The following is a 54,283-nucleotide window of genomic DNA, read 5'->3' as shown; positions in this document are numbered from 1 at the left end:
TCCCGACCCTCGGACACCCCCTCACCCTGCCGGAGGAACCAGCATGACCGCCAGCTTTACGCGCCGTCGGGTCACCACGAAGTCCCGGACGGCCGCTGTCGGCGCCGTCGCGGTTGTAGGCGCCCTGCTGCTGACGGGCTGTGGCGACCAGACCGACAAGGCGAAGCAGGGAAACTCCAGCAACGCCGCCGAGAAGGGGCCGCTCTTCAGCAAGCTGCCGAAGAAGATCCAGGACGCGGGTGTGGTCAAGGTCGGCTCCGACATCAACTACCCGCCGGTCGAGTTCAAGAAGAACGGCAAGGTCATGGGCCTCGACCCGGACCTGGCGGACGCGCTCGGCGAGGTCCTCGGCGTCAAGTTCGAGTTCAACAACGCCACGTTCGACACCCTGCTGTCCGGTCTGCGGTCGCAGCGCTACGACATCGCCATGTCGGCCATGACCGACAACAAGGGCCGCCAGGACGGCGTCGACCCCGACACCGGCAAGAAGGCCGGCGAGGGCGTCGACTTCGTCGACTACTTCACCGCCGGTGTCTCGATCTACACCAAGAAGGGCGACGACCAGGGGATCAAGACCTGGGACGACCTCTGCGGCAAGAAGATCGTCGTGCAGCGCGGCACCGTCTCGCACGACCTCGCCAAGTCGGAGGCGAAGAAGTGCGAGCAGGGCGGCAAGAAGAAGATCGCGGTCGAGGCGTTCGGCAATGACACCGAGGCCCAGACCCGGCTGCGCGGCGGGGGTGCCGCGGCCGGTTCCAGCGACTTCCCGGTCGCCGCGTACGCGGTGAAGACCTCCGGCGGCGGCAAGGACTTCCAGCTGGTCGGCGAGCAGGTGGACGCGGCCCCGTACGGCATCGCGACCTCCAAGGACAACACCGAGCTGCGCGACGCCCTCCAGCAGGCGCTCGCCCTCATCATCGCGAACGGCGACTACGACAAGATCGTCGCGAAGTGGGGCGTCAAGGAGGGCGCGGTCGCCAAGGCCATCATCAACGGCGGCAAGTGACCCCGGCCGACCCTGAAGCTCGCGCGCTCGCGCTGAAAGGCACTCATCCGTGACAACGAAGCTCGATAAGACGGGGCCCGTCGGCACCCCGTCTCCCGCACCGGAGAACATCAAAGCCATCCCGGTGCGGCACTACGGCCGCTGGATCTCCGCGGTCGTCACCATCGCCTTGCTGGTGACGCTCGTCTACGCCTTCGCCAAGGGCGATGTGAACTGGGCCGCCATCCCGGACTACTTCTTCGACCAGGAAGTGCTCAAGGGCGTCCGCAACACCATCTGGATCACCATCCTCTCGATGGTGGTCGGCGTGGCCCTCGGCGTCGTCCTGGCCGTCATGCGGCTGTCGAAGAACCCGGTGACGTCCTCCATCGCCTGGGGCTACATCTGGTTCTTCCGCGGCACCCCGGTCTATGTGCAGCTGCTGGTGTGGTTCAACCTGGGGCTGGTCTTCCACTACATCAACATCATGCCGATCTACAAGGACGAGTGGTCGGACTTCATGACCCCGTTCCTGGCCGCCCTGCTGGGCCTCGGGCTGAACGAGGCCGCGTACATGGCGGAGATCTGCCGGGCGGGCATCCAGTCCGTCGACGAGGGCCAGACGGAGGCCGCCCAGGCGCTGGGCATGAGCCACACCAAGACCCTGCGCCGGGTCGTCCTGCCGCAGGCCATGCGGGTGATCGTGCCGCCGACCGGCAACGAGTTCATCAACATGCTCAAGACCACCTCGCTGGTGATCGCGGTCCAGTACTGGGACCTGCTGCAGGCCACCTCGGAGGTCGGCCAGAACTCCGGCGCCACCGCGGAGATGCTCTTCCTCGCCGCCGCCTGGTACCTGATCCTCACCTCGGTGCTGAGCGTGGGCCAGTACTACCTGGAGCGGTACTACGCGCGCGGCACCACCCGGAACCTGCCCGCCACGCCGCTGCAGCGCATCCGGGTCAGCCTGCTGTCCGGCCGTAACCGCCAGGGGATGGGAGCGTAATGAACGCCATGGTGAAGGCCGAGGGCGTCCACAAGTCCTTCGGCGCCGTGCAGGTCCTCAAGGGCATCGACCTGGAGGTCGCCCCGCGTGAGGTGTTCTGCCTGATCGGCCCGTCCGGCTCGGGGAAGTCCACCTTCCTGCGCTGCATCAACCACCTGGAGAAGATCAACTCCGGGCGGCTGTACGTGGACGGCGACCTGGTCGGCTACCGGCAGAAGGGCGACAAGCTCTTCGAGCTGAAGGACCGCGAGGTCGCCGCGAAGCGCCGCGACATCGGCATGGTCTTCCAGCGCTTCAACCTCTTCCCGCACATGACCGCGCTGGAGAACGTCATCGAGGCGCCGATGCAGGTCAAGCGGGAGACCAAGGCGGTCGCACGGGAGCGCGCGCTGAAGCTGCTGGACCGGGTGGGCCTCGCCGACAAGGCGGGCAACTACCCCTCCCAGCTCTCCGGCGGCCAGCAGCAGCGGGTCGCGATCGCGCGGGCGCTGGCCATGGAGCCGAAGCTGATGCTCTTCGACGAGCCGACCTCGGCGCTCGACCCGGAGCTGGTCGGGGACGTCCTCGATGTGATGCGCGGGCTCGCGGAGGACGGCATGACGATGATCGTCGTCACGCATGAGATGGGCTTCGCCCGGGAGGTCGGGGACTCGGTCGTCTTCATGGACGACGGCGTGGTCGTGGAGTCCGGCCTTCCGCGCGAGGTGCTGACGAACCCGCAGCACGAGCGGACGAAGTCGTTTCTGTCGAAGGTGCTCTAGGAATCACGGTACGAGGGCGGTACGGGGCATGAGGCTCCGTACCGCCCTCGCGCCGTTACGTGCGCCCGGGCGCCTACTTGAGCCCGAGCACCATCGCGTCCGAGACCGAGCACCACACCGGGCGCGCCTCGGCGAACCCCGCCTCGCGCAGCGCGTCCGCGTGCCAGGCGGCGGGCTGCGTCTCGCCGTCCGCGTGGTCGCCGTCCGCCGGATTACCGAAGATCGTGAACCGCTCGGCGACGGGCTCCGCCAGCACCGGGTCCGCCGCGGCGGCGTCCCACCAGTCCACCCAGTCCTGGGCGCCCTCGGCCCTGGCCCGCGCCTGCCGCTCCTTGCGGTACGTACGGTCGGCGTCGTTGAGCCGGGGCGTGTCCGGGTCCGGCATGTGGTCGGCGTTCAGGAACACCCCGCCGTCCCGCACCACGCCCGCCACCTGGCCGTACAGCGTCCGCAGTTCATCGGAGCGCAGCCAGTGAAGGGCCGTGGCTGTAAGTACCGCATCGTAAGTGGGGTGCGGCAGCCGCTCCGTCCACCCCGGATCGCGCAGGTCCGCGCTGACGAAGGTGATACGGCCGTCCACCGCGAAGTGCCCGCGCGCGATGGCCAGCAGCGCGGGGTCCAGATCGACGCCGGTGCTGGTGGCGCCGGGGAAGCGGCGCAGCGCCCGATCCGAGATACTGCCCGTGCCGCACGCGAGGTCGAGGATTCTCGGCTCCGGTCCGACCAGCGCCTCGACCGCGTCGAGCATCGCCCGGAACCGCTCCTCACGATCGGGGAGGTACCACTCCTGCTGCCGGTCCCAGCTCCGTTGCCACGCCTGCCAGTCCGCCGCGGCGAGGGTGTCGGTCATCGCTCTCCTCCACGTCGTCGTCCGTAATACCCTGGCGCCTAGAGCGCCCATTACCCAACCTGACCGAACCGACCCTAGACCCGCCCCGGTAAGGACCACAAGTGGAACTGGCTTATTACTCAGATCTCGCCGTGCGTCTGGTCAACAGCGAGGAGCCGGCACGCGGCACCGACGCGCTCACCTCGGTCGACGCCGTGCGCACCCTCTTCGGCGAGAGCCGGCAGGCGGCCCGGCGCGCGACGGACGCCGACGTCACCCGGCTGCGGTCGGTCCGGGCCCGGCTGCGCGCGGTCTTCGAGGCGGCGGCGGACGGGGACGAGGTACTGGCCGTGGACCTGCTCAACGCGCTGCTCATCGAGTTCCCGGTGAGCCCGCAGATCTCCGGGCACGAGCTGCGGGACGAGGACGGCCGCCCCGACTGGCACATGCACATCGCCGACTACGCCGCCAACGCCGGTGCCGGGTTCGCCGCGACCGCCTCCATGGGGCTCGCGTTCCACCTCACCGAACTGGGCGCGGACCGGCTGGGCATCTGTGAGGCCCCGCCCTGTCGTAACGCCTATCTCGACACGTCGACAAATCGATCCCGGCGCTACTGCTCGGACCGCTGCGCCACCCGCGCCAACGTCGCCGCCTACCGCGCCCGTAAGCGCCTCGACGCGGGCCGCCCGGCCGGCTCCGCGCCCGCCCCGAGCGCGAAGCCCCTGGCCCGCGAGCGCGACCGTACGGGCCGCACCGCCGACGCCGCCCACGACAGCAGCCCCGCCATCGACCGCTGACCCCGGACCCCGGGCCGCCCCGGCAGCGGCCGCACCCGCAGCCACGCGCGGGCCACCACCAGCTCGTCCGGTACGACCCCGAACTCCCGGCTGTCGTTCTCCACGGCCGGGTTGTCCCCCATCACCCACCAGCCGCCCTCGCGCCGCTCCACCGCGCGCTTGACGATGAGCAGGTCCTGCCGGAAGGGATGCCGGAGCACCACCACGTCCCCCGGCCGCACCGGCACCCCGTACCGCACCACCAGCTGGTCGCCGGGATACAACGACGGCCGCATCGACGGGTTGTACACCTCGGCCAGCCCCATCCGCAGCAGTCCGTGCTGCTCGCGATCGCTCTCCTGCCCGCGATCACGCGGCTGCTCCCGCATCACGGCACCTCCGGTCCGTACGCCACCGTTCACCCTCACCATCGCAGGTCACCGCGGTGGACACCCCTGAGTGTCACCGGACTTTTGACCTAAGCCTCCCGGCCCGCCCGAGAAAAGCCTTCCCACACGGAGTAATCTCGCACCTGAGAAGACGATCACGAATGGAAGGACAGCTCTATGCTCTCCCGCCTGTTCGCCGCCAAGGTTCAGGTCAGCGCCCACTGCGACCTTCCCTGCGGCGTGTACGACCCGGCCCAGGCCCGCATCGAGGCCGAGTCCGTCAAGGCCGTCCAGGAGAAGTTCCAGGCCAACGAGGACCCGCACTTCCGCGCCCGCGCCACCGTCATCAAGGAGGAGCGCGCGGAGCTGGCGAAGCACCATGTCTCGGTGCTGTGGAGCGACTACTTCAAGCCCCCGCACTTCGAGAAGTACCCGGAGCTGCACCAGCTGGTCAACGAGGCCCTGAAGGCGCTCAGCGCCGCCAAGGGCTCGACCGACCCGGCCACGGGCCAGAAGGCTCTGGACTACATCGCCCAGATCGACAAGATCTTCTGGGAGACCAAGAAGGCCTGACCCGGCCCCGGGGCCGAGAGGTCCCCTGCCCGCACCCGGCACGCCACCGCGGCCGGGTGCGGTCTTCTTTTCCTACGACGCTTCTCTGCTGCGGCTCTTCGCACAACGCCCATACTGGAACACGTGGACGAAGCGGGCGCGGCGCGCGTCACCGTCAGCGGCGATGCGACGGTGACCGGCTGGAACGACGGTGCCCGACGGCTGCTCGGATATCCGCCGTCGGAGGTGGTGGGGCGGTCCGCCGCGGTGCTGCTGGCCGAGCCCGTCTGGAGCGTGATGGCACGGGCCCGGGAGGTACGGGCGCGCTGGGACGGCACGCTGGCGCTGCGCCACCGCGACGGGCGCCGGGTGGAGGTGGCACTGCTGGCCCACCGCACCGGGGACGGCTGGCTGCTGGTCGCCCCGATGCCCGCCGACGACACCCCGGCACCCTCCGACGCGACGCTCCTGACCTGGGCATACGCCCAGTCCCCCTGCCCCATGGCGGTCTACGACACCGATCTGCGGCTGCGCAACGCGAACGCCGAGATGACGCGCGTCATCGGCCTTCCCGAGGGCGACCTCCAGGGGCTGCGGCTCACGGACATCGGCGGGAAGCTCCGCAGCGAGGGGCTCGAAGCGCTGATGCGGCATGTGCTGCGGACCGGCGAACGGCGCCATGTGGAGACGTATCCGCGCACCGGCGGCGAGGAGCGGGAGCACGCCTGGTCGGCCCACTTCGCGCCGCTGAAGGCCAGGGACGGCGAGGTCCACGGCGTATGCCTGGCGGCGCACGACATCACCGAGCAGTACCGGGCCCGGCAGCGGCTGGTGCTCCTGAGCGAGGCCAGCGTACGGATCGGCAGCACGCTCGACATCGACCGCACCGCGCAGGAGCTGGCCGACGTATGCGTACCGCGGCTGGCCGACTTCGTGACCGTCGATCTGCTGGACCGGCTCGACCAGGACGAGGAGCTGCCGCCCGGACCGCTCACCGGCCCGATCGTGCTGCGCCGCGCCGCCCACAGGTCGGTCTACGAGACGGCTCCGGAGGCGGTGGTCGGGCCGGGGCAGGTGGACACCTACCCGGAGGTCTCGCCGATGGCCGAGTGCCTGGTGGCGGGGCGGCCCATCATCTACGCCACCGACGACCCCGTCATCCGGGCGTGGGTGGCCCTCAAACCGGCCCGCGGCGCCAAGATCCAGGAGTTCGGCATCCACTCGATCATGGCGGTGCCGATCCGGGCGAGGGGAACGACCCTCGGGGTGGCCGTGTTCAGCCGCCATCGCACCCCCGGGCCGTTCACCCAGGACGATGTGCTGCTGGCCGAGGAGATCACCACCCGGGCCGCGGTCTGTGTGGACAACGCACGCCGCTTCACCCGGGAACGCGGCACCGCGCTGGCCCTCCAGCGCAGTCTGCTGCCGCAGGCGGTGCCCCGGCCGTCGGCGGTGGAGGTGGCCTCCCGCTATCTGCCCGCCGGGCCGTACACTTCGGCGGCCGGGGACTGGTTCGATGTGATCCCACTGTCCGGGGCGCGGGTCGCCCTGGTGGTGGGCGACGTGGTCGGCCACGGCATCCAGGCCTCGGCCACCATGGGGCGGCTGCGCACCGCGGTACGCACCCTCGCCGACGTCGATCTGCCGCCGGACGAACTCCTCACCCACCTCGACGACCTGGTGATCCATCTGTCCGCGGAGACCGGGGGCGGAGAGGCCACCGGGGACATCGGCGCCACCTGCCTGTACGCGGTCTACGACCCGGTGTCGCACCGCTGCTCCATGGCCGCGGCCGGCCATCCCGCACCGGCCGTGGTCACCCCCGGCGGTCCGGTGGAATTCGTACCGCTGCTGGTGGGCCCGCCGCTCGGGGTCGGCGGGCTGCCGTTCGAGGCGATGGAGCTCGAACTGCCCGAGCACACCGTGCTCGCCCTCTACACCAATGGTCTGGTGGGCGGCTGGGACCGGGACGTCGACGAGGGGCGCGTGCTGCTGGCCGACGCGCTGGCCCACCCCGCCGCCTCGTTGGAGGGCACGTGTGACTCCGTACTGCGCGCGCTGCTGCCCGAGCACGGTGTGCTCGACGACGTCGCCCTGCTCCTCGCCCGGACCCGCGCCCTGGACGCGGCGCACGTGGCCACCTGGGACGTGCCCGCCGACCCGTCCTGTGTCGCCCGGTCCCGCAAGGACGTCACCCAGCGGCTGACCGACTGGGGGCTGGACGAGGCGGTGTTCACCACCGAACTGGTCGTCAGCGAGCTGGTCACCAACGCCATCCGGCACGCGGTCCCGCCCATCCAGCTGCGCCTGATCCACGACCACTCGCTGATCTGCGAGGTGTCCGACGCCAGCAACACCGCCCCGCACATGCGCCGGGCCCGCACCTTCGACGAGGGCGGCCGCGGGCTGCTGATGGTGGCCCAGCTCAGCCGTCGCTGGGGCAGTCGGCAGACGGCCGAGGGCAAGACGATCTGGGCGGAGCAGCCACTGCCCGGCGCACCGCCCGACCTGGGCTGATCCATCGCTCGCCGGGGCCTGTCAGTGCCCTGTGGGAGTCTTCACGGGCAGCTCTCATTCGACGAAGAGGGGGGACACGCGCATGGGTACCGGAGGATTCTCGACGGCGCGGCTGGGCCGGATGCACGACGTCATGGCCCGCCATGTCGACCGGGGCGAGGCGCCCGGTCTCATCACGGCGCTCAGCAGGCGCGGTGAGACCCAGGTCGATGTGATCGGTACGAAGACGGTCGGCGCCGAGGACCCGATGCGCCGGGACACGATCTTCCGGATCGCCTCGATGACGAAGCCGGTCATCGCGGTCGCCACGATGATCCTGGTCGAGGAGTGCGTGCTGCGGCTGGACGACCCGGTGGACCGGCTGCTGCCGGAGCTGGCCGACCGCAGAGTGCTCAGCCGGATCGACGGACCACTGGAGGACACCGTTCCGGCGGTCCGCCCGATCACCGTGCGCGATCTGCTCACGTTCCGGCTGGGCTTCGGCCTGCTGACGGCCCCGGAGGACACCGCTCCGGTGGCCCGCGCCGCCCAGGAGCTGGGGATCTGGGTGGGGATGCCGGACCCGAGCGGGGTGCCGGAGCCCGATGAGTGGATGCGGCGCCTGGGCTCCCTGCCGCTGATGCACCAGCCGGGCGAGAGGTGGCTGTACCACACCGGCTCCCAGGTGCTGAGCGTGCTCATCGCGCGGGCCACCGGCCGCCCGCTGGAGGACTTCCTGCGGGAGCGGATCTTCGAACCGCTGGGCATGGCGGACACCGGCTTCCACGTGCCACGGGAGAAGCTCGGCCGGCTGGCCACCTCGTACCTCCCCGACGCCGCGACCGGGAAGCTCGAACGGTACGACGGGGCCGAGGACAGCCGGTGGGCCGCCCCGCCCGCATTCCCGGACGGCGGCGGGGGCCTGGTCTCCACGGTCGACGACTTCCTGGCGTTCGGCCGGATGATGCTGGACCGGGGGCGGGGCGGCGGTGGCGGGCGCGTGCTGTCCCGGCCGTCCGTGGAGCTGATGACGACCGACCAGCTGACGCCCGCCCAGAAGGCGGTGTCCGGCCTCCTTCCCGGGGCGTGGGACAACCTGGGGTGGGGGTTCGGGGTCTCCGTGGTCACCGGGCGGGACGGCGTCGCGGCGGTGCCGGGGAAGTTCGGCTGGGACGGCGGATTCGGCACGTCATGGGCAACGGACCCCGCGGAGGAGATGGTGGCGGTCCTGCTGACCCAGCGCGCGCAATTCCCGCTGTTCTCCCCGCTGTACCTCGACTTCTGGACCCTGGCCTACCAGGCGATCGACGACTGAGGCGGCCCCGGGGCGGCTGAGACGGAACCGGGACGGCCGGGGCGGTGCCGGGGCGGCCGGGGGCCACCGACGCGGCCGAGATCCGGTTACGCGCCGTCCGACGGGCCCGCGAGGCCGATGTCGTGCACCGGGACCGGCGTACGGGCGTCGCGGACCCGCACCAGCGGGCTGTCGTTGCGCAGCAGCCACTGGCGGTAGGCCTCGCTCCCCCAGGCGATCTCCAGGTACGCGGTCTCCAAGTCGGCGTAGAGCGCGTCGACGTCGGCGGAGACGGCCGTGGCGCCCGCGTCAGGGGCGCCCGTGTCACGGGCGCCCGTGTCCGGCGCGCGCGAGGCCAGGTACAGCCCGACCACCAGGGGGTCCCCGTGCAGCGGCCGCACTGCCATGCCCGGACGCGACCGGGCCGTGGGCTGGCAGGGGGCGACCACCTCACCGGAGGCGACCAGATCGGCGGCGGTCAGATAGTCCCCGTACACCACCCGCGGGTTCAGCCCGGCGGCGGCCAGGACGCGGCGCAGCCCCGCCCCTTCGCCGTCCCCCGCGGGGTCGACCATCCACTGGTCGTCGGCGAGGTCCGTGAGCCGCACCAGTGGTGCGGCGGCGGCCGGATGCGTCTCGGCGAGGGCCACGAACTGCGGCTCGCGGGCCAGCAGCACCCGGCGCCGCACACCGTCGGGAACCCGCAGCGGGGTGCCCTCGACCTCGTGGACGAAGGCGGCGTCGAGCTGGTCCGCGGCGACCATCTCCAGCAGCGCGTTCGCGGACACGTCGATGTGGATGGTGGTATCGGTGTCCGGGAACCGGGCGCGGAGCCTGCGCAGCCATCCGACCACGGCACGGCTGCCGGTGCTGCCGATGCGCAGGGCTTCGCCCGCGCTCTGCCCGACCTCCAGCCGGACCTCGCTGACCAGGGTGTTCATCTCGGCCACTATGGGCCGCGCCCGGTTCAGCAGGGACCGTCCGAGCGGGGTGGGGCGGCTGCCGGTGACCTCCCGCGAGAACAGCCGGCCGCCGACGGTGTTCTCGATGCGCCGGAGCTGCGTCGTCAAAGAGGGCTGGGTCATGCCCAGCTGCCGCGCCGCCTTCCGTAGGCTGCCGGTGTCGGCGATGGCGCACAGCGCACGAAGGTGCCTCACCTCGAGCTCCACGGCGGGAGCATAACGGCGCCCTCGCACGTCACACCAGACACTGAAACCGCGCCAATTCCCCTTTCTGCGGGGCGAGTCGGCACATCGGCCCGGACAGCCCATCAGCCCGCCCGATGGCGGGATATGCCATGGGGCTATCGCCGGTTGGCATCTCCGCGCCACGCCGGATCTCCTCAAGACTCTGCGGCACCAAGAGTTCATCCCAGGGCTCCCGCCGCCGCGCCCCACACGGCGGCCGGGGCCCGAGGACGATGAGGAGCCCCCCACGTGACACTTCCCAAGCTGGCGCTGTCCGCGACCCTCGGCCTCGGTCTGGCGGCGAGCCTCGCCGCCGTGCCCGCGTCGGCGGCCACGCCCGACCACACCCGGTCCGCCACGACCACCTCGACCTCGGGGTACGTCCCGGGCGCCGAGGACAAGGCCGACACCGACGCCTTCATCAAGGCCGTGATGAAGTCGGCGCTGGCCAAGCGGGCGAAGGCGCCCAGCGCGGCCGCCGCGGTCACCGTCACCTACAGCGCGAGCCAGGCGCCGACCTTCAAGTCGGTGATAGCGCGCAGCACCCAGATATGGAACGCGGCGGTGACCAACGTGAAGCTGCGGGAAGGCAGCAGCCCCGACTTCACCTACCGCGAGGGCAACGACTCCAGAGGGTCGTACGCGAGCACCAACGGCCACGGCAGCGGCTACGTCTTCCTGGACTACAAGCAGAACCAGCAGTACGACTCCACGCGGGTCACCGCGCACGAGACCGGCCATGTGCTCGGTCTGCCGGACCACTACACGGGCCCGTGCAGCGAGCTGATGTCCGGTGGCGGCCCGGGGACGTCCTGCACGAACTCGCAGCCCAACCAGGCCGAGATCAGCCGGGTGAACCAGCTGTGGGCGAACGGCCTGGCCGCCCTGAAGAAGGACCTCGCCAAGACCCACTGAACACGTCAACACCTCAATACCTGGGCACCTGAACACCTCGGCAGCTCAGCACCCGAGCCACCCGTGAACCCCTGAGCCACTGATCAGGGCACGCCGCCCGCACCCGGTCCCCCGACGCCGGTGCGGGCGGCCGGTGTTTCCCGTGCACACCGCCCGCGGACCGGCCGGTGCACGCGGGGCGCTCCCGCCTGCGGGCGGAGGTACGGTGTAGTCACCAAGGTTTCGCCCATTTCGGCCGGAATCCTTCCAGGCCGGGGCCCGGCCCCAGGGAGTGAACACCATGGAGACCGTCGTCACCGTGGCCGTGATCCTGGCGATGATCGCCGTGGGTGTGCTGCTGATCCACCGGGTCAACGCCCAGACCGGCAACAAGATCGAGGCCGACCGCCACAGCGATGTCCCGGCCCGCCACCACCGCTCCCGCCACCGCGGCAAGGGCCACGGGCGGCCGCACCGGGACCACCGGGTGGCGCCGCCGCGCGTCTGACGTCACTCCTCACCCGGCGGGTCACCGACCGCCTCCTCCAGCGTGGCCACCGGGCTCAGCACATCGAGCAGTCCGCCCACCCGCAGGGTGCGCAGGATCAGCGGGTCGTCGCACACCAGCCGCAACCGGCCGCCGCGCTCGGCCACCCGCCGATGGGCGCGGCACAGCAGCCCCAGACCGGAGCAGTCGAAGAACGCCGTCGGCCGCAAGTCGACCACCACCTCGGGCGCCGCGGCGCCCGTGGCGGCGTCCAGCGCCGGGCCGACGGCCGCCAGCCCGGCGATGTCGATCTCGCCGTACAGCGCCACGACGGTGCGTCCGCCGACCCGGGACGTACGGGCGTACGGAGCCGGGTCCGGATGGTCCGGCAGGCGGCATAAGTCACCGGCGGCCGCGTCGGCACCCGGCGCGGCGTCCGGCGTCGCGTGCGACGCCCCCTGCGGCATGGGTGCGCCACGGGGAGCGCCTTGCTGCGACATCACGAATTCCCCTCGGAACGGCACACTGCCCCCTTTTCACCGTCCTCGGACTCCCGGAAGCGGGCAGAGTGGAGCATCGGGTGCGGTTCCGCCGGGCCCTGGGTGACGTGCAGGCGAGCGTAAGGGGGTGACCGTCGGTTACAGAGAGAGGGACGCGGCATTCCCTCGGGGAAATACCCTCGTTCGAGTGAATTTCTTTTCTTCCCATTGACGCCTCATCAGACGCCCGGCGGTGCGTTCCCCGCACTCGCGACCGCCGGTGTCAGATCCTCCAGCACCTCGAAGGCGTCCTCCAGCCGGACCATTCGCAGCAGCCGCAGGAACCGCGGGTCGACGATGACCAGCCGCAGCCTGCCCTCCCGCTCCAGCACACGGTTGCGCACCCGGCACAGTAATGACACTCCGGCGCAGTCCAGGAAGGTGACCCGCCGCAGGTCCAGCACCAGATCCGGACATCCCGTACGGGCCAGGGAATCGAGCCGTGCGGAGATCCGTCCCGCGGCGAAGATGTCCAGCTCTCCCGCGACCTCGGCGACCGTGACACCGCCCAGCACACGTACACGGACACCGAAGGCGGGCCGATCATCGAACATGCAAGCCTCCTCGGCAGGGTGGAGGCGCGCGACACCGGAGCTCTGGGGGTAACACGACGTCCGGGCGGGGTGCGTGCACCGCCGGGGTCCAGGTCGGCCCTTCAGTACATGACATACCCATCTATCGGCTGACCAGTCAAAGAACGCCACGGCACGTGTCGTTGGCCTATTTCGGGTCCGGAAAGCCCACTCCGCGCGAATCGTTACTCATCAGTAAACGCAGCGGTCTTCTCATGTCCACCGTCAAACGTGAACATGCCCCCCGGGCACACACTTCGACACGACGACGAGGGACGGAACCCATGACTGCAGCACGCGTGCGATCACGACGGCTCGGCGTGACGACGGTGGCCGTGGCCATCGCCATCGGCCTGGGCGGTACGGCCACGACGGCCAGCGCCGCACCCACGCCGACCGCCACGCCGAGCGCCACCGGAACCGCCACCGGCACCGCGATCGGGACCGCCGCCACCGCCGGGACCGCCACCGCCGCCGCGAAGGTCGACTACGAGACCTGGAAGCGCGATGTGAAGGCCGTCATCGACCAGGCCCGCCCCTACGTCGAGCAGCGCACCCAGAACCCCGGCGGCCAGAAGCAGGCCATCGTCCTCGACATCGACAACACCTCGCTGGAGTCGGACTTCAAGTTCAGCTACCCGGCGCCCGCCGTGGAGCCGGTCCTCCAGCTCGCCACCTACGCGCACTCCCGCGGCGTGGACCTCTTCTTCGTCACCGCGCGCCCGGACATCCTCACCCTGCCCACCCGGTTCAACCTGGAGAACGCGGGCTACCCGGTGGCCGGGCTGTACGTGCGCAGCCTCCCCGACCTCTTCGACGAGGTCGGCGCGTACAAGACGGCCAAGCGCGCGGAGATCGAGAAGAAGGGCTACACGATCATCGCCAACATCGGCAACAGCCCCTCCGACCTGGTGGGCGGCCACGCCGAGAAGACGTTCAAGCTCCCGGACTACGACGGCCAGCTGTCCTGACCGCGGTGGTCCGAGCGCGGTGGCGGCCCGCACAGAAAGCCGCCACCGCCTGCTGGATAGGCAGAAAGCTCCAGATCTGCGGCCGATACGTTGGCACCAGCCCGCGCATCGGACGGACAGGGCTGCCCCGCAGACTGGGCGGATGACCGGTTCACGCGTACGGGCGCTCGGCCACTACCAGCCCGCGAAGGTGCTCACCAACGACGACCTCGCCGCCATGGTCGACACCAGCGACGAGTGGATTCAATCCCGGGTCGGAATCCGCACCCGCCATGTGGCACGCCCCGACGAGACGGTGGACGAGATGGCCGCGGCGGCCGCCGCCAAGGCCCTGGCCCACAGCGGCCTCGCCTCCACCGACATCGACATGGTGCTCGTCGCGACGTCCACCGCGATCGACCGCAGCCCCAACATGGCCGCCCGCGTCGCCGCCCGGCTGGGCTTGGCCTGCCCCGTCGCGATGGACATCAACGTGGTGTGCGCCGGATTCACCCACGCCCTCGCCACCGCCGACCACGCGATACGGGCCGGATCGGCCACCGCCGCGCTGGTCATCGGCGCGGACAAGTTCACCGAGGCCGCCGACTGGACCGACCGCTCCAGCTGCGTCCTGCTGGGCGACGGCGCGGGCGCGGCCGTGGTGACGGCGGCCGAGGAGCCGGGCATCGGGCCGGTGGTGTGGGGTTCGGTGCCCGAAATGGGCAACGCCGTCCGTATCGAGGGCACACCGCCGCGCTTCGCGCAGGAGGGCCAGTCCGTGTACCGCTGGGCCACCACCCAGCTGCCGCCCATAGCCCGCGACGTATGCGCCCGGGCCGGGATCGAACCGGCGGACCTGGCCGGGGTCGTGCTCCACCAGGCCAACCTGCGGATCATCGAACCGGTCGCCCGCAAGCTCGGCGCGGTCAACGCGGTGATCGCGCGCGATGTCGTGGACTCCGGGAACACCTCGGCGGCCAGCATTCCGCTCGCCCTGTCCAAGCTGGTCGAACGCGGCGAGATCCCGTCCGGAAGCCCGGTGCTGCTGTTCGGCTTCGGCGGCAACCTGTCGTACGGCGGCCAGGTCATCAGCTGCCCCTAGGGGCAGCTCGTGACGGTGTCCGATTCGTTCAAGACCGGCGGATCGCGGGCTGCCTACGCTGCCCGCATGACACCACGATTCGACGCGATCGGCCTGACCGTCGCGGACATGGCCGCCTCCCTCGCGTTCTACCGCATGCTCGGCCTGGACATCCCCGCCGAGGCGGACGCCCAGCCGCACGCCGAGGCCGCCCTCCCCGGCGGTACGCGCCTGCTCTGGGACGCGGCCGAGGCCCCGCCGCCCGGCGGGCCGGGACGGATGGAACTGGCCTTCCTGTGCGACAGCCCGGCCGAGGTGGACGCCACGTACGCCAAGCTCACGGGAGCGGGCGTACGGGGCTCCAAGGAGCCCTGGGACGCCTTCTGGGGCCAGCGCTACGCGGTCCTCCTGGACCCGGACGGCAACGACGTCGCCCTGTTCGCCCCGCTCCCCGGCTGACGGCCCCCGACCGGCTCCCGCGGACCCTGTGCGGGCCCCAGCAGCCCGCCCAGGGGGACGCCCGTCAGGCCCCGCACCTCCCGCGCCAGATGTGCCTGGTCCGCGTACCCGGTCACCGCCGCCACCTCCGCGAACGGCATCCCGCCGCGTGCCAGCTCCAGCGCCCGGTTCAGCCGCAGCACCCGGCCCAGCGTCTTGGGCCCGTACCCGAAGGCCGCCAGCGACCGCCGGTGCAGCTGCCGCGCGCCCAGGCCCACCACCCGGGCCACCTCCGCCACGCTGCGCCCGCCCGAGAGCCCCGCCACGACCTCGCCGACCACCGGATCGGCGGGCTCCGCGTCCCTCAGGCGGTCCAGCGCCACGGCCTCCAGCACCTGCGCCACCTGCCCGGCCTGCCCGACGTGCCCGCCTAGGGCCCGCTCCACCAGCCGCCGCACCTCGGCCTCCGGCCAGAGCGCGGCCAGCGGCACCCGCTGATCGCGCAGTTCACAGGCGGGTACGCCCAGCACGGCGGGCCCGGCCCCCGGGGCGAAGCGCAGCCCTACGGCGCGCGTCCCCGCGGGCCCGTCCGCCAGATGTGCGTGGGTATCGGGCCCGGCGACCAGCAGCGCGCCGTCGGCCCAGATCAGGTCCGTACAGCCGTCGGGCAGTATCCGCTGCGGCCCGGCCCCGACGGTGCGGGACCACACCACCGCGCCGCCGCCCAGCCGCGACACCCGCTCCCGGTAGTCGCTGGTGTCCGTCCCGGCGTCGCTCAAGGGACCTCGCGCAGATACATCGCGCCGCAGGAGTGGCAGAAGGGCCCGGAGTCGCCCGTGGCCCACAGGTCCGCCGCCTGCGTCTCGGCGTCCGGGGCCAGCTCACGTCCGCACATCGCGGCCGTACCGTTGCCCCGGACCATGTGCCAGATCTTGACCGGCGCGCCCGCCACCCGCCCGGAGCTGCCCTCCTCGTACTCCGCGCGCATTTCGTGCTGCATGGCGCCACACCTCCTGCTTACACCACCATGCTCCCGCCGCCACCGGCCCGGCGCCACCCTGGGCGCCTTCAGAAGACCGACCATTCGGTCACCGTCGTGAAGTGGTCCAGCGCCGCCACCCCGGCCACCGAGTTGCCGCGGGCGTCCAGACCGGGGCTCCATACGCACAGCGTGCCCCGGCCGGGGATGACGGCGATGATCCCGCCGCCCACACCGCTCTTGCCGGGCAGCCCGACGCGGTACGCGAAGTCGCCCGCCGCGTCGTACGTCCCGCAGGTGAGCATGACCGCGTTGACCCGCTTCGCCTCGCTCCGCGACAGCAGCCGGGAACCGTCCGCGCGCAGCCCGTGGCGGGCCAGGAAACCGCCCGCGAGGGCCAGGTCGCGGCAGCTCATCTCGATCGAGCACTGCCAGAAGTAGTGCTCCAGGACGGTCGGTACGGGGTTGTCGAGGTTGCCGTAGCTCGCCATGAAGTGCGCGAGGGCGGCGTTGCGGTCGCCGTGGCCGGACTCGGATTCGGCGACGTCCGGGTCGAAGGCCAGATCGGGGTTGCCGCTCTCGGCGCGCAGGAAGTCCAGCATGGTGGTGCTGGCGTCGCCGGTGAGGCTGTGCAGCCGGTCGGTGACGACCAGGGCACCGGCGTTGATGAACGGATTGCGTGGAATGCCGTTCTCGTGCTCCAGCTGCACCAGGGAGTTGAAGGGGTTGCCCGAGGGCTCCCGGCCGACCCGCCACCACAGCTTCTCGCCGTCCTGCGCGAGGACCAGCGCGAGGCCGAACGCCTTGGAGATGGACTGCACGGAGAAGGGCCGCCGCCAGTCGCCGACACCGGTGACGTTGCCGTCGACGTCCGCGAGGGCGATGCCGAAGCGGTCCGGGTCGACCGCCGCGAGCGCGGGGATGTACTGGGCCACCTGCCCCCGGCCGACATGTGGCGCCACATGGGCCGCGACCTCGTCGAGTACGTCCTGGTAGTGCATGGTGTGGTGGCTCTCCTGCGCGTCGTCGAGCGGATCAGACGCACCATAACGGCCGCTCTCGACCGCCCCTCAACCAGGACTCGATGACCCACCGTGTTTTTGGGTAAACATACGGTGATACAGGTGGGCCGCGACCGGCGCCCGCCGCACGATCAGAACGGAGGCGGTCATGGCCTCACCCATGTCCGCGGGGGACTTCCTGGCGGTACTGAAGAACGAGGGCCTGCGCGTGGTGCAGGTCGGCGACTGGCGGAACCACAACCGGAACCACAAGGGACCGTGGGGCGGCGTGCACGGTGTGATGGTCCACCACACCGTCACCTCCGGCACCGACCTCACCGTCGAGATCTGCCGCGACGGCGACGAGGAGCTGCCCGGCCCGCTGTGCCACGGTGTGATCGCCAAGGACGGCGGAGTGCACCTCGTCGGATACGGCCGCGCCAACCACGCGGGGCTCGGCGACGACGACGTCCTGCGCGCCGTGATCGCCGAGAAGACGCTCCCGCCCGACAACGAGGCCAACACGGACGGCAATCGCGCGTTCTACGGCTTCGAATGCGAGAACCTCGGCGACGGCAAGGACCCGTGGCCCGAGGCCCAACTGGACGCGATCGCCCGGGCAGCGGCGGCGGTCTGCCGCCGCCACGGCTGGACCGAGCGGTCGGTGATCGGCCATCTCGAATGGCAGCCCGGCAAGATCGACCCCCGGGGCTTCTCGATGGACTCGATGCGCGCCCGCGTCCATGAGCGGCTGAAGTAGAGCCGCCCCGGGAAGAGGCGGACTCCGGGCGGGCCCTGACCGCGGACAGCGCTCAGGGCCCGCCTTCCGCGGTCTCCTCGCGGTACGCGGCCGCCTCCTCCAGGTCCAGGCGGCGCAGCAGCGTACGGAGCATCTCGTCGTCGATCCGGCGCGCGTCCCGGAGCTTCACGAACACCTCGCGCTCGCTGCTGATCACCTCGCGCGCGAGCCTGCGGTAGGTGTCGTCGGCCGACTCCCCCGTCACCTCGTTGACCGTGCCGAGCCGTTCCCACACCGCGTTGCGGCGCCGTTCCAGCACATTGCGCAGCCGGTCGGCCAGCGGCGGCGGCAGCGTGTTGCGCTCGTCGGCGAGGAGTTCGTCCAGCCGGTTCTCGGCGGCCCGCGACGCGGCGGCCTGCGCCTGGGCCTCGGCGAGCGTCTGGGCCTGGGGATCGGGGCCCGGCATGCCCAGCGCCCGGATCAGGGCGGGCAGGGTGAGCCCCTGGAGGACCAGCGTCCCGATGACGGTGGTGAAGGTGAGGAAGAGGATCAGGTTGCGGGCCGGGAAGCCGCCTCCGCCGTGCACGGTTACCGGGATCGAGAAGGCGATGGCCAGGGACACCACTCCGCGCATCCCGGCCCAGCCGACGACGACCGGCCCCTGCCATCCGGGATCGGCCTCGCGCTCCCGGATGCGGCGGGAGAGCCTGCGCGGCAGGAAGGTGGCGGGGAAGACCCATACGAACCGCGCGGCCACCACGGTCACGAAGACCACGGCCGCGTACCACGCCGCCTCGCCCGCCCCGTACTCCCCCAGACCGCCCACGACGAGCCGCAGTTGCAGTCCGATCAGCGCGAACACGGCCGACTCCAGGATGAAGCCGATCATCCTCCAGACGGCCGCCTCCTGGAGCCGGGTCGCGAAGTCGACCTGCCAGGAGTGGTGCCCGAGGTAGAGCGCGACCACCACGACCGCCAGCACGCCCGACGCCTCGACCGCCTCGGCGACCGCGTAGGCGGTGAACGGGATCAGCAGCGAGAGGGCGTTCAGCAGCAGCGGATCGCGCAGCCGGGTCCGCAGCCAGTGCAGCGGCACCATCAGGACCAGGCCGACGCCGACCCCGCCGAGCGCCGCGAGCACGAACTCCCCCGCCGCATGAGTCCAGGTGGCGCCCTCGCCGACCGCCGCGGCGAGCGCCACCCGGTAAGCGGTGATCGCGGTCGCGTCGTTGACCAGGGACTCGCCCTGGAGGATGGTCGTCAGCCGGGAGGGCAGGCCGACCCGCCGGGCGATGGCGGAGGCGGCCACCGCGTCGGGCGGGGCGATGACCGCACCCAGCACCAGGGCGGCGGTCAGCGGCAGCCCGGGCACCAGCAGATAGGCGATCCAGCCGACCGCGAACGTGGCGAACAGGACATAGCCGAACGACAGCAGCGCCACCGGCCGCAGATTGGCGCGCAGGTCCAGATAGGAGCTGTCGAGCGCGGCGGTGTGCAGCAGCGGCGGCAGCACCAGGGGCAGCACGATGTCCGGCTCCAGGGTGTAGTCCGGCACCCCGGGGACGTACGAGGCGAGCAGTCCGGCCGCGACCAGCAGCAGCGGCGCGGGCACCGGGGTGCGCCGGGCCGCGCCCGCGATGGCCGCGCTGACCGCGACCAGCATCAACAGCGGAGTTACGTCCATCGCCCCGGCCCGTCCCGATTCCTCACGTCAGCCATCCCGCCCGCCGCGACGTCAGCCATCACGTCCGCGGTTTAGTCTGGCCATCATGAGGGACTGCACCCATGTTCCGGCCCTGCCGCGCCCCGAACCGGAGCCACAGGCCATGACCTGTCCGGAGTGCCTGGCGCTCGACTGCCATCCGGTGCAGCTCCGGAAATGCCTGGAGTGCGGGTACGTGGCGTGCTGCGATTCATCGACGTATCGACACTCCACCGGGCATTTCGAAACGACCGGCCACCCGGTGATGCGCAGCTTCGAACCGGGCGAGGACTGGCGCTGGTGCTATGTGGACATGGTGATCGTCTAGCCCTCGGCGGACACCCGCCGCGGGAATCGGCTGCCGCGTTGTCGGTGCGGCGAGCTAGCCTTCACCACATGATCCGTTCAGCGAAGCCGTCCGACGTCCCGGCCATCCTCGCGATGATCCGCGAGCTGGCCGAGTACGAGCGGGCGCCGCGGGAGGCCAAGGCCACCGAGGAGCAGTTGCACACCGCGCTCTTCGGTGCGCATCCGGCGGTGTTCGCGCTGATCGCGGAGGAGACCGGCACCGGAGCGGCCGAGCCGGTCGGCTTCGCCCTGTGGTTCCGTAACTTCTCCACCTGGACGGGCACCCACGGGGTGTATCTGGAGGATCTGTACGTCACACCGCGGGCCCGCGGCGGCGGCCACGGCAAGGCGCTGCTGGCCGAGCTGGCACGGATCTGCGTGGAGCGGGGCTATGCCCGCTTCGAATGGTCGGTGCTGGACTGGAACGAACCCGCGATCGGCTTCTACGCGTCCATCGGCGCGCAGCCGATGGACGAATGGACCGTGCGAAGGCTGTCGGGAGAGCCGCTGCGGGCACTGGCCGCCCAGGCTCCGGGCATAGCTTCGACCAGCGGTTCGTTGAGTGAGGCGACATCTCTTTCGAATTGAGACCGCAGACCCCTAGCCACGCTGCGTACTCATATGCTTACTATGAGTGATATCGGGAATGTTCATCTCAGGGGTTCACCCGTGACGGGGGCCGTGCTTCGTCCGGGCGACACCGAGTGGCAGATCGCGATAGCGTCGCAGCCGAACCGCACATCGCGCCGGTCCGTTACCCCTCCACCATAAGGGCATATGGCCGACGCTCCAATCAGCTCAGCTCAAACAGCTTGTGTCACCTTGGAGGTGAGGGTGTCCCAGATCGCAGGCGAGCCCGGGACCCAGGACTTCGTGGAAGTCCGGCTGCCCGCTGCGGGGGCCTATCTGTCGGTACTGCGGACGGCGACCGCCGGCCTGGCAGCCCGCTTGGACTTCACCCTCGACGAAATCGAGGATCTGCGTATCGCGGTCGATGAGGCCTGCGCGATCCTGCTGCAGCAAGCCGTCCCCGGCAGTGTGCTGAGCTGCGTCTTCCGACTGATCGACGACGCACTGCAGGTCACCGTGGCGGCTCCGACCACCGACGGCCGCGCCCCCGAGCGCGACACTTTCGCCTGGACAGTGCTCTCCGCACTGGCGGGCAAGGTGGATTCGACCGTCGCCGAGGACCGTACGGTCACCATCAGCCTGTACAAGGAGCGCGGCGCCGGCCCCGGACAGCCGTGACGGACAAAGGGGGCTCCGTGAGCACTGCATCATCGCGGGGAGTACGCACCCCGGCCATCCCGCACCCGCCGGCCCGACCGCACCCCGCGGACTCGGAGGCGGCAGGAGACCGACCAGAGCGGGCGGACCACATGGATCAGCACGAGCAGGAGAAGGTGCACCAGCAGCACGATCCGCACGACCGGAGCGGCGCGCGGGCGATGTTCATCGAGCTGCGGGGCCTCCCCGACGGCTCCACGGAGCGCGCCGAGCTGCGCAACCACCTCGTGCGCATGCACCTGCCCCTGGTCGAGCACCTGGCCCGGCGCTTCCGCAACCGCGGCGAGCCGCTGGACGACCTGACCCAGGTGGCCACCATCGGCCTGATCAAGTCCGTGGACCGGTTCGACCCGGACCGCGGTGTGGAGTTCTCGACCTACGCGACCCCCACGGTCGTCGGCGAGATCAAGCGGCACTTCCGCGACAAGGGCTGGGCGGTGCGGGTGCCGCGCAGACTCCAGGAGCTGCGGCTGTCACTGACCACGGCCACCGCCGAGCTGTCCCAGCGGCACGGGCGCGCCCCGACCGTCCATGAGCTGGCCGAGCATCTGGCCATCTCCGAGGAGGAGGTGCTGGAGGGCCTGGAGTCCGCCAACGCGTACAGCACGCTGTCGCTGGACGTACCGGACACGGACGACGAGTCCCCGGCGGTGGCGGACACCCTCGGCGCGGAGGACGAGGCGCTGGAGGGCGTCGAGTACCGCGAATCCCTCAAGCCGTTGCTGGAGGATCTGCCGCCGCGCGAGAAGAAGATCCTGCTGCTGCGGTTCTTCGGGAACATGACGCAGTCGCAGATCGCCCAGGAGGTCGGCATCTCCCAGATGCACGTCTCACGGCTGCTGGCGCGCACACTCGCCCAGCTGCGGGACCGGCTGTTGGTCGAGGAGTGACGAGCGGTGCCCGGGGCACGCCCCGGGCACTCCCTGAACGGGCCCTTCCGGAAGGGCCCCAGGGCCTGTCGTTTGGATCTAAGCGTCGCGCGGGCCGATGCCCAGCGCTTCTGTCGCGGTCGGGTTGATCAGCAGGGCCAGGACGGTGAGGGCCGCGGCGGCGGTCAGCACACCGATGGCGATCAGCCCGCCGCCGTTCTGCACCAGCGTCCAGGCCACCGGCAGCGCCATCAGCTGGGTGATCATCGCGGGGCCGCGGCTCCAGCGGCGCCGCAGCCACAGCCCGCGGGCCGCCAGCAGCGGCAGCAGGGCCAGGGCGAGCACGGTGATCCCGAGCGTCTCCGCCTGCTCCGGGCTCTCCGGGTTCCCGGCGAGGCCCATGATCAGGACGTAGACACCGAAGCCCACGAGCACCAGGCCCTCGACGGCGGCCAGCGCCGCGGCCGCGGTCAGCCGGGCCGGACGGGGCCCCTCGGGCGCCGCGTCGGCAGTCTCGTCGGCGGGGGCGGCAGCCTTGGTGGCCCCGGCCGCCGGAGTGGCGGTCCTGGCCGTCTTACCGGGGGCGGGCTTCTTCCTGCTCACCTCAGCAGCGTAGCCGTCGTCCGGCGCCGGTGGGTGGGGCCGGGGGTCGGGGGGCGTTCCGGCGGGTCGGTAGGCTGGCGCTCATGCGCGCACTCCTCGTGGTCAATCCGGCAGCAACCACCACCAGTGCCCGCACCCGTGACGTCCTGTTCCACGCGCTCGCCAGCGATCTGAAGCTCGACGTGGTGACCACGGAGTACCGGGGGCACGCACGCGACCTGGCCCGTCGGGCGGTCGACGGCGGCACTCATGAGCTGGTCGTGGCCCTCGGCGGCGACGGCACCGTCAACGAGGTCGTCAACGGCCTGCTGCACGACGGCCCCGCTCCGGGTGAACTGCCCCGCCTCGCGGTGGTCCCCGGCGGCTCCACCAATGTGTTCGCCCGCGCCCTCGGTCTGCCCAACGACGCCGTCGAGGCGACCGGCGCCCTGCTGGACGCGCTGCGCGACGGCACCGAGCGCACCGTGGGCCTCGGGCTCGCGGGCGGTACCCCGGGCACCCCGGACGAGTCGGTGCCCGCCCGCTGGTTCACCTTCTGCGCGGGCTTCGGCTTCGACGCGAGCGTGATCGGCCGGGTCGAGCAGCAGCGCGAACGCGGCAAGCGTTCGACCCATGCCCTGTATATACGGCAGATGATGCGCCAGTTCTTCGGGGAGCCGAACCGGCGACAGGGCAGCATCACCCTCCGGCGGCCCGGCCAGGACCCGGTCAGGGAGCTGGGGCTGTCCATAGTCTGCAACACCTCCCCGTGGACCTTTCTGGGCAACCGCCCGATCTACGCCGCGCCGCGCGCGTCCTTCGACACCGCCCTTGACGTGCTGGGACTCGCCAAGCTCTCGGCCCCGGCGATGGCCCGCTACGCGACCCAGCTGGCGATGTCGACGCCCGACCGGGGACCCCACGGCAAGCATGTGGTAGGGCTGCACGATCTGACGGACTTCACCTTGCAATCCCAGGCGCCACTGCCGTTCCAGATGGACGGAGACCACCTAGGACTGCGTACGAGCGTGACGTTCACAGGCGTACGCCGTGCACTGCGTGTGATTGTGTGAGTCAGACCCCATAAAGTCCTTGTAGTCGAACGTTTAGGCTGGCATCCACCCCCCGGAAGTACGGCTGTGATACAGCCGACACCAAGGAATCCAAAAAAACTTTCCGGAAGGGGTTGTATCCGCCGCCGAGGTTTGCGAATCTCTTCTTGGCGATCGGGACGGCCTGACGGAAGGCCCCCTTGAGAGCCCGAACCCCCTCCACAAACCCACGGGAACGCACCAGCGCCCAAACTGGCGGCGTCCCTGTCCTTGTCAGGGGATTCGTGAAAGCGTTCACATTCACAAGCAATGAGCCCGCAATACGAGGAGATGGAGCAGCCATGGACTGGCGTCACAACGCCGTTTGCCGCGAGGAAGACCCCGAGCTGTTCTTCCCCATCGGCAACACCGGTCCTGCGCTGCTGCAGATCGAGGAAGCCAAGGCCGTCTGCCGCCGCTGCCCCGTCATGGAGCAGTGTCTGCAGTGGGCGCTTGAGTCCGGCCAGGACTCCGGCGTCTGGGGTGGACTCAGCGAGGACGAGCGCCGCGCCATGAAGCGCCGTGCCGCTCGCAACCGGGCGCGCAACGCCAGCGCCTGACCCTGATACGCCCCGTGGCCCCCGAGCCGCAGCGCGCAGTAGCCCCGATGCGCACAGCAACGTGAGCTTTTGAGCCCCGGACCATCCCGGTCCGGGGCTCAGTGCGTTGCCGTCGCCCGCCTCGCCCCCTGGCGAAGGGCCCGCCCCGCCCCCGGTGAAGGGGTGGTGAAGATACTCAGGCCTTCTCGGCACTCACCGGTATGTCGAGGACCACACGTGTGCCGCGCTCCGGAGCGGGCACCATGTCGAAGGTGCCGCCCAGTTCCCCCTCCACCAGAGTGCGGACGATCTGAAGGCCGAGGTTTCCGGCGCGCTGGGGGTCGAACCCCTCCGGCAGCCCGCACCCGTCGTCCTGGACGACCACCATCAGGCGGCCCTCCTCGCCGGTGCCGCCGCCGCGCACTGCCGAGACCTCGACCGTGCCCTGCTCCCCCGGCCCGAAGCCGTGCTCCAGCGCGTTCTGCAGCAACTCGGTGAGGACCATGGACAGCGGGGTGGCCACCTCGGCGTCGAGGATTCCGAACCGTCCGGTGCGGCGGCCGGTGACCTTGCCGGGCGATATCTCGGCCACCATCGCCAGCACCCGGTCGGCTATGTCGTCGAACTCGACCCGCTCATCCAGCGTCTGGGACAGGGTCTCGTGGACGATCGCGATCGAACCGACCCGGCGCACCGCCTCGTTGAGCGCCTCCCGCCCCTGGGCCGAGTCCATGCGGCGGGACTGCAGCCGCAGCAGCGCGGCCACCGTCTGCAGATTGTTCTTCACCCGGTGGTGGATCTCCCGGATGGTGGCGTCCTTGGTGATCAGCTCCCGTTCGCGGCGGCGCAGTTCGGTGACGTCCCGCAGCAGGACGAGCGAGCCGATGTGCACGCCCTTGGGCTTGAGCGGGATGGCCCGCAGCTGGATGACGCCGTTCTCGCCGCTCTCCACCTCGAACTCGCGCGGCGCCCAGCCACTGGCGAGCTTGACCAGCGCCTCGTCCACCGGGCCGCGTGCCGGGGCCAGTTCGGCGGTGGTCTCGCCCAGGTGGTGGCCGACGAGGTCGGCGGCGAGCCCGAGCCGGTGGTAGGCGGAGAGGGCGTTGGGGCTGGCGTACTGGACCACGCCGTCGGCGTCGAGCCGGATCAGCCCGTCGCCGACGCGCGGCGAGGCGTCCATGTCGACCTGCTGGCCGGGAAAGGGAAACGCTCCGGCGGCGATCATCTGGGCCAGGTCGGACGCGCTCTGGAGATAGGTCAGCTCCAGCCGGCTGGGGGTCCGTACGGTCAGCAGATTGGTGTTGCGGGCGATCACTCCGAGGACCCGGCTCTCCCGGCGGACCGGGATGGACTCCACCCGGACCGGGACCTCCTCGCGCCACTCGGGATCGCCCTCGCGGACGATACGGCCCTCGTCGTGCGCGGCGTCGAGCATGGGACGGCGGCCACGGGGAACGAGATGGCCGACCATGTCGTCCTGATAGGAGGTGGGCCCGGTGTTGGGCCGCATCTGCGCGACCGAGACATAGCGGGTGCCATCACTGGTGGGGACCCACAGCACAAGATCGGCGAAGGAGAGGTCGGAGAGCAGCTGCCACTCCGATACCAGCAGGTGAAGCCACTCGAGGTCGGATTCGTCGAGGGCGGTGTGCTGGTGTACGAGATCGTTCATGGAGGGCACACTGCGAGCCTACCCGGATGAGGGATAAGCCGATTCGCACATAAGCGTGGACAGATGATACTGGTCTAGTCCAGAATGGCCAGCGATGCGATCTTCCGCTCTCCCCGCACAGGAGGGCGGATCGAGGTATACGGCGCGTTCTGCCCTGACCGCTCCGTACGCCTCTTGAGGTCGGCCGCTCGGCCGACGAAGCTCCGGGCTGCGGTGCCGGGTGGGTTGAGGGTCCCGCCCCGGCGCCGCGGCCCGCGGGTGTTTTCGCGGCCCCTTGTGTCAGCGGGTCTCGGTGACCTTCGCCAGTGCGCGCGGCGCGTCCGGGTCCTGCCCCCGGGCAATGGTGACCTCGTACGCCAGCATCTGCAGCGGCAGGATCTCCAGGATCGGCTGCACCTCCTCGGCGACCCCCTCGGTGGGCAGGGCGAATCCGGCGGACGCCCGGTCCACCTCGGCCTGGCCGCCGATCACCATGAGATCCGCGCCGCGGCCGCGCAGCCGCTCCAGGACGGGCCGCAGCGCCTGGCCGCCCTTGCCCTCGGTGACGATCGCGATCACCGGCGAGATGTTGTCGACCATGGCGAGCGGACCGTGCAGCAGATCGGCGCCGGAGTAGGAGAGGGCCGGGATGTAGCTGGTCTCCATCAGCTTCAGGGCCGCTTCCTTGGCGGTGGGGTAGCCGTAGCCCCGGGACGTGAGGACCATCCGCTCGGCGAACCGGTAGCGGCTCGCGAGCTGCTTCACCTCGGCCCGGCGGTCCAGGATCTGCTGGGCGAGGTCGGGCAGCACCTTGGCGGCCGCGCCGTCGCCGCCGCGCAGTCCCTCGACGAAGAGGTAGAGGGCGAGGAGTTCGGCGGTGTAGGTCTTCGTGGCGGGCAGCGCCTTCTCGGGCCCGGCCAGCACGTCGATGTGGAATTCGGAGACGGCGGCCAGCGGCGAGTCCGCGTTGTTGGTGACCGCCAGGGTGATCGCCCCGGCGGCCCGGGCGGCCTCGGTGGAGGCGACCAGGTCCGGGGAGCCGCCGGACTGGCTGACGGTGATCACCAGGACGTCGGTGAGGTCCTGCCGCGCGCCGTACGCGGTGGTGGTGGACATCGAGGTCAGGCCGCACGCCTTGCCGAGCAGCACTTCGAGCAGGTACTTGGCGTACAGCGCCGCGTTGTCGGAGGTGCCCCGGGCGGTGAGCAGGACGAAGCGCGGTGCGCGCGCGGCGATCCGTTCGGCGGTCTCGCGGATCTTCGGAGCGCCCTGGTCGAGAATGCGGCGCAGCACCGCGGGCTGCTCGTTCATCTCGCCGGACATGATCCGGCCCGGCTGATCGCTGCGCGGGGCCGTCGTCGTGGCGGACATACTGGGTGCCTCCCGTGGGCTGTGCCGGTTGTGCGTGAGGTGTCAGTGCCCGGCCTCGTTGCCGGTGATGGCGCCGGTGCTGGTATCGGTGACGGCGTCGGTGATGGCGTCGTCGATGACGCCGGTGACAGCGCCGGTGACAGCGCCGGTGATGACTTCCGCGGCCGCCCGCCCGCAGACCCGGGCGGCGCCGTGCGTCGCGATGTGCGGGGCCCCGCGGGGCGGTGCCTGGGGCACCCCCATTTCCACGACGACCGTGTCCGGCCGGGCGGTGAGCAGGGCGTCCAGGACACCGGCCATCCAGCCGTGGCGGTGGACGTCGCGTACCACAGCGACGATCCTACGATCCGCCGCGGCGTCCAGCATCTGTGCGACCACGGCGGGCCCGCCCCCGGCCGCGGTGTCCTCGGGGCCGTAGGCGGCGGTCGTGGTGCCGGGGAGCAGCCGGGTCAGTTCGGCGGCGACACCCCAGGGGGTCCGATCGCCGACGGCGATGCTGGCCACCGGGGTGAGGGCGGCGACGAAGACGGGTCCGGCCGGGGGCCGGTACGCGGTGCCGCCCGCGGCCGGGGCGATCCGCAGGGCGCGGCGGGCGGCGGTGAGCCCGACCTCCGGGGCGGGCGCGACGCGCCGCGCGGCGGCCGGCCCTCCGGCGGTCCTCGCCCACTCCCCCAGGGCCCGGACCCGCGCCGCGGCCTCGGCCAGCCGCGCCTCGGGGAGCCGCCCGTCCGTCACGGCCGCGACCAGCGCGTCCCGCAGCCGCAGCACGGTGTCCTCGTCGGCGAGGCCGCCGCCGACGCAGATCGCGTCGGCCCCGGCGGCGATCGCCAGGACGCTGCCCCGCTCGATGCCGTACGCGTCGGCGACGGCCCGCATCTCGATGCCGTCGGTGACGATCAGGCCGTCGAAGCCGAGCCCGCCGTCGGCGACGGGGGCGCGCAGCAGTCCGTGCAGGGCGGCGGGGCTGAGGGTGGCGGGCAGGTCCGGGTCGAGCGCGGGCAGCAGGATGTGCGCGCTCATCACGGCCTTGGTACCGGCGGCGACGGCCGCCCGGAAGGGCACCAGTTCGCGGGCGGCCAGGGTGTCGGGCCCGGCGTCGATGCGCGGCAGGGCGTGGTGGGAGTCGACGGCGGTGTCCCCATGGCCGGGGAAGTGCTTGGCGCTGGCGGCGACCCCGGCGCCCTGGAGCCCCTCGATCCAGGCGGCGGTGTGCCGGGCGACGAGCTGGGGCGAGGCGCCGAAGGAGCGGACCCCGATGACCGGATTGTCCGGGTTGGAGTTGACGTCGGCGGACGGCGCCCAGTTGAGGTTGACGCCGCAGGCGGCGAGACGGCGGCCGAGTTCGCGGGCGACGGCGTGGGTCAGCCCGGTGTCGTCGACCGCGCCGAGGGCCAGGTTGCCGGGGAACGAGGAGCCGCCGCGTACCTCCAGACGGGTGACGTCGCCACCCTCCTCGTCGATCGCCACCAACACGTCGTCGCGTTCGGCGCGCAGCTGGGCGGTGAGCGCGGCGACCTGTTCGGGCGAGGCGATGTTGCGGCCGAACAGCGCGACGGAGCCGAGGCCCTCGCCGAGCCGCCGCAGCAGCCAGTCGGGGGCAGAGGTGCCGGTGAAGCCGGGCTGGAGGACGGTGAGGGCGTTCCGGGTGAGGGTGGCCGAGCCGTGCGCGAGGGTCGTCATGGACGTGGATCTTCCCTTCACCGCGCCGGAAGGGAGCCCACCGACACCGGCATTGCCGCGACTCCTGTCGCCGCCACGAGGTCGGACTTCACGGCGCCCTACTCCCCACATCGCCGATTGAGAGGTTTAATGGTTTAGACCACTTTACTCGCAGCGTGTCTCTCGACCTATAGGGGTGTCAAGGGTGGACAACGCGGCTTCGGGCTCCGTTACCGGACCGACATCTCTCGACATCCGGGCGGGGAAGCCACCCCGGACCCAGGGCGTGCCACGATGTGAGCCGCCGACATCATCAGAAGCCGGTGACGGCAGCACACCAGACGTCGGAAAGGGCGCGATGGAGACCGAGGGGGCAATGGCGGCGATGGCCACGACGGCCACCGCCGAGAGCGGCAACAGCTCCGGCGGGACGCGCACCGCGCGCGTCCCGAAGTACTACCGCCTCAAGCGCCACTTGCTGGAGATGACCGAAACCCTGCCGCCCGGCACCCCGGTTCCCCCGGAGCGCACCCTGGCCGCCGAGTTCGACACCTCCCGCACCACCGTGCGGCAGGCGCTCCAGGAACTGGTCGTCGAGGGAAGACTGGAGCGAATCCAGGGCAAGGGCACCTTCGTCGCCAAGCCCAAGGTCTCCCAGGCCCTCCAGCTCACCTCGTACACCGAGGACATGCGCGCCCAGGGCCTCGAACCCACCTCCCAGCTGCTGGACATCGGCTACGTCACCGCCGACGACCGGCTCTCCGGACTGCTGGACATCGCGAGCGGCGGCCGGGTGCTGCGCATCGAGCGGCTGCGCCTGGCCAGCGGCGAGCCGATGGCGATCGAGACCACCCATCTGTCGGCCAAGCGCTTCCCCGCGCTGCGCCGCAGCCTGGTCAAGTACACCTCGCTCTACACCGCCCTGGCCGAGGTGTACGACGTGCACCTGGCCGAGGCCGAGGAGACCATCGAGACCTCCCTGGCCACCCCGCGCGAGGCCGGGCTGCTGGGCACCGACGTCGGCCTGCCGATGCTGATGCTCTCGCGCCACTCGCTGGACGCGGCGGGCGAACCGGTGGAGTGGGTGCGCTCGGTCTACCGCGGCGACCGCTACAAATTCGTGGCCCGGCTCCAGCGCCCGAACGGCTGACTCCGCCGCCCGGCTTGGGCTTCTTTCTCATACCGATATGCGGACGGGTAGTGACGGCCGCCGGTCCCCGGGCTTAGATTCCTGCGCGTTGCACAAATGATCAGCGCTGATCCGCTGCGCCGCAGGTGATGAGCCGAGGGGACGGGAGCCCGCCGCCATGTCAGACACGTCCGCGGACAGGAGACAGGTCGTCACGCCCACGCGTGTCGTGGTCGCGCTCTGTCTCATCGCGCCCTTCGTGGCGATGCTGTGGGTCGGCTCGTACGCGAAGATCGAGCCCACCTTCATCGGCATCCCGTTCTTCTACTGGTACCAGATGCTCTGGGTGCCCATCTCGGCCGCGCTGACGACGACCGCGTACATCCTGGTCCGCCGTGAGCAGCGGGTGCGCAAGGGAGGCGGTTCCGCATGAAGGACGGCGTGAACGGCGTCGCACTCGCCGTCTTCATCTTCTTCTTCCTGGCCGTCACGGTGATGGGCTTCCTCGCCGCCCGCTGGCGGCGGGCCGAGAACGCCGACAACCTCGACGAATGGGGCCTCGGCGGCCGCAGCTTCGGCACCTGGGTCACCTGGTTCCTGCTGGGCGGCGACCTCTACACCGCGTACACCTTCGTCGCCGTCCCCGCCGCCATCTACGCGACGGGCGCGGCGGGCTTCTTCGCGGTGCCGTACACCATCCTGGTGTATCCGCTGATCTTCACCTTCCTGCCCCGGCTGTGGTCGGTGTCGCACAAGCACGGATACGTCACCACCTCGGACTTCGTCCGCGGCCGCTTCGGCTCCAAGGGGCTGTCGCTGGCCGTCGCGATCACGGGCATCCTCGCCACCATGCCGTACATCGCCCTCCAGCTCGTCGGCATCCAGGCGGTGCTGGACGTGATGGGCGTGGGCGGCGGCGAGGACACCAACTGGTTCGTCAAGGACCTGCCGCTGCTGATCGCCTTCGGTGTGCTCGCCGCGTACACCTACTCCTCCGGGCTGCGCGCCCCCGCCCTCATCGCCTTCGTCAAGGACGGCCTGATCTACATCGTCATCGCGGTGGCGATCATCTACATCCCGATGAAGCTGGGCGGCTTCGACGACATCTTCGCCAAGGCGGGTCACGCCCTGTCGCAGGAGAATCCGGCCACCGGGCAGCCCAAGGGCGCACTGGCCAGCGGCGACAAACAGCAGTGGGGCTACGCCACGCTCGCCCTGGGCTCGGCGCTGGCGCTGTTCATGTATCCGCACTCGATCACCGCCACGCTCTCCAGCCGCAGCCGTGAGGTGATCCGCCGCAACGCCACCATCCTGCCGCTGTACTCGCTGATGCTGGGCCTGCTGGCGCTGCTGGGCTTCATGGCGATCGCAGCGGGCGTGAAGGTGGACAACGGCCAGCTGGCCATCCCCCAGCTCTTCGAGAACATGTTCCCGGACTGGTTCGCGGGTGTGGCCTTCGCCGCCATCGGCATCGGCGCCCTCGTCCCGGCGGCCATCATGTCCATCGCCGCGGCGAACCTGTTCACCCGCAACATCTACAAGGACTTCCTGCGGCCGGACGCCACCCCGGCGCAGGAGACCAAGGTCTCCAAGCTGACCTCGCTGCTGGTGAAGGTCGGCGCGCTGGCCTTCGTCCTGACCATGGACAAGACCGTCGCCATCAACTTCCAGCTGCTGGGCGGCATCTGGATTCTGCAGACCTTCCCGGCGCTGGTGGGCGGCCTGTTCACCCGCTGGTTCCACCGGTGGGCGCTGCTCGGCGGCTGGGCGGTCGGCATGCTCTACGGCACGGTCGCGGCGTACGGCGTGGCCAGCCCGACCCAGAAGCACTTCGGCGGCAGCTCGGACGAGATCCCGGGCATCGGCGAGATCGGCTACATCGGTTTCACCGCCTTCGTCCTGAACGTCGCGGTCACCGTGGTGCTGACGTTCGTCCTGCGAGCGCTGAAGGCCCCGGACGGCGTGGACGAGACGTCCCCGTCCGACTACACCGCGGACGCGGGCGACACGGGTGTCAAGGCCGATCTGCCCCCGGCCACGGCGGGCGCCCCCGGCGGCCACTGACGCCTGCGGCGGTCTGCGCGGATTCACGCTGTACGGGCCGCCGGCTCCCCTCGCGGGAGCCGGCGGCCCGTTGGCGTGCGATCAGCGACCAGTGAGCCTAGCCTGATCGCAGGGGACATCCATGACGCACTCAAGGCGGTGCCTCTCGTGAAAAGTCCTGGAGCACGCGAAAACCGGGCGGGAACCCCGTGCGTTTGACGCTGGAACGGCCCGCCGATCTGGAAAGGGCGACGGCACTCGCCTCCTGGCTGGACAGACCGGCCGTGGATCAGGTCGACGTGCGCGTCCCGTGGCTCGACGCCGAGGAACGGAACGCATCGGCCGCGGTGATCCGCCGCCTCTTCAATGACTGCGGCTGCGCCGCGGCGGCGACAGCGTTCGCACTGACGTCATCCGTCTTCCTGGTGTGTCGGCTCGTCCTGGTCGGCTGGTCGTGGGGGTCCGCCGGGTTGGCGGCGCTCGCCGGGATCGCGGCCGGGGCCGGGGGAAAATTGCTGGCCCTCGCATGGAGTCGACACCGGCTCCGGGCAGTGCTCCTGCGTATGGCTGAACCCTCCGTCCCCCGTGGCTCGCGAGACGAGGGAGAAGTTCCATGGCCGTCGTCTGCAAAGAGATCAAAGAGTGGGTGGAGGAAAAGGTCTCCCAACCCATCGAGGAATGGGAATCACGTACCCAGAAGAAGTGCAAGGACTATCCGTGGTACGACCCCCGGGGATGGGTCTGCTGGTTCGTCACCTACCTGGTGAAGATCGTCCGCTGGGTCGTGGTCACGGTCGTCAAACTGGTAGTGCGGGTCGTATGCAAAGTGGTCGAGGTGGTCGTTGACTTCATCCGCGACTTCTTCGGGGGCCTGTGGGACATTATCGCCGGAATCTTCACCCTCGACTGGCGCCGGATCCTGGACGGCCTCTTTCGTATCGTCATAGGGGCCGTCCTGACCTACCTCCAGGCGTGGCGCCTCTTCCTGTTGGGCGAGATTGTCGGCTTCATCATCGACGAGGTGAACGACCGGCGGATCCGGAGCCACGTGGGTGACCTGCTGGGCCGGAAGTACTCGGGCACGACCCTGGACGAGATCAAGCGGGCCATCCACCTCGACTACGGTCCCTTCGGTCTACGGCTCACCGGCACGGTGTACCGCGTCTTCCTGGACTCCCAGACGGCCTCGCCGACCGATCCCACCGCCCCCAATCTGGTGGTGCTCCAGGAAAGGGGCATACCGATCGAGCTGCACCAACTGTGCGGCTTTACCCCTTACGGGTTCTTCGATCGCAGACGCTACAAGACACTCAAGAAAGAAGACGTCATCCAGGGCGGCGGAGGAGAGCCAGACAATCCGATCTCCGAGGAGGATCTGAACACCTACCTCAGCTCCCGCGGAGCGAAAGGTCCCGCCTTCCGCGTCCTGCCCATGAGCGAGGGAGATCTGGAGACCAAGACGAATGCGGCCCGGGACAAGGGGCGGGAACTCGGCCTGATGTTCACTTTCAACCAGACGACCGTCGAGGTGACTGAGGTCGACGACATCGTCCTTCCCTTCGATTCCCGCACCCAAGCTATATTCCTCAGACGCGTCGTCCACCGTATCGACAAGAACCGCGATGATGACGGAGCGAAACGAGAGCTCTGTCGCCCTGTGCTCGTCGGCATCTTCCGGTACTCCTCCCCCGACCGCGACCACCATGGCCTGACCGACAACCTCAGGGGCAGCGCCTGTGGCCTCGAAGGTATGGCCACCTCCGGAGTCACCTTCACGGACAACTTTCCCGACCGGATCTGGAAGTACGTGCCGATCCACGAACTGGGCCATTACTTCGGGCTGTGCCACGTCAGCGGGCTGGACCGCATCATGTACACAGCGGACCCCACCCAGCACACAACGTGGTTCACACCGCGGATCGTCTGGACCTGGTACATCACGGGGGAGCCGGAGTTCAGTTACTCGGAGATGGAAGACGCATGGACGTGGATCGTGGACAACATGCCCCCGGAGTGCCTGGGAGCCTCTCCGCCACCCACGCCCGCCCCCGCGCCGCCGCCACCACAGCCCCCACCTCCCGCGCCGCCGCCACCGCAACCGCCCACTCCCCCGCAGCCACCTCCCGCGCCGCCCCACGACGACGGGGGCTTCAGGCCCCCCAAGTGAGGATCAGGCAGCGATCTCGAAGACGTCGCCAGGCCGCGGTGCGAGTTCGAACCAGAGGAGCTTGCCGCTTCTGCCGAAGAGCTCGTCGGCGAAGGCGTAGCCGCCCCAGTTGTCGGCGCAGATCCGGACGATGAGGAGTCCGCGCCCGTAGGTGGCCTCGGTGTTCGCGGCGGCCTCCGTAAGTGCGGCCGAGCGGTCGAAGAAGCCCGGGGGCTTGTCGAAGGGCGACGGGATGTCCGGGTTGGTGTCCCAGACGCTGACGCGGAGGCGGCCTTCTTCCACGGCGCGGATGCGCACTTCCGCCGGGCCGGTGGTGTGGCGGTAGGCGTTGCTGACCATCTCACTGGTCACCAGCGTGGCGGGGTCGGTGAATTCGCCCAGGTCGTGCCGGGCGAGGACGGCTCGCAGGGTGGTGCGGGCGATCCCGGCGGCGCGGGGGTCGTGGGGCAGGCGGAGGGAGTACGCCCAGGGCAACACGGAAGTCTCCTGTCTGGAGGTGGCGTTGGCTGTGTCCGGGCTCACACCGTAGCCGCATGCGCATAAGGTATTCGATGGAATCTATCGAAGTGCTTGGCGTACCACTCGTGTGAGTGACGCGCCTGTTGCGCGTGGGCAGAGAGAATCCAAAGATGCCTCAGAGAAGTGTTCCGACAGCGCGTCAACTCCGTCTCGGTACTGAGCTGCGCAGGCTCCGAGAGCGCGCCGACTTGTCGTCGACCGAGGCCGGGCGGCTGCTCGGCACCAATCAGACGACCATCAGCAACATCGAGGCGAGCCGGTTCGGAGTCAGCGCGGACCGGTTGCGAGCGCTGGCACGCAACTATCGGTGCGCGGACGAAGCGCTGATCGCGGCGCTCGTCGACATGGCCGTGGAGCGCAAACGGGGGTGGTGGGAGGAGTACCGGGAGACCTTGGCGGCCGGGCTGCTCGACCTGGCCGAGCTCGAACATCACGCGGTGGAACTGCGCACGGCTTACGTGGCGCACATGCCTGGCCTGCTGCAGACCATCGAACACGCTCGTGAGATCTTCCGGGAGGCGGTGCCGCCGCTGTCTCCTCCGGACGTCGAGCATCATGTATCGCACCGCGTCAAACGACAGGCCATCCTCTACCGGAGCGAGCCCACGCCGTATACGGCGATCGTCCACGAGGCCGCCCTGCGCATGCGCTTCGGCGGACCGGAAACCGCACGAGGGCAGTTGCGGCACCTCCTCGACATGAGCGAGCGCGCCCATATCAAAGTGCTGGTGATTCCCTTCGAAGCCGGGTCCTTCCCCGGCTCGGGACAGTCGATTCTTTACGCCACGGGGCCCGTCCCACAACTGGACACCGTGCAGCTCGATACGGAGCATGGCTCCGAACTGCTCGATGCACCCGCCCAGCTTGAGAGGTACCGCGTCGTGCTGGATCGCATGGAGGCCGTCGCTCTCACCGAGCGCACATCACGTGACCTCATCCGGAGCATCGTCCGTACCGTGAAAGGGGATTGAGTTGTCCGCCCGCGATTGGCAGAAGTCCTCGTACAGCGCCCAGGGAAACGCCTGCCTGTACGTCTCCGCCCCCGACGCCGCCACCATCCGGCTCAGGGAGAGCGACGAGCCCGGCACCATCCTCACCACCACCCCCGTCACCCTGCGCGCCCTCATACGCAGCGCCAAGGCGGGTCGCCTCGACCACCTCAGCGTGCCGCGGAACCCGAGTTGACCCACGCGTGCCACGGACCGGCGAGGGCGATATCGGCCAGCATCCGGTAGCCGCCGCTGCCGGGGTGGGCGCCGTCGCCGGACAGCACCTCCCGCTCCAGGAGGGGTCGTGGGTGGTGGCGGTGAACGGGACCGTCCCGTTCACCGCAGGGGGCGGCCATCTCGTCGGTGAGGGCCGATACGCGGTGACCGATCCCCTGGACGAAGGAATCACCGATGAAGCACACGCGAATGCTCATTCGGCCAACCGTATGGGCAGCCCGATACCAACAAGCGCCAGGGCAGGCACCGCCCCGACCGGTGAGGAGACCGGACGAGGCGGCCGAGCAGTCTGGGAGCTGCGGGAGTCGGCGGCCCGTCTCACGTGCGGGCCGCTCGTCCGTATCGGTCAGTGCAGGAGCTTCAGGCCGACCACACCGGAGACGATCAGGCCCAGGCAGACGATCCGTCCCGCGCTCGCCGGGTCACCGAGCGCGATCATGCCGTAGGCGGCGGTCCCCACGGCTCCGATCGCGACCCACACCGCGTAGCCGGTGCCGATGGGAATGGACCGCATCGCGTACGACAGCCCGCCCATGCTCAGCGCGGCGGCGACGACGAACAGCAGGGTGGGACGGAGACGGCTGAAGCCGTGCGACGCCGAGAGCGCCGCCGCCCAGACCGTCTCCAGGAGACCGGACAGCATCAGAAGAATCCACGCCATGACACAAACCTCACGTAGCAACACATAGCTGACTACGTCGTCTTGTCATGACCGGGTACGACGCGCTCGTCCGGGGTGCCAGGGCACCGCGTCCCAACGTAACACTGGGGGCACCGACGCCCTGTGGGGTACACGTACAGGAAGCCGCCGGGGACGGGTGACATCCTGAGGCCCGCACATCAAGCGGCGACCTCAAAGCCGTCGCTGAGCTTCGGCGCGAGTTCGAACCAAAGGAGCTTGCCGCTTCTGCCGAAGAGCTCGTCACCGAGGCGTAGCCGCCCCAGTTGTCTGCGCAGATGCGGACGATGAGGAGTCCGCGCCCATAGGTCGCCCCGGTGTTGGCGGCAGCCTCGGCGAGGGCGGACGAGCGGTCGAAGAGGCCCGGGGGCTTGTCGAAGGGCGACGGGATGTCCGGGTTGCTGTCCCAGCCGCTGATGCGAAGGCGGCCCCCTTCCACGGTGCGAATGCGCATTTCGGCCGGGCCGGCGGTGTGGCGATAGGCGTTGGCGACCATCTCGCTCGTGACGAGCGTGGCGGGGTCGGTGAACTCACCCAGGTCGTGCCGGGCCAGGACGGCCCGCAGGGTGGTCCGGGCGATACCGGCGGCGCCGGCGGCTGGCTGAGCGAGAAGGCGGGGCGGCTGAAGCCCAACGGCCGGGTGGTGCGTCGTTCGGGGCTCAGCACGCTGGTCGAGCTGGAGGCGCTGCGGATCGGAGTTGAAGGCAAGGCGATGCTGTGGCACACGCTGCTGGACGCGGCCGACCACGACACACGGCTGGAACCCGATCGGCTCACCGAACTGCTGGGCCGGGCGCGGCGGCAGCGCACGGTGCTGGAGTCGCTGCACGACACCGTGGCCGCCGCACTGTTCGCCCCAGGCCAGCAGGAAGAGCGGGAGTCGGCGGTCAACCCGTGACGGCTCCGCCGGACGGCGCCACCGAGATCCCGGCCTAGGAACGCCGCCGCCCCGCCACGGCAACCGTGGTACCGATCCCCGCGATCACCAGCCCGATCCCACCGAAGACCAGCGGCATCAGCCACAGCGAGGCGAACCCGTCGATCCGCGCGTCCTGAGGGGAATCGGCGCGGTACAGCACCTCGACCCGCTCACCCTCCTCGTACGACGGCGGATTGGCGCCTGTCGAGCTGCGGAACGTCCTCGGCGTGCCGCCCGCCGACGCGAACTCGACCACCGGGTACGCCATGGGCTTGTCGTTGCCCTTCTTCTTGTAAGACGCGCCGCTCGTCTCGTTCCGCCACTCCAGCGCCACCACCGTGCCCCGGGCGCGTTCCGCGTCCGCCTGGAACAAGACCGACTCCCCCGCCAGGAACAACCCGATGGCCAAGAACACCGCTCCGAACGCGATGACCACGAACTCGATCCATCGGCGGGCGCCCCGCCCACGCACCTGAACCCTCATGACGTCCCCCTGTCTCGTCCGGAGTGAGGGACGTTATCCCAGGTCCCCGGCCGCCGCGCTCCCGCCCCCGGCTGAAGCCGCACCCAACTTGTTCGAGCCAATCCGGAGCAGAATGGCGCATTCCGCCCTCATTCGGGCAACTGTTGTGCGCCTGCGCTCGTCCGAATGGGTGAAAGTGTGCCGCCCGACACTGAAGGCGGCATGGGGGACACACAACGGGGGTTCGTTATGTCCGACACGCTTGTCCAGAACGATTTCGAGGAGACCGGTCCGGAGGAAGAGCTGACCGCTCCGGCCGACCCGCCGGCCGCCGGGCTCGTGCCCTTCATGGACGCCCTGCGCGTACCGCCGCGGCTGCGGCCGGGGAAAGCCGAGGCGCTTCAGGGGATCAACGTCGATCTGCGCGCCACCTGGGTGCGGTTGCACTCACAGCTGCCGCCGACCCGGGTGTGGGCCTACGAGGGGCATTTCCCCGGTCCCACCATCGAGGTGCGCCGCAAGCAGCGGCTGCGGGTGGCCTGGACGAACCGGCTGTCCGGCGCGTACCCGGTGACCGCGTACGAGGTTCCCGCCACCAACCCGCCCGCGGGCAACGCCCCGGGGCACGACGAGGCGGGCGCCGAGGAGGTCAAGGGGGTGACGGAGCTGCCGCCGTGGTCGGTGACGCATCTGCACGGCGCTCCGACCGGTGCGGGCAACGACGGGTGGGCGCAGAACGCGGTCTCGCCCGGCGACTCCCAGCTCTCCGAGTACCCGAACGACTGCCGCGCGACGGCGCTGTGGTACCACGATCACGCCATGCACATCACCCGGTGGAACGTGTTCACCGGCCTGGCGGGCATGTACCTCATCCGGGACGAGGAGGAGGACGCGCTGCGGCTGCCGCGCGACGAGTACGAGGTGCCGCTGGTGCTGATGGACCGCAACCTCGACACGGACCCCGACGGACGGCTGACGGGGCGGCTGCTGCACAAGGTGCAGTCCGTCGGCAAGGACCCGGAGGGGCGCAACGTCACGATCCCGTTCAACGGGCCGTACACGCTGGTCAACGGGGTCATCTGGCCGCACTTCGACGTCGAGGCGCGCTGGTACCGGTTCCGGGTGGTCAACGCGTCCAACGCTCGCTTCTACCGGCTGGCACTGATCGACGAGGAGACCGGTGAGCAGGTGACCGGGGTGGTCAAGCAGATCGGGACCGACGGCGGGCTGCTGGACCGCCCGGTGGATCTCGACGCCCCGGTGTCCATCGCCCCCTCCGAGCGGCTCGACCTGCTGATCGACTTCTCCCGGCTGCGCGGGCGCAATCTGCGTCTGGTCAACACCCCGGCCGGGAAGCGCCCGGGCGAGGCCGACGAGGTGAGCGGGGTGCCGTATCCGCAGGTGATGCGGTTCGGGGTGGACCGCAAGCCGGTCCGCGACCGCTTCGTGCTGCCGAAGGTGCTCTCCTCCTTCCAGCGGATCACCCACGACAATGCCCCGTCCCACGGACACCGGATCATCGCCCTCACCCCGCCCGGCACGGTCGGTGGCAACGGCCACCCGGAGATCTGGGAGCTGCGGGAGGTGGCGGCGGGCGAGGTGCCGGTCCCGGGGGACGGGGTGATCCAGGTCAGGAACGACAAGGGCGAGACGCATACGTACCGGCGGATCGCCCGCTCCTTCGACGACACCATGGGATTCAGCGTCGAGCTGGACTCCTGGGAGCAGTGGAGCTTCCTCAATCTGGGCGGTCCCACACACCCGATGCACATCCACCTGATCAGCTTCCAGGCGATGAGCCGTCACTCGTACGCGGCGACGGGCTTCGATCCGGCGCTGGGCGGTACGCGCGAGGGCGCGCCGGTCGCGTACTCCGGTGAGCTGGAGGTGCTGCCGAGCGAGCGGGGCTGGAAGGACACCATCCAGGTCGCGAGCGGCCAGATGGTCAACGTCATCGGCCGCTTCACCGGAGCGACCGGCCGCTTCATGTACCACTGCCACATCCTGGAGCACGAGGACATGGCCATGATGCGGCCGTTCCTGGTCACCCCGGGACCGGTGCTGGTCTTCGACCACCACCGTCCGGACGGCGGCCACCACGGCGCCGCCTAGGACGCGTTGGCACCGGCACCCGGGTGCGCGCCCCCGGGTGCCGGTGCCGTACAGGTCACACGTACAGGAAGCCGCCCGGGACGGTGGCGGTTCCGAAGGCCGTCACCAGGGTGACGGTCGCGGTACCGGCCACTCCGGGCGGAGTGACGCCGGTGACCGTGGTGGCGGTGGCGACCACGGCGGTGGCGGGAACGCCGTTGAACAGCACGCCCAGCACGCCGCCGAGGTTGGTGCCGTTGATGGTGAACGCCGTACCGCCGGCCGCCGGTCCGGTGGCGGGAACGATGTTGGCGGGCACCGGCGGGGGCGGGGCCACGAAGTAGGTGAACCCGCCCGGGACGACGGCGATGCCACCGGGGCCGGTGAGGACTACGGCGACGGTGCCGCCGCCCGCCGGGCCCGCCGGGGTGATGCCGGCCAGTTGGGTACCGGCGGGGTTCACGGCCACGATGGTCCCGGGGATACCGGCGAAGGTGATGCTGGTGACCGTGTTCAGGTTGGTGCCGTTGATCACGAACACGGTGCCGCCGGTGGTCGGGCCCACGGCCGGGGTGATGGAGGTGGCGGTGGGCGCGGGCGGCGCCACGTAGGTGTACGGCTGGCTGTTGCTGGTGCCGGAGGTGGTGGTGACGAGGACCTGGACGGCCCCGGCCGCGTGCGGCGGAGCGATCACCACGACGGTGTTGTTGCCGTTCTGGCTGACGATGGCGGCGGGGATGCCGCCGAAGGTCACGCTGATGACGTTGTGCAGGTTCACCCCGGTCAGCTGGACGACGTTTCCACCGCTGGTGGGGCCCGAGTTGGGCACCACCGACAGCAGCAACGGCGGGCCGACCGGCGTCGGGGGCCAGGGCCAGTAGCCCGCGGTGGGTGTGGCTGCGGACACGAGATCGGTCGAGGTCATGATCAGTCCTCCCCGGGAAGGGTCAGGTGAGGTGCACTGGGCGCACGCAGGCCGACAGCGGAGGAAAGGAAAACTGATGGGCCGCCGAGCGGGGCGCAGGAGCGGTGCACTGATGAGGCGGGAGTAACGGGGCGAATGCCCGGCTCCTGGATGGCTGACGAGGTATGGGGCGGCCTCGATGCCACGTTTCCAGTTATCCACGCTCACCCGTCTCGCTCAAGACCTCAGAACAGCCATCACTCGTTTGGCGCATACGGGCTCGCACAGTGGCGCATTCATACGACAAACGCTCGGCTATTCGGGGGAATCCGCTGACGGAGTATCGCCTGTGAGGGCCCGCCGTGCTTGTAATAAATGACATCGCACCGACAGGGATCGCACCGACAGGGGACGATCCGATGAGCCTTGCCGCGTTCCTTCTCGCCCTCGGCACCACCTGCCGTATCACCCGCTTCATTACCAAGGACACCCTGGCGGCGGGTTTCCGGATGTGGGTCGCCGACCGGTTCGGTGACGATTCTCCGGTCACGTATCTGGTCAACTGCGGCTGGTGCACCAGCACATGGGTGGCCGGAGCCACCGCCGCGTATGCCTTCTCGCTGGACACCACCGGGTGGTTCCAGATCCCGGCCACCGCCCTGACGCTTTCCTATCTCGCCGGTGTGGCATCGCGGTGGCTGGACTGACGCGATGGAAAGGAAGGGCACCCATGGGCTGCAACTGTGGCGGCGGATCACCGCGGAGAGTCGTCCTCTACCAATTGACGCTGCCGGACGGCACGGTCCGCCGCTACGTCACCTACCAGGAAGCCGAGGCGGCCAACAAGCGTGCCGGTTCCACCGGAGTGATCAGCACCGTCACCCAGTGAGGGCCCGATTGTCAGTGCCGTCCGGCAGACTGCGGAGCGGCGCCGTGCTGGGCGCGCTGGGGTTCCGGCGCGCGCCGGAGCGGGGCTGGGAGCCGGTCCCGGAGGTCACGCTGTGGGCGTTCACCGTGCGGGTGCAGGTGCCGCCGACCGTCACCGCAGCCAGCCGCGCTCGCGCAGCGCCTCGGTGAACGTGGCGTACGAGGCGTCGAGGGCGGCCTGCTCGCGCGCCTCCGGTGCGACGTCCCGGCCGGGGCGGACCATCGCGGCGGCGCTCGCCGTGAGGTCCGGATGGAGCGTCCCGGCGGCGGCCAGCAGGGCGGCGCCGAAGGCCGTTTCGGCGTGGTCGGCGACGCGCAGGGGGCGACGGAGGACGGTGGCGCGGATACGGGTCCACAGCGGGCTGCGGCTGCCGCCGCCCGCCGCCCACAGCGGCCCCTCGACCGCCACCCCCAGCTCCGCCGCCCGCTCCAGCGCGAGGCGTTCGAGGAAGGCCACGCCCTCCAGCGTGGCGCGGTGCCGGTCGGCGTCGTCGGCCGGAGTGCCGAGGACGAAGCCCCGGGCCGCGCCGCTGACGAACGGGAAGCGCTCGCCCTCCCGGCGCAGCGGATACGCGACCACGGAGGCCGGGCCTCGGTCCGCGGCGGCGCGGTCGAGCGCGGGCAGTCGGCCGGACGGGAGGTGCGCGAGGGCCTCGCCGCCGGTGCTGGAGGCGCCGCCCGGCAGCCACCAGCCGTCGGGGTGGCGGTGGCTGTAGAGCGCGCCGGAGGGGTCGGCGACCAGGTCCCGGGTGACGCCCTTGAGGACGTAGGTGGTGCCGAGGATGCCCACGAACTGCCCCGGCCGCACGGCCCCGGTGGCGAGTTGTCCGGCGCAGCCGTCGGTCATGCCGAGACGGACCGCGCAACCGGCCGGGAGCCCGGTCTCCGCCGCAGCTTCCGCGCACACCACGCCGACAGGGGTGGCCGGTGGCCGGACGGACGGCAGCCACCGGGCCGGTACGCCGAGCGCGTCGAAGACCTCGCCGGGCCACTCCCCGGCGCGCGCGTCGTAGCCGCTCTTGAGCGCGTGGGACCAGTCGGTGGCGACGGGCCCGCCGGTGAGCCGCCATGCGACGAGGTCGGGGGTGTGGAGGATATGGCGGTCGCGCGCGACCGGCCGCGAGCGCCCGGCGGCCTCATGGGCAACATGCCCCTTCCCATGGGCCCGGTGCCCAAGGGCATGCGCCTGCCGATCCACGTCCGCCAGCCAGGCGATGCGGCCGAGGGCGGCCGTCGGGGCGACCGACAGTCCGAGGGCCCGCCAGCGCGGCGCGCCCGCCTCCTGGGCGCGGGCGTTGAGCCCGGCGGCGCGGCGGTCGTCGTACATCAGGGCGGGGCCGAGGGGTTCGCCCCGGCCGTCCGCGAGGACGATCGTGCCGGAGGTGGCGGCGACGGCCACTGCCACGACCTCCCGGCCGCCCGCCGGAAGGGCCCCGGTGGCCTGGCGCAGGGCCGCCGCGACGGCGGGCCACCAGGCCGTGGCGTCCTGTTCGCTGCGGCCGCCCTCGCCCCGGCGCGGGGGCGGGAGTTCCGCGCCGCCCCGCGCCCGTACGCGCCCGTGGGCGTCGGCGCACACCACCCGCACGGCCGCCGTGGCGATGTCGATCCCCGCGACGACCTCGGCCCGGTCGGACATCACGTATCACGCCTCTCACAGGGGGAGTTAAATTAACACTGGTGGCGTTAAGAAGGGCCGGGCGCGATCCTCACATCCGTACGCTCCCGCCACTCCCCGACCAGCCGGGCGTCCGCCCCGCCGTCCACCACCAGATGGTCGAAGTCGGCCAGCGGGCGCAGCCGGTGCAGCGCCGTGCGCCGGGTCTTGGACGCGTCCATCAGCAGCACCGTGCGGGCGGCGGCGGCGAGCATGGCGCGTTTGACCAGCACCACGTCCTGCTCCTGGTGGTACGTGGCCGACGCGTCCATGGCCGAGGTGCTGACCAGCGCCAGGTCCACCGACAGCGCCGCGATCGCCTCCGCGCACGGCACGCCGAGGAAGGAGTCATGGGTGTGCGAGTACTCCCCGCCGAGCCCGATCAGCCGGATGCGGGGCACCCCGGCGAAGACCTCGATCACCTTCCGGGCGTTGGTCACCACCGTCAGCGGGGCGGACTCCACCAGCAGCCGGGCGAGCGCGAGGGCGGTCGTGGAGTCGTCCAGCATCACCGACATCCCGGGCTCGACCAGCTCCGCGGCGGTGGCGGCCACCGCCTCCTTCTCGGCCCGGTGGGCGCCCATCCGGTAGGCGAGGCTGGATTCGAAGACCGACGAGGGCAGGGCCGAGACCCCGCCCCGGAACTTGCGCAGCACGCCGAGCCGGGCCAGTTCGTCCAGGTCCCGGTGCACGGTCATCAGGCTGACGCCGGTCAGTTCGGCCAGCTCCGCCGCGGTGGCGGTGGAGTGCGCGAGGACGTGTTCGGTGATGGTCTGTCTGCGGGCGTCCTGGGAGCGGGCCGCGGTCATGGGCGGGACTCTCCCGTCATGCCGCCGGTCGACGCGCTGTCCGTCGGCACGTTCAGGGAGCGCAGCGCCGTGCGGTCGCCGTCGATGCCGATCTCGGTCACCGCCGCGTTGTCCAGCCGGGGGAAGACCGTGCGGTAGCGGCCGACGGGGATGCCGAGCAGGGTGCACAGCGCCGCCCGCAGCAGGCTGTTGTGCGCCACGACGAGCACCGTACGGTCCGGATGCGCGGCGGCCAGCCGGCGCAGGGCGACGACGGCCCGGGCCGCGGCCGCACCGGGCCGCTCCGAGCCGGGGAAGGCACCGGTCTCGGGGTCGTCGCGGAACGCCCGGACGGCCGCCGCGTCCTCCGCCTCCATCTCGGCGAGGGTGCGGCCCTCGCCCCATCCGAAGTCCATCTCGCGCAGGTCCTCGACGACTTCGGGGACCAGGGACAGCGCGGTGGCGGCCGGTCCGGCGGTGTGCCGCGCGCGGCCGAGCGGGGAACAGGCCACCGCGTCGATCCCACGGCCCCGCACCCAGTGGGCGAGGGCCCGCGCCTGCCGGTGGCCGCGCTCGGTCAACGCGATGTCCGAGATTCCGGCGTACCGGTTCTCCGCGTGCCACACGGTCTCCCCGTGGCGTACGAGCAGCAGTCGGGCGGTCATCCGGGGCTCCCCTGCGTCGGCCAGTGTGTGCGCCATTGCCTCATCACGTATCGAGTGTTAAATCTAGCATCGCTGATGTGATGGAGCACCGAGTTCCGGAGGGCGGCAGGCCATGCGCGCGATCATCGGAGTGGATGTCGGCACCTCCGTCACCAAGGCCGTGGCCTTCGGCCGCGACGGGGCCGCCCTCGCCTCCGCCGCCCGCCCCAGTCGACTGGACCGGCTTCCCGGCGGCCGGGTCGAACAGGACCTGGAGGACGTGCTGCGCACGGTCGCCGAGGTGGTGCGCGAAGTGGCCGCGGCGCTCCCCGGCCCGCCCGCCGCGCTCGCGCTCACCGGCCAGGGCGACGGGCTGTGGCTGCGCGACGAGGCGGGCCGGGCGGTGCGTCCGCCGATCTCCTGGCTGGACGGCCGGGGAGGCGGGACCGTCGCCCGCTGGCGCGCCGACGGCACCCTCGCCGCCCTCTACGCCCTCACGGGCTCCGGGCTGTTCCCGGGCTGCCACGCCCCGCTGCTGCGCTGGCTGGCCGAGCACGAGCCGGAGGCTCTGGAGCGGGCGGCGGTCGCGGGCTACTGCGTGGACGCCGTCGCCCAGCGACTGACGGGCGTCATCACCGTGGACGCCTCCGACGCCTCGCTGCCGTTCCTGGATGTCACCACCCGTACGTATGTGCCGGGCGCCCTGCAGCTGTGCGGACTGGCCGACCACGCCCGGCTGCTGCCCCCGCCCGCCGCGCCCGGCGGCGTCCTCGCGCTGGACGACGAGGGGGCCCGGCTGACCGGGCTGCCGCCCGGACTGCCCGTCGTCTCCGGCCCGTACGACCTTCCGGCGTGCGCCATCGGCAGCGGGGTGCGGGACGTGGGCGACGGACTGCTCACCGTCGGCACCACGCTGGCCTGCCAGGTGCTCACCGACCGCGCGGCGGTGGACCCGGCCGCCGATCCGGCCGGGATGTGGCTGTGCACCCCCGACCCGGACCGCTGGCTGCGCGCGATGCCCGCGATGGTCGGCACCGCCGCGCTGCGATGGGTGCTCGATCTCACAGGGACGACCACGGCCGAGTTGGACGCCCTGCTCGCGCAGAGCCCGCCGGGCGCGAACGGGGTGACCGCGCTGCCCTTCCTGTCCGGCGCCGGGGAGCGCGCCCCGTTCGTGGAACCCGCCGCCCAGGGGCGGTTGGACGGCCTCGGCCTCGCCACCACCCGTGCCGACGCCGTACGGGCCGTCTGCGAGGCCATCGCCTACGCGGCCCGCCACTGCCTGGAGGCGGCCGGGCTCTCGGGGCGGCTCGCGCTGTGCGGCGGAGGCGTACGGTCCGCCGCCTGGACGGAGATTTTCGCCCATGTGATGGGTCACCCGGTGGTCGTCCCGGACGAGCCGGAAGTCGGCGCGCGGGGCGCCGTCGCGGTCGCCTGGCGGTCGCTGGGCGACCCCGTGGACGCGTCCCACTGGCGCGCCGCTTCCCGTACCGTCGAGCCCCGGAGCGAGCTTCTCGGCGCCTACGGGGACGGCTACGCGGGCTACCGCGAGCGCCTCGCCCGTGCCCTGGACGAATGGCGGACGAGCGGTCCGGGAAGCTAGTTTTCCCTGGGATTCCAGCGCGGCCAAAGCCGACGCGACTAGCACATTTATGCGAATCCACCCAGCTGACGACACAACATCTGGGGGCGCGTGCGCAGCGCGACACAAGATGTATGCTCGTGCTCGCTGTCGCCGCAGGGGAATCCGGTGCGAATCCGGAACTGTCCCGCAACGGTGTACGTGTGCGCTTTCGCGTACCCGTGAGTCCGATGACCTGCCGACGGCCGTCTGCATACGTCCGGGCCTCGCGGGTTGGGTCGATGGACGCTGCGCGGTGTGCCCTGAAGCGGAATCGGCATGCCCGTGAGCGGCCATCGCGCACCGCCCTCGAAGGCCCCCAGCCGAGCGAGGGAGAACACTTCAGTGACCATCGCGCCCGCCGATCCGGTTTCAGAGGCAACGGACTTCACGGCAGCGGCCGACGCGCCCGGGACCGCCCTGCTGCGGACCCTGACGGCGCTCACCGCCGACCTGCCCGCCACCGACCCCGGCAGGGTCGCGGCCGCCGCCCTGCGCGGCCGCCACCCCGGTTCGGACGAGGCGGAGTTGCGTTCCCTGGCGACCGAGGCGTCGGCCGGGCTCATCGGCGAGGAGCCGGAGTACTCCAAGCTCGCCGCGCGGCTGCTGACCCGCGCGATCGCCGATGAGGCGGCCGGGCAGGGTGCGGACTCCTTCTCCGCCTCCGTCGCCGTGGGCCACCGCGAGGGCCTGATCGCCGACTCCACCGCCGAGTTCGTCACCACCCACGCCGCCCGGCTGGACGCGCTGGTCGACCAGGCGCTGGCCGACGGCGCCGACGACCGCTTCGGCTACTTCGGGCTGCGCACCCTGCACAGCCGGTATCTGCTGCGCCACCCGATCACCCGTCAGGTCGTCGAGACCCCGCAGCACTTCCTGCTGCGGGTGGCCTGCGGGCTCGCCGAGGACCTGTCCGAGCGGGCGGTGGGCGACGTCGCCGAGCTGTACCGGATGACCAGCACGCTGTCGTACCTGCCCAGCTCCCCCACGCTGTTCAACTCCGGCACCCGGCACCCGCAGATGTCGTCCTGCTACCTGCTGGACTCGCCGCTGGACGAGCTGGACTCGATCTACAACCGCTACCACCAGGTGGCGCGGCTGTCGAAGCACGCGGGCGGCATCGGCCTGTCGTACTCGCGCATCCGCGCCCGCGGTTCGCTGATCCGTGGCACCAACGGGCACTCCAACGGCATCGTGCCGTTCCTGCGCACGCTCGACGCCTCCGTGGCGGCCGTCAACCAGGGCGGCCGGCGCAAGGGCGCGGCCTGCGTCTACCTGGAGACCTGGCACGCGGACCTGGAGGAGTTCCTGGAGCTGCGGGACAACACGGGCGAAGAGGCCCGCCGCACCCACAACCTCAACATCGCGCACTGGATTCCGGACGAGTTCATGCGCCGGGTCGAGGCGGACGCCGACTGGTCGCTGTTCTCGCCGGCGGACGCGCCCGAGCTGGTCGACCTGTGGGGTGACGAGTTCGACGCCGCGTACCGGAAGGCCGAGGCGGAGGGCCGGGCGCTCAAGCAGGTTCCGGCGCGCCAGCTGTACTCCCGGATGATGCGCACCCTCGCGCAGACCGGCAACGGCTGGATGACGTTCAAGGACGCCGCCAACCGCACCGCCAACCAGACCGCCGAGGCGGGCCGGGTCGTCCACTCCTCCAACCTGTGCACCGAGATCCTGGAGGTCACCAACGACGGCGAGACGGCCGTCTGCAACCTCGGCTCGGTCAACCTCGCCGCCCACCTGGGCGAGGGCGGCGAGATGGACTGGGAGCGGCTGGACAAGACGGTCCGGACCGCCGTGACCTTCCTCGACCGCGTGGTGGACATCAACTTCTACCCCACCGAGGAGGCCGGGGCGTCCAACTCCCGCTGGCGCCCGGTGGGTCTGGGGCTGATGGGCCTCCAGGACGTCTTCTTCCGGCTGCGGCTGCCGTTCGACTCGGCCGAGGCGACGGCGCTCTCCACCCGGATCTCCGAGCGCATCATGCTCGCCGCGTACGAGGCGTCCTGCGACCTCGCCGAGCGCCACGGCCCCCACCCGGCCTGGGCCGAGACCCGCACCGCGCGCGGCGTGCTCCACCCGGACCACTACACCGGCGCCACGGCCACCTGGCCCGAGCGCTGGGAGGCTCTGCGGACGCGGATGGCGACGACCGGCATGCGCAACTCGCTGCTGCTGGCCATCGCGCCGACCGCCACCATCGCCTCCATCGCGGGCGTGTACGAGTGCATCGAGCCGCAGGTCTCCAACCTCTTCAAGCGCGAGACGCTCAGCGGTGAGTTCCTCCAGGTCAACAACTACCTGGTGAACGACCTCAAGAAGCTCGGCGTATGGGACACCCAGACCCGTGACGCGCTGCGCGAGGCCAACGGCTCGGTCCAGGACCTCTCCTGGGTGCCGCAGGAGGTACGGGATCTGTACCGGACCGCGTGGGAGATCCCGCAGCGCGCCCTGATCGACATGGCGGCGGCCCGCACCCCGTACCTCGACCAGAGCCAGTCGCTGAACCTCTTCATGGCCGCGCCGACCATCGGCAAGCTCAGCTCGATGTACGCGTACGCCTGGAAGCGCGGCATCAAGACGACCTACTACCTGCGCTCCCGCCCGGCGACCCGGATCGCCCAGAGCGCCCGCGGTGGCGCCGCCACGGCCGCCGTCCCCGTCCCCGGCACCCCCGGCACCGTCCCCGCCCAGCAGGCGCCCGCCGACGACGAGGCGGTCGCCTGCTCCCTGGAAAACCCCGAGTCCTGCGAGGCCTGCCAGTAATGCCCACCGCATCCGAGATGACCACCGCGACCACCGCGACGGATCACACCAAGAACCTGCTCGACCCCGGGTTCGAGCTGACCCTGCGGCCGATGCGGTACCCGGAGTTCTACGACCGCTACCGGGACGCGATCAAGAACACCTGGACCGTGGAAGAGGTCGACCTCCACTCGGACGTCACCGACCTCGCCAAGCTCTCCCCCGGTGAGCAGCACATGATCAGCCGACTGGTGGCGTTCTTCGCGACCGGCGACTCGATCGTCTCCAACAACCTGGTGCTGACGCTCTACAAGCACATCAACTCCCCCGAGGCGCGGCTGTACCTGTCGCGGCAGCTCTTCGAGGAGGCCGTGCACGTCCAGTTCTATCTGACCCTGCTGGACACCTATCTGCCCGACCCGGACGACCGGGCGGCGTCCTTCGCGGCCGTCGAGAACATCCCCTCCATCCGGGAGAAGGCGGAATTCTGCTTCCGCTGGATGGACTCGGTGGAGAAGATCGACCGGCTGGAGTCCAGGTCCGACCGGCGCCGCTTCCTGCTCAACCTGATCTGCTTCGCGGCGTGCATCGAGGGGCTGTTCTTCTACGGCGCCTTCGCCTACGTGTACTGGTTCCGCTCGCGCGGTCTGCTGCACGGCCTGGCGACCGGCACCAACTGGGTGTTCCGGGATGAGTCCATGCACATGGAGTTCGCCTTCTCGGTCGTGGACACCGTCCGCGAGGAGGAGCCCGACCTCTTCGACGACGAGCTGGAGCAGCAGGTCACCGACATGCTGAGGGAAGCCGTCGAGGCGGAGCTCCAGTTCGCCCACGACCTGTGCGGCGAGGGCCTGCCCGGCATGAACACCGAGTCGATGCGCGCGTACCTGGAGTGCGTGGCCGACCAGCGCCTCGCGCGCCTCGGCTTCCCCGCGGTCTTCGGCTCGGAGAACCCGTTCTCCTTCATGGAGCTGCAGGACGTCCAGGAGCTGACCAACTTCTTCGAACGCCGCGCCTCGGCCTACCAGGTCGCGGTCGAGGGCTCGGTCTCCTTCGACGACGACTTCTGATCCCGGCGTAAGCGCAAGGGCCGGACCCCTCCCGGGGTCCGGCCCTTTGCCGTATGCGGTGAGCGCGGTCAGTCGTTCGGGACCGTCTCGTAGCGCGCGGTGCCCTCCGCCATCTGCCGGAGCACGTCCTTGCGGTCGCGCTTGGAGAGGCGGTCGATGTAGAGGTAGCCGTAGAGGTGGTCGGTCTCGTGCTGGAGGCAGCGCGCGAAGTAGCCGGTGCCGCGCACCGCGATCGGGTTGCCCCCGGCGTCCTGGCCACGGACCACCGCGTAGTCCGTGCGGGCCAGCTCGCAGTAGGCGGTGGGGACCGACAGGCAGCCCTCGTTGGAGTCGTCCAGGACGCGGCGGTCGGCGGGCAGCTCCTCCAGCACCGGGTTGCAGACCACGCCGACGTGGCGTACGCCCTCGTCGTCCATGCAGTCGTAGACGAAGACCTTGCGGTCGACGCCGATCTGGTTGGCGGCCAGGCCCACGCCCTCCGCCGCCCGCTGGCTCGCGAACATGTCGTCGATCAGCGCCGCGAGCGTCTCGTCGAACTCGGTGACGTCCTGGCACTCCTTGTGGAGCACCGGATTCCCGACGACGGTGATCGGGCGGGCGGTGCCGCGCTCGCGGTAGGCGCTCTCGCGCTCCTCGCAGTCCTCCGTGTCCACGACGAACTCGTCGTCCACCTGCTGCTTCGTGGTCCCTTGCTGCGACATCGTCCGCCGTACGCCTTCCTTCAACCGTGATGCGTCGCCCTACAGGGTACGGCCCGCCCGGAGGGCCGGGGGATCAGCGGGGGATCAACGGCCCTTTCCGGGCATTCAGCAGACCTCTTCCAGGTCCCGCCACTCCCGGGTGTCCGGGCTGTCGGCGACCCAGCCGTCCAGCAGCCCCCGCACCAGCCCGCTGGGCGCCGCGATCCCGCATTCGCGCTCGGCGACCCACAGCGAGCCCGAGCCCGCCGTACGGTGCCCCAGCGGGCCGGGGTGGCCGGGCTCGCTGTGGTCGTGCGGGTCCAGGTGCTCGCCCTCGCCCTCGTCGCTCGGCATCCGGCTCTCCGAACAGGAGCGGCACAGCAGCCGCACCGACGACGACCAGTCCTCGGCGGCGAAGCCCGCGTCGGCCGCCAGCCGCTCCAGGGCGTCCCGGTCGGCCTCGGTGGCCGCCTCCAGCAGCACCACCCAGGTCGGCACCGGGGACGGCGCCCACAGCTCGATCTCGTCGAAGACGGGGTAGGCCGGGCCCGCGGAGGTCACCCGCTCACCGTGCGGGACGCCGTCGTGCAGCACCACCTCGCCCCAGCGCCGCCCGGAGGACGGCAGCGGGATCGACAGCACCTCGATCCGGGCCGGGTCCAGTCTGCGGCCCCAGACCACCTCGGCCTCGCCCTCGGGCGAGAGCCGCACGGCCGCGCTGCCCAGCTCCATGCCGAGCGGCTCACCGGACGCGGACGCCTCGCCGGGCACCTTCAGCCCGTACGCCTGCCAGGCGCGGCGGGCCAGCGGCCAGTCCTGGAGGGCGGTCGCGGCGATGCCCACGTTCCACCAGTCGGGGGCGCCCGACTCGCGGTCCAGCAGCGCCACCGCACGCAGCCCGGCGGCCCGGGCCTGCTCCCAGTCGTGCCGGAACTTGTGCAGCAACGCGAGGTTGAACCAGGACTCCGACAGCCACGGCTCCAGGTCGGCGGCGCGGGTCAGCAGCGCGCCCGCGTCCTCGTACCGGCCGTCGCCGATGAGCGTGAACGCACGGTCCGTGGCCTGCCGCCATGAGGCGGACGGCCGGTGCCGTACCTTGCCGAAGATCTTCACGATTCCCGCCTGCAGGTATCGAAGTAGTCCCGTACCAGAGCCTTGCGCGGACGGCGTCGCCCTCCCCGGAAGACAACCTGCCACACATCCACGGACATCTCAGCCCAGCCCCTCACCCTTCGGCCGGGATGCGATGCCCTCCACACCTCCTTGCCACCGGCCATCGGCCCGACACCCCTTCTCTGGCATCCAACCATGCCTCTTGGGAGACCCGCTCATTACCCGCGAGTTCCGAATTCCTCACCACATTCCCCGCCGGGTTGCCCGCCGAGTTCCTCACCGGGTTGCCCGCCGGATTCCTCATCGGGTTCCTCCCCGGGGGCGGTCGTACGCCGGGCGGGACAGCACTGTCGCCAGCGCTTCGACCACCGCCGGATCGAAATCCCGCGCGGTGGCCAGCCGCAGCCGCTCCAGGGCGCGCAGCGGGGCCGCGCCCCCCTGTCCCGCGGCCGCCGGGCCGCCCGCCGCCTCGGTGTACGCGTTCACCGCGCGCACGATACGCGCGGACAGGGGCTGTTCGCGGTACGGGTCCGCCTGCTGTTCGACGATCACCGCGACCTCCGCGGGCACCCCCGTCTGCCGTACCACGGCACCGCCCAGCAGCGCGATGCGGCGCTGCTCGGCGCGGGTCAGCGGCTCGGTCGCCCCGGCCGGAACCGGGTCCACCAGGGACAGCTGCCCGATGTCGTGCATCAGCGCCGCGTATTCCAGCACAGTCAGGGCGGGCTCGGAAAGCCCCAGCTCACGGCCGACCGCCCGGCTGAGCCCGGCGACCTTGCGGGCATGTCCGGCCGGGGTGTACCCGGCGATCTCGGTCGAACGGGCCAGGGAGGCGATGGTCTGCCGACAGGTGGCCCGGATCGCGGCATAACGGCGGAACGAGTACTGGATCAGCAGCGGCGGCAGCGCCAGCACCGGCAGCGCCCACAGCCCGGCGACGGCCACCGTGAGCGCCATCACCACCCCGGTCGCGCAGATCGCCGACCCTATTCCGCTCAGCGCCCGCAGCTCGTCGCGGAGCAGCGGCCCGTACGGCCACCCGGTGCGGGCGCGGGACAGGGCGGCCGCGAGCACCGCGTCGCACAGCGCGGTCAGGGCCAGCACGCCCAGCAAGTAGCCGACGAGGGCGGGGCCGTGCCCCAGCCAGAGGCCCAACCGGCCGGTGTGGTGCAACGGTTGGAAGCAGGTGGCCGCGAACGCCACGGTCAGCACCCGGCGGGCGGTATGGCCCGGGTCGGCCGGGCGCCCGAGCGCCATGCGCGGCACCAGGCCCGTCAGGGAGGCCGCCACGACGACGGTGACGACCTGGAGCACCCCATGGCTGGTCGGCTCCCCGCCCAGCTGCCCCAGCAGGGCGTACCCGAGGGCGCCCGCGGCGGCGAGGGGCGTCGGCTCCCCGCGCTGCTCGTGCGACCCGCTCGCGCGCGGGAGCGCGGCCGGGGCGTCACCGCACCGGATGGCTTCCCCGAGGGCGATGAGCAGCCCGAACGCGAGCGCCGCCCCCGGCTCCCGTATCCCGTGCCACTCGGTCCAGACGAGCGCCACCACGGCGAGCACCCCGGCGGCCCCGTACACCGCCCGGAGGGTGATCCTGCCGCTTCGACGGGTCGCCGGGCCGGGGGTGCCCGGGCGCCCCGCGCCCCGGGCCCGCCGGACCGCGCGCGCGTGGGCGTCCGCGAGCCGCGCGAGCCCGCCGGACGCCCGGGCGGGGGCGCGACGGGTCCCCCCCGCGCCCCCCCCCCGCCCCCGTGCGGCCCCCGCCGCCCCCCACCGGGCCCGCGCCCCGTCGGGCCCCGGCGGCGGCCGACAAGGCGGCAGCCGACCACCGCGCCCCACGTTCT

55 protein-coding genes, 2 pseudogenes and 2 riboswitches are annotated in these 54,283 nt (G+C 71.1%); of the genes and pseudogenes, 32 read left to right on the top strand and 25 right to left on the bottom strand.

The annotated features are described in order from the left end of the window. The first annotated feature begins 43 nt into the window (after nucleotides 1–43). From ABZ370_RS22550 to ABZ370_RS22540, 3 genes are read left to right on the top strand one after another with little or no spacing between them, the layout of a single operon-like run. Entirely contained in the window at nucleotides 44–1,006 is a 963-nt protein-coding gene (locus ABZ370_RS22550; RefSeq protein WP_358623712.1) for an ABC transporter substrate-binding protein, read from the top strand. Between the two features lie 49 nt (nucleotides 1,007–1,055). Further along, nucleotides 1,056–1,991, top strand: coding sequence for an amino acid ABC transporter permease (locus ABZ370_RS22545; protein ID WP_358623709.1), 936 nt, complete (start codon nucleotides 1,056–1,058; stop codon nucleotides 1,989–1,991). After that, nucleotides 1,991–2,752 (top strand): amino acid ABC transporter ATP-binding protein, encoded by a 762-nt coding sequence (locus ABZ370_RS22540; RefSeq protein ID WP_358623706.1) that lies wholly within the window; start codon nucleotides 1,991–1,993, stop codon nucleotides 2,750–2,752. Before ABZ370_RS22545 ends, ABZ370_RS22540 begins: the two co-directional genes overlap by 1 nt. Before the next feature lie 73 nt (nucleotides 2,753–2,825). On the opposite strand, the gene ABZ370_RS22535 is transcribed toward ABZ370_RS22540, so the two are convergent. Next, entirely contained in the window at nucleotides 2,826–3,602 is a 777-nt protein-coding gene (locus ABZ370_RS22535) for a class I SAM-dependent methyltransferase (protein WP_358623703.1), read from the bottom strand. Between the two features lie 101 nt (nucleotides 3,603–3,703). On the opposite strand from ABZ370_RS22535, the pseudogene ABZ370_RS22530 reads away from it, so the two are divergent. After that, nucleotides 3,704–4,192: pseudogene (locus ABZ370_RS22530) on the top strand (CGNR zinc finger domain-containing protein); the annotation flags it as partial. A gap of 44 nt (nucleotides 4,193–4,236) precedes the next feature. Here the strand turns inward: ABZ370_RS22530 and sodX are convergent. Beyond that, on the bottom strand, nucleotides 4,237–4,749 hold the full coding sequence (gene sodX, locus ABZ370_RS22525; protein ID WP_358623700.1) for a nickel-type superoxide dismutase maturation protease: 513 nt from the start codon (nucleotides 4,747–4,749) through the stop codon (nucleotides 4,237–4,239). A 177-nt stretch (nucleotides 4,750–4,926) separates the two neighbouring features. Between sodX and sodN the strand changes: the two genes are divergently transcribed. The 3 genes from sodN (at nucleotide 4,927) to ABZ370_RS22510 (ending at nucleotide 9,112) form a co-directional block, all read left to right on the top strand. After that, on the top strand, nucleotides 4,927–5,322 hold the full coding sequence (gene sodN / locus ABZ370_RS22520) for a superoxide dismutase, Ni (protein ID WP_358623697.1): 396 nt from the start codon (nucleotides 4,927–4,929) through the stop codon (nucleotides 5,320–5,322). 114 nt (nucleotides 5,323–5,436) lie between these two features. Next, nucleotides 5,437–7,818 carry a SpoIIE family protein phosphatase gene (locus ABZ370_RS22515; RefSeq protein ID WP_358624106.1) on the top strand — a complete coding sequence of 794 codons (2,382 nt, stop codon included), beginning with the start codon at nucleotides 5,437–5,439 and terminating at the stop codon, nucleotides 7,816–7,818. An 82-nt stretch (nucleotides 7,819–7,900) separates the two neighbouring features. Next, the gene (locus ABZ370_RS22510) at nucleotides 7,901–9,112 is read left to right on the top strand and encodes a serine hydrolase domain-containing protein (RefSeq protein ID WP_358623695.1); all 1,212 of its coding nucleotides are present in this window, start codon (nucleotides 7,901–7,903) and stop codon (nucleotides 9,110–9,112) included. 86 nt (nucleotides 9,113–9,198) lie between these two features. Here ABZ370_RS22510 and ABZ370_RS22505 read toward each other — a convergent pair whose 3' ends face one another. After that, a complete protein-coding gene (locus ABZ370_RS22505; protein WP_358623693.1) occupies nucleotides 9,199–10,260 on the bottom strand; it encodes a LysR family transcriptional regulator in 1,062 nt (353 codons plus the stop codon). 267 nt (nucleotides 10,261–10,527) lie between these two features. On the opposite strand from ABZ370_RS22505, the gene snpA reads away from it, so the two are divergent. Both snpA and ABZ370_RS22495 read left to right on the top strand, forming a co-directional pair. Continuing rightward, nucleotides 10,528–11,193, top strand: a complete 666-nt coding sequence (snpA, locus tag ABZ370_RS22500; protein WP_358623690.1) for a snapalysin — start codon at nucleotides 10,528–10,530, stop codon at nucleotides 11,191–11,193. A 280-nt stretch (nucleotides 11,194–11,473) separates the two neighbouring features. Next, on the top strand, nucleotides 11,474–11,680 hold the full coding sequence (locus ABZ370_RS22495; protein ID WP_358623687.1) for a hypothetical protein: 207 nt from the start codon (nucleotides 11,474–11,476) through the stop codon (nucleotides 11,678–11,680). 2 nt (nucleotides 11,681–11,682) lie between these two features. Here ABZ370_RS22495 and ABZ370_RS22490 read toward each other — a convergent pair whose 3' ends face one another. After that, nucleotides 11,683–12,159, bottom strand: a complete 477-nt coding sequence (locus ABZ370_RS22490) for an STAS domain-containing protein (RefSeq protein WP_358623685.1) — start codon at nucleotides 12,157–12,159, stop codon at nucleotides 11,683–11,685. 218 nt (nucleotides 12,160–12,377) lie between these two features. After that, nucleotides 12,378–12,752 (bottom strand): STAS domain-containing protein, encoded by a 375-nt coding sequence (locus tag ABZ370_RS22485; RefSeq protein ID WP_358623682.1) that lies wholly within the window; start codon nucleotides 12,750–12,752, stop codon nucleotides 12,378–12,380. A gap of 302 nt (nucleotides 12,753–13,054) precedes the next feature. Here ABZ370_RS22485 and ABZ370_RS22480 point away from each other — a divergent pair, with 302 nt between their 5' ends. From ABZ370_RS22480 to ABZ370_RS22470, 3 genes are all read left to right on the top strand, one after another. Next, nucleotides 13,055–13,741 (top strand): HAD family acid phosphatase, encoded by a 687-nt coding sequence (locus ABZ370_RS22480; protein ID WP_358623680.1) that lies wholly within the window; start codon nucleotides 13,055–13,057, stop codon nucleotides 13,739–13,741. A 142-nt stretch (nucleotides 13,742–13,883) separates the two neighbouring features. Beyond that, nucleotides 13,884–14,822, top strand: a complete 939-nt coding sequence (locus ABZ370_RS22475; RefSeq protein ID WP_358623677.1) for a beta-ketoacyl-ACP synthase III — start codon at nucleotides 13,884–13,886, stop codon at nucleotides 14,820–14,822. A 66-nt stretch (nucleotides 14,823–14,888) separates the two neighbouring features. After that, the gene (locus ABZ370_RS22470; RefSeq protein WP_358623674.1) at nucleotides 14,889–15,260 is read left to right on the top strand and encodes a VOC family protein; all 372 of its coding nucleotides are present in this window, start codon (nucleotides 14,889–14,891) and stop codon (nucleotides 15,258–15,260) included. On the opposite strand, the gene ABZ370_RS22465 is transcribed toward ABZ370_RS22470, so the two are convergent. The 3 genes from ABZ370_RS22465 to ABZ370_RS22455 form a co-directional block, all read right to left on the bottom strand. Next, nucleotides 15,197–16,018 (bottom strand): helix-turn-helix transcriptional regulator, encoded by an 822-nt coding sequence (locus ABZ370_RS22465; protein WP_358623672.1) that lies wholly within the window; start codon nucleotides 16,016–16,018, stop codon nucleotides 15,197–15,199. The two genes, ABZ370_RS22470 and ABZ370_RS22465, sit on opposite strands and share 64 nt — an antisense overlap. Continuing rightward, entirely contained in the window at nucleotides 16,015–16,239 is a 225-nt protein-coding gene (locus ABZ370_RS22460; RefSeq protein ID WP_358623669.1) for a hypothetical protein, read from the bottom strand. Before ABZ370_RS22460 ends, ABZ370_RS22465 begins: the two co-directional genes overlap by 4 nt. Before the next feature lie 68 nt (nucleotides 16,240–16,307). Further along, complete coding sequence (locus ABZ370_RS22455) at nucleotides 16,308–17,219, bottom strand: glutaminase (RefSeq protein ID WP_358623667.1); 912 nt, start codon at nucleotides 17,217–17,219, stop codon at nucleotides 16,308–16,310. Nucleotides 17,220–17,388: 169 nt separating this feature from the next. On the opposite strand from ABZ370_RS22455, the gene ABZ370_RS22450 reads away from it, so the two are divergent. After that, on the top strand, nucleotides 17,389–17,979 hold the full coding sequence (locus tag ABZ370_RS22450; RefSeq protein ID WP_358623664.1) for an N-acetylmuramoyl-L-alanine amidase: 591 nt from the start codon (nucleotides 17,389–17,391) through the stop codon (nucleotides 17,977–17,979). A gap of 52 nt (nucleotides 17,980–18,031) precedes the next feature. Here ABZ370_RS22450 and ABZ370_RS22445 read toward each other — a convergent pair whose 3' ends face one another. Then, nucleotides 18,032–19,642, bottom strand: a complete 1,611-nt coding sequence (locus tag ABZ370_RS22445; protein WP_358623661.1) for a Na+/H+ antiporter — start codon at nucleotides 19,640–19,642, stop codon at nucleotides 18,032–18,034. A gap of 85 nt (nucleotides 19,643–19,727) precedes the next feature. Here ABZ370_RS22445 and ABZ370_RS22440 point away from each other — a divergent pair, with 85 nt between their 5' ends. The 4 genes from ABZ370_RS22440 to ABZ370_RS22425 all read left to right on the top strand — a co-directional run bounded on the left by ABZ370_RS22440 (nucleotide 19,728) and on the right by ABZ370_RS22425 (nucleotide 22,185). Next, nucleotides 19,728–19,988, top strand: a complete 261-nt coding sequence (locus ABZ370_RS22440) for a UBP-type zinc finger domain-containing protein (RefSeq protein WP_358623658.1) — start codon at nucleotides 19,728–19,730, stop codon at nucleotides 19,986–19,988. 68 nt (nucleotides 19,989–20,056) lie between these two features. Continuing rightward, a complete protein-coding gene (locus tag ABZ370_RS22435) occupies nucleotides 20,057–20,596 on the top strand; it encodes a GNAT family N-acetyltransferase (RefSeq protein ID WP_358623655.1) in 540 nt (179 codons plus the stop codon). 246 nt (nucleotides 20,597–20,842) lie between these two features. Next, nucleotides 20,843–21,256 carry an anti-sigma regulatory factor gene (locus ABZ370_RS22430; RefSeq protein WP_358623652.1) on the top strand — a complete coding sequence of 138 codons (414 nt, stop codon included), beginning with the start codon at nucleotides 20,843–20,845 and terminating at the stop codon, nucleotides 21,254–21,256. A 56-nt stretch (nucleotides 21,257–21,312) separates the two neighbouring features. Continuing rightward, on the top strand, nucleotides 21,313–22,185 hold the full coding sequence (locus ABZ370_RS22425; RefSeq protein WP_358624103.1) for an RNA polymerase sigma factor SigF: 873 nt from the start codon (nucleotides 21,313–21,315) through the stop codon (nucleotides 22,183–22,185). Between the two features lie 78 nt (nucleotides 22,186–22,263). On the opposite strand, the gene ABZ370_RS22420 is transcribed toward ABZ370_RS22425, so the two are convergent. Next, nucleotides 22,264–22,767 carry a hypothetical protein gene (locus ABZ370_RS22420; protein ID WP_358623650.1) on the bottom strand — a complete coding sequence of 168 codons (504 nt, stop codon included), beginning with the start codon at nucleotides 22,765–22,767 and terminating at the stop codon, nucleotides 22,264–22,266. Between the two features lie 83 nt (nucleotides 22,768–22,850). Here ABZ370_RS22420 and ABZ370_RS22415 point away from each other — a divergent pair, with 83 nt between their 5' ends. Then, a complete protein-coding gene (locus ABZ370_RS22415; protein ID WP_358623648.1) occupies nucleotides 22,851–23,819 on the top strand; it encodes a diacylglycerol kinase family protein in 969 nt (322 codons plus the stop codon). A gap of 320 nt (nucleotides 23,820–24,139) precedes the next feature. Continuing rightward, complete coding sequence (locus ABZ370_RS22410; RefSeq protein WP_003953983.1) at nucleotides 24,140–24,397, top strand: WhiB family transcriptional regulator; 258 nt, start codon at nucleotides 24,140–24,142, stop codon at nucleotides 24,395–24,397. Nucleotides 24,398–24,572: 175 nt separating this feature from the next. On the opposite strand, the gene ABZ370_RS22405 is transcribed toward ABZ370_RS22410, so the two are convergent. From ABZ370_RS22405 to ABZ370_RS22395, 3 genes are all read right to left on the bottom strand, one after another. After that, nucleotides 24,573–26,048, bottom strand: coding sequence for a PAS domain-containing sensor histidine kinase (locus tag ABZ370_RS22405; RefSeq protein ID WP_358623627.1), 1,476 nt, complete (start codon nucleotides 26,046–26,048; stop codon nucleotides 24,573–24,575). Nucleotides 26,049–26,327: 279 nt separating this feature from the next. Further along, entirely contained in the window at nucleotides 26,328–27,398 is a 1,071-nt protein-coding gene (locus tag ABZ370_RS22400; protein WP_358623624.1) for an SIS domain-containing protein, read from the bottom strand. 42 nt (nucleotides 27,399–27,440) lie between these two features. Next, the gene (locus tag ABZ370_RS22395; RefSeq protein ID WP_358623622.1) at nucleotides 27,441–29,078 is read right to left on the bottom strand and encodes a glycoside hydrolase family 3 N-terminal domain-containing protein; all 1,638 of its coding nucleotides are present in this window, start codon (nucleotides 29,076–29,078) and stop codon (nucleotides 27,441–27,443) included. A 364-nt stretch (nucleotides 29,079–29,442) separates the two neighbouring features. On the opposite strand from ABZ370_RS22395, the gene ABZ370_RS22390 reads away from it, so the two are divergent. The 4 genes from ABZ370_RS22390 to ABZ370_RS22375 all read left to right on the top strand — a co-directional run bounded on the left by ABZ370_RS22390 (nucleotide 29,443) and on the right by ABZ370_RS22375 (nucleotide 34,396). Continuing rightward, complete coding sequence (locus ABZ370_RS22390) at nucleotides 29,443–30,207, top strand: GntR family transcriptional regulator (RefSeq protein ID WP_358624100.1); 765 nt, start codon at nucleotides 29,443–29,445, stop codon at nucleotides 30,205–30,207. A 157-nt stretch (nucleotides 30,208–30,364) separates the two neighbouring features. Next, a complete protein-coding gene (locus ABZ370_RS22385) occupies nucleotides 30,365–30,619 on the top strand; it encodes a DUF3311 domain-containing protein (RefSeq protein ID WP_358623620.1) in 255 nt (84 codons plus the stop codon). After that, a complete protein-coding gene (gene mctP / locus ABZ370_RS22380; protein ID WP_358623617.1) occupies nucleotides 30,616–32,250 on the top strand; it encodes a monocarboxylate uptake permease MctP in 1,635 nt (544 codons plus the stop codon). The genes ABZ370_RS22385 and mctP overlap by 4 nt, the downstream gene beginning before the upstream one ends. 592 nt (nucleotides 32,251–32,842) lie before the next feature. After that, nucleotides 32,843–34,396, top strand: a complete 1,554-nt coding sequence (locus ABZ370_RS22375) for a hypothetical protein (RefSeq protein WP_358623614.1) — start codon at nucleotides 32,843–32,845, stop codon at nucleotides 34,394–34,396. A gap of 3 nt (nucleotides 34,397–34,399) precedes the next feature. On the opposite strand, the gene ABZ370_RS22370 is transcribed toward ABZ370_RS22375, so the two are convergent. Next, on the bottom strand, nucleotides 34,400–34,873 hold the full coding sequence (locus tag ABZ370_RS22370; RefSeq protein ID WP_358623611.1) for an ATP-binding protein: 474 nt from the start codon (nucleotides 34,871–34,873) through the stop codon (nucleotides 34,400–34,402). A 152-nt stretch (nucleotides 34,874–35,025) separates the two neighbouring features. Here ABZ370_RS22370 and ABZ370_RS22365 point away from each other — a divergent pair, with 152 nt between their 5' ends. Together ABZ370_RS22365 and ABZ370_RS22360 are read left to right on the top strand one after the other, a co-directional pair. Further along, the gene (locus tag ABZ370_RS22365) at nucleotides 35,026–35,886 is read left to right on the top strand and encodes a helix-turn-helix transcriptional regulator (RefSeq protein WP_358623609.1); all 861 of its coding nucleotides are present in this window, start codon (nucleotides 35,026–35,028) and stop codon (nucleotides 35,884–35,886) included. Nucleotide 35,887: 1 nt separating this feature from the next. Continuing rightward, nucleotides 35,888–36,100, top strand: a complete 213-nt coding sequence (locus ABZ370_RS22360) for a DUF397 domain-containing protein (RefSeq protein ID WP_358623607.1) — start codon at nucleotides 35,888–35,890, stop codon at nucleotides 36,098–36,100. Here ABZ370_RS22360 and ABZ370_RS22355 read toward each other — a convergent pair. The 3 genes and pseudogenes from ABZ370_RS22355 to ABZ370_RS22345 all read right to left on the bottom strand — a co-directional run. Then, nucleotides 36,075–36,338: a hypothetical protein gene (locus ABZ370_RS22355; protein WP_358623605.1), complete on the bottom strand. Its 264-nt coding sequence runs from the start codon at nucleotides 36,336–36,338 to the stop codon at nucleotides 36,075–36,077. The genes ABZ370_RS22360 and ABZ370_RS22355 overlap by 26 nt on opposite strands. Before the next feature lie 149 nt (nucleotides 36,339–36,487). Beyond that, complete coding sequence (locus ABZ370_RS22350) at nucleotides 36,488–36,802, bottom strand: SMR family transporter (protein WP_358623602.1); 315 nt, start codon at nucleotides 36,800–36,802, stop codon at nucleotides 36,488–36,490. 31 nt (nucleotides 36,803–36,833) lie between these two features. Continuing rightward, nucleotides 36,834–36,895, bottom strand: a riboswitch (guanidine-III (ykkC-III) riboswitch). A gap of 217 nt (nucleotides 36,896–37,112) precedes the next feature. Then, a pseudogene (locus ABZ370_RS22345) lies at nucleotides 37,113–37,274 on the bottom strand (ATP-binding protein); the annotation flags it as partial. A gap of 18 nt (nucleotides 37,275–37,292) precedes the next feature. Between ABZ370_RS22345 and ABZ370_RS22340 the strand changes: the two are divergent. Beyond that, nucleotides 37,293–37,718 carry a hypothetical protein gene (locus ABZ370_RS22340; protein ID WP_358623600.1) on the top strand — a complete coding sequence of 142 codons (426 nt, stop codon included), beginning with the start codon at nucleotides 37,293–37,295 and terminating at the stop codon, nucleotides 37,716–37,718. A gap of 34 nt (nucleotides 37,719–37,752) precedes the next feature. On the opposite strand, the gene ABZ370_RS22335 is transcribed toward ABZ370_RS22340, so the two are convergent. Continuing rightward, nucleotides 37,753–38,223 (bottom strand): DUF3592 domain-containing protein, encoded by a 471-nt coding sequence (locus ABZ370_RS22335; RefSeq protein ID WP_358623597.1) that lies wholly within the window; start codon nucleotides 38,221–38,223, stop codon nucleotides 37,753–37,755. Nucleotides 38,224–38,451: 228 nt separating this feature from the next. Here ABZ370_RS22335 and phsA point away from each other — a divergent pair, with 228 nt between their 5' ends. Further along, nucleotides 38,452–40,314 carry an O-aminophenol oxidase PhsA gene (phsA, locus tag ABZ370_RS22330; protein WP_358623595.1) on the top strand — a complete coding sequence of 621 codons (1,863 nt, stop codon included), beginning with the start codon at nucleotides 38,452–38,454 and terminating at the stop codon, nucleotides 40,312–40,314. A 55-nt stretch (nucleotides 40,315–40,369) separates the two neighbouring features. Here phsA and ABZ370_RS22325 read toward each other — a convergent pair whose 3' ends face one another. Continuing rightward, complete coding sequence (locus ABZ370_RS22325; protein WP_358623593.1) at nucleotides 40,370–41,218, bottom strand: IPT/TIG domain-containing protein; 849 nt, start codon at nucleotides 41,216–41,218, stop codon at nucleotides 40,370–40,372. A gap of 398 nt (nucleotides 41,219–41,616) precedes the next feature. Between ABZ370_RS22325 and ABZ370_RS22320 the strand changes: the two genes are divergently transcribed. Continuing rightward, complete coding sequence (locus ABZ370_RS22320; RefSeq protein ID WP_358623590.1) at nucleotides 41,617–41,904, top strand: hypothetical protein; 288 nt, start codon at nucleotides 41,617–41,619, stop codon at nucleotides 41,902–41,904. A 23-nt stretch (nucleotides 41,905–41,927) separates the two neighbouring features. Continuing rightward, nucleotides 41,928–42,086 carry a hypothetical protein gene (locus ABZ370_RS22315; protein WP_358623588.1) on the top strand — a complete coding sequence of 53 codons (159 nt, stop codon included), beginning with the start codon at nucleotides 41,928–41,930 and terminating at the stop codon, nucleotides 42,084–42,086. 150 nt (nucleotides 42,087–42,236) lie between these two features. Here ABZ370_RS22315 and ABZ370_RS22310 read toward each other — a convergent pair whose 3' ends face one another. The 3 genes from ABZ370_RS22310 to ABZ370_RS22300 are packed head-to-tail and all read right to left on the bottom strand — an operon-like array spanning nucleotide 42,237 to nucleotide 45,231. After that, on the bottom strand, nucleotides 42,237–43,760 hold the full coding sequence (locus ABZ370_RS22310) for an FGGY family carbohydrate kinase (protein WP_358623585.1): 1,524 nt from the start codon (nucleotides 43,758–43,760) through the stop codon (nucleotides 42,237–42,239). Between the two features lie 47 nt (nucleotides 43,761–43,807). Beyond that, entirely contained in the window at nucleotides 43,808–44,587 is a 780-nt protein-coding gene (locus tag ABZ370_RS22305) for a DeoR/GlpR family DNA-binding transcription regulator (protein ID WP_358623583.1), read from the bottom strand. Beyond that, nucleotides 44,584–45,231, bottom strand: coding sequence for a histidine phosphatase family protein (locus ABZ370_RS22300; protein ID WP_358623581.1), 648 nt, complete (start codon nucleotides 45,229–45,231; stop codon nucleotides 44,584–44,586). The genes ABZ370_RS22305 and ABZ370_RS22300 overlap by 4 nt, the downstream gene beginning before the upstream one ends. Nucleotides 45,232–45,343: 112 nt before the next feature. On the opposite strand from ABZ370_RS22300, the gene ABZ370_RS22295 reads away from it, so the two are divergent. The 3 genes from ABZ370_RS22295 to ABZ370_RS22285 all read left to right on the top strand — a co-directional run bounded on the left by ABZ370_RS22295 (nucleotide 45,344) and on the right by ABZ370_RS22285 (nucleotide 50,649). Continuing rightward, nucleotides 45,344–46,813: an FGGY-family carbohydrate kinase gene (locus ABZ370_RS22295; protein WP_358623578.1), complete on the top strand. Its 1,470-nt coding sequence runs from the start codon at nucleotides 45,344–45,346 to the stop codon at nucleotides 46,811–46,813. A 96-nt stretch (nucleotides 46,814–46,909) separates the two neighbouring features. Further along, nucleotides 46,910–47,050: riboswitch (cobalamin riboswitch) on the top strand. Nucleotides 47,051–47,176: 126 nt separating this feature from the next. After that, complete coding sequence (locus ABZ370_RS22290; protein WP_358623576.1) at nucleotides 47,177–49,600, top strand: ribonucleoside-diphosphate reductase subunit alpha; 2,424 nt, start codon at nucleotides 47,177–47,179, stop codon at nucleotides 49,598–49,600. A 17-nt stretch (nucleotides 49,601–49,617) separates the two neighbouring features. After that, nucleotides 49,618–50,649, top strand: coding sequence for a ribonucleotide-diphosphate reductase subunit beta (locus tag ABZ370_RS22285; RefSeq protein ID WP_358623573.1), 1,032 nt, complete (start codon nucleotides 49,618–49,620; stop codon nucleotides 50,647–50,649). Between the two features lie 68 nt (nucleotides 50,650–50,717). Here ABZ370_RS22285 and def read toward each other — a convergent pair whose 3' ends face one another. The 3 genes from def to ABZ370_RS22270 form a co-directional block, all read right to left on the bottom strand. Further along, nucleotides 50,718–51,350, bottom strand: coding sequence for a peptide deformylase (gene def / locus ABZ370_RS22280; RefSeq protein ID WP_358623571.1), 633 nt, complete (start codon nucleotides 51,348–51,350; stop codon nucleotides 50,718–50,720). A gap of 105 nt (nucleotides 51,351–51,455) precedes the next feature. After that, entirely contained in the window at nucleotides 51,456–52,442 is a 987-nt protein-coding gene (locus ABZ370_RS22275) for a hypothetical protein (RefSeq protein WP_358623568.1), read from the bottom strand. 300 nt (nucleotides 52,443–52,742) lie between these two features. Then, nucleotides 52,743–54,032, bottom strand: coding sequence for an HD domain-containing protein (locus ABZ370_RS22270; protein WP_358624097.1), 1,290 nt, complete (start codon nucleotides 54,030–54,032; stop codon nucleotides 52,743–52,745). Nucleotides 54,033–54,283: the final 251 nt, after the last annotated feature.

Source organism: Streptomyces sp. NPDC005962 (assembly GCF_040629205.1).
Lineage (GTDB): Bacteria > Actinomycetota > Actinomycetes > Streptomycetales > Streptomycetaceae > Streptomyces.
The sequence above is the reverse complement of the archived record's forward strand: the minus strand, read 5'-3'. Positions and strand labels throughout refer to the sequence as shown.

What these genes read in the sequence shown, in the direction of transcription:
- ABZ370_RS22550 (WP_358623712.1), top strand. Translation starts at nt 44, where the DNA reads ATGACCGCCAGCTTTACGCGCCGTCGGGTCACCACGAAGTCCCGGACG.
- ABZ370_RS22540 (WP_358623706.1), top strand. Translation starts at nt 1,991, where the DNA reads ATGAACGCCATGGTGAAGGCCGAGGGCGTCCACAAGTCCTTCGGCGCC.
- ABZ370_RS22535 (WP_358623703.1), bottom strand. Translation starts at nt 3,602, where the DNA reads ATGACCGACACCCTCGCCGCGGCGGACTGGCAGGCGTGGCAACGGAGC.
- sodX (WP_358623700.1), bottom strand. Translation starts at nt 4,749, where the DNA reads ATGCGGGAGCAGCCGCGTGATCGCGGGCAGGAGAGCGATCGCGAGCAG.
- sodN (WP_358623697.1), top strand. Translation starts at nt 4,927, where the DNA reads ATGCTCTCCCGCCTGTTCGCCGCCAAGGTTCAGGTCAGCGCCCACTGC.
- ABZ370_RS22510 (WP_358623695.1), top strand. Translation starts at nt 7,901, where the DNA reads ATGGGTACCGGAGGATTCTCGACGGCGCGGCTGGGCCGGATGCACGAC.
- ABZ370_RS22495 (WP_358623687.1), top strand. Translation starts at nt 11,474, where the DNA reads ATGGAGACCGTCGTCACCGTGGCCGTGATCCTGGCGATGATCGCCGTG.
- ABZ370_RS22490 (WP_358623685.1), bottom strand. Translation starts at nt 12,159, where the DNA reads ATGTCGCAGCAAGGCGCTCCCCGTGGCGCACCCATGCCGCAGGGGGCG.
- ABZ370_RS22485 (WP_358623682.1), bottom strand. Translation starts at nt 12,752, where the DNA reads ATGTTCGATGATCGGCCCGCCTTCGGTGTCCGTGTACGTGTGCTGGGC.
- ABZ370_RS22480 (WP_358623680.1), top strand. Translation starts at nt 13,055, where the DNA reads ATGACTGCAGCACGCGTGCGATCACGACGGCTCGGCGTGACGACGGTG.
- ABZ370_RS22475 (WP_358623677.1), top strand. Translation starts at nt 13,884, where the DNA reads ATGACCGGTTCACGCGTACGGGCGCTCGGCCACTACCAGCCCGCGAAG.
- ABZ370_RS22470 (WP_358623674.1), top strand. Translation starts at nt 14,889, where the DNA reads ATGACACCACGATTCGACGCGATCGGCCTGACCGTCGCGGACATGGCC.
- ABZ370_RS22460 (WP_358623669.1), bottom strand. Translation starts at nt 16,239, where the DNA reads ATGCAGCACGAAATGCGCGCGGAGTACGAGGAGGGCAGCTCCGGGCGG.
- ABZ370_RS22455 (WP_358623667.1), bottom strand. Translation starts at nt 17,219, where the DNA reads ATGCACTACCAGGACGTACTCGACGAGGTCGCGGCCCATGTGGCGCCA.
- ABZ370_RS22450 (WP_358623664.1), top strand. Translation starts at nt 17,389, where the DNA reads ATGGCCTCACCCATGTCCGCGGGGGACTTCCTGGCGGTACTGAAGAAC.
- ABZ370_RS22445 (WP_358623661.1), bottom strand. Translation starts at nt 19,642, where the DNA reads ATGGACGTAACTCCGCTGTTGATGCTGGTCGCGGTCAGCGCGGCCATC.
- ABZ370_RS22440 (WP_358623658.1), top strand. Translation starts at nt 19,728, where the DNA reads ATGAGGGACTGCACCCATGTTCCGGCCCTGCCGCGCCCCGAACCGGAG.
- ABZ370_RS22435 (WP_358623655.1), top strand. Translation starts at nt 20,057, where the DNA reads ATGATCCGTTCAGCGAAGCCGTCCGACGTCCCGGCCATCCTCGCGATG.
- ABZ370_RS22415 (WP_358623648.1), top strand. Translation starts at nt 22,851, where the DNA reads ATGCGCGCACTCCTCGTGGTCAATCCGGCAGCAACCACCACCAGTGCC.
- ABZ370_RS22410 (WP_003953983.1), top strand. Translation starts at nt 24,140, where the DNA reads ATGGACTGGCGTCACAACGCCGTTTGCCGCGAGGAAGACCCCGAGCTG.
- ABZ370_RS22405 (WP_358623627.1), bottom strand. Translation starts at nt 26,048, where the DNA reads ATGAACGATCTCGTACACCAGCACACCGCCCTCGACGAATCCGACCTC.
- ABZ370_RS22400 (WP_358623624.1), bottom strand. Translation starts at nt 27,398, where the DNA reads ATGTCCGCCACGACGACGGCCCCGCGCAGCGATCAGCCGGGCCGGATC.
- ABZ370_RS22395 (WP_358623622.1), bottom strand. Translation starts at nt 29,078, where the DNA reads ATGACGACCCTCGCGCACGGCTCGGCCACCCTCACCCGGAACGCCCTC.
- ABZ370_RS22390 (WP_358624100.1), top strand. Translation starts at nt 29,443, where the DNA reads ATGGCCACGACGGCCACCGCCGAGAGCGGCAACAGCTCCGGCGGGACG.
- ABZ370_RS22385 (WP_358623620.1), top strand. Translation starts at nt 30,365, where the DNA reads ATGTCAGACACGTCCGCGGACAGGAGACAGGTCGTCACGCCCACGCGT.
- mctP (WP_358623617.1), top strand. Translation starts at nt 30,616, where the DNA reads ATGAAGGACGGCGTGAACGGCGTCGCACTCGCCGTCTTCATCTTCTTC.
- ABZ370_RS22375 (WP_358623614.1), top strand. Translation starts at nt 32,843, where the DNA reads ATGGCCGTCGTCTGCAAAGAGATCAAAGAGTGGGTGGAGGAAAAGGTC.
- ABZ370_RS22365 (WP_358623609.1), top strand. Translation starts at nt 35,026, where the DNA reads ATGCCTCAGAGAAGTGTTCCGACAGCGCGTCAACTCCGTCTCGGTACT.
- ABZ370_RS22355 (WP_358623605.1), bottom strand. Translation starts at nt 36,338, where the DNA reads ATGAGCATTCGCGTGTGCTTCATCGGTGATTCCTTCGTCCAGGGGATC.
- ABZ370_RS22350 (WP_358623602.1), bottom strand. Translation starts at nt 36,802, where the DNA reads ATGGCGTGGATTCTTCTGATGCTGTCCGGTCTCCTGGAGACGGTCTGG.
- ABZ370_RS22335 (WP_358623597.1), bottom strand. Translation starts at nt 38,223, where the DNA reads ATGAGGGTTCAGGTGCGTGGGCGGGGCGCCCGCCGATGGATCGAGTTC.
- phsA (WP_358623595.1), top strand. Translation starts at nt 38,452, where the DNA reads ATGTCCGACACGCTTGTCCAGAACGATTTCGAGGAGACCGGTCCGGAG.
- ABZ370_RS22325 (WP_358623593.1), bottom strand. Translation starts at nt 41,218, where the DNA reads ATGACCTCGACCGATCTCGTGTCCGCAGCCACACCCACCGCGGGCTAC.
- ABZ370_RS22320 (WP_358623590.1), top strand. Translation starts at nt 41,617, where the DNA reads ATGAGCCTTGCCGCGTTCCTTCTCGCCCTCGGCACCACCTGCCGTATC.
- ABZ370_RS22315 (WP_358623588.1), top strand. Translation starts at nt 41,928, where the DNA reads ATGGGCTGCAACTGTGGCGGCGGATCACCGCGGAGAGTCGTCCTCTAC.
- ABZ370_RS22310 (WP_358623585.1), bottom strand. Translation starts at nt 43,760, where the DNA reads ATGTCCGACCGGGCCGAGGTCGTCGCGGGGATCGACATCGCCACGGCG.
- ABZ370_RS22305 (WP_358623583.1), bottom strand. Translation starts at nt 44,587, where the DNA reads ATGACCGCGGCCCGCTCCCAGGACGCCCGCAGACAGACCATCACCGAA.
- ABZ370_RS22300 (WP_358623581.1), bottom strand. Translation starts at nt 45,231, where the DNA reads ATGACCGCCCGACTGCTGCTCGTACGCCACGGGGAGACCGTGTGGCAC.
- ABZ370_RS22295 (WP_358623578.1), top strand. Translation starts at nt 45,344, where the DNA reads ATGCGCGCGATCATCGGAGTGGATGTCGGCACCTCCGTCACCAAGGCC.
- ABZ370_RS22285 (WP_358623573.1), top strand. Translation starts at nt 49,618, where the DNA reads ATGACCACCGCGACCACCGCGACGGATCACACCAAGAACCTGCTCGAC.
- def (WP_358623571.1), bottom strand. Translation starts at nt 51,350, where the DNA reads ATGTCGCAGCAAGGGACCACGAAGCAGCAGGTGGACGACGAGTTCGTC.